General features: G+C 40.3%; 53 protein-coding genes and 1 tRNA gene (1 of these 54 running past the window's edge). 18 read left to right on the forward strand and 36 right to left on the reverse strand.

Features of this window, described 5'->3' with window-relative positions; genetic code table 11:
• The coding region (locus JWG41_RS13460; protein ID WP_205270452.1) for a concanavalin A-like lectin/glucanase at positions 1 to 1,439 on the forward strand (1,439 nt) is incomplete at its 5' end.
• On the opposite strand, the gene JWG41_RS13465 is transcribed toward JWG41_RS13460, so the two are convergent.
• From JWG41_RS13465 to JWG41_RS13480, 4 genes are read right to left on the reverse strand one after another with little or no spacing between them, the layout of a single operon-like run.
• The gene (locus JWG41_RS13465) at positions 1,404 to 1,793 is read right to left on the reverse strand and encodes a hypothetical protein (RefSeq protein ID WP_205270453.1); all 390 of its coding nucleotides are present in this window, start codon (positions 1,791 to 1,793) and stop codon (positions 1,404 to 1,406) included. The genes JWG41_RS13460 and JWG41_RS13465 overlap by 36 nt on opposite strands.
• Positions 1,790 to 1,981, reverse strand: a complete 192-nt coding sequence (locus tag JWG41_RS13470; protein ID WP_205270454.1) for a CopG family transcriptional regulator — start codon at positions 1,979 to 1,981, stop codon at positions 1,790 to 1,792. Before JWG41_RS13470 ends, JWG41_RS13465 begins: the two co-directional genes overlap by 4 nt.
• Positions 1,981 to 2,589 carry a tetratricopeptide repeat protein gene (locus tag JWG41_RS13475; protein WP_205270455.1) on the reverse strand — a complete coding sequence of 203 codons (609 nt, stop codon included), beginning with the start codon at positions 2,587 to 2,589 and terminating at the stop codon, positions 1,981 to 1,983. The genes JWG41_RS13470 and JWG41_RS13475 overlap by 1 nt, the downstream gene beginning before the upstream one ends.
• Entirely contained in the window at positions 2,561 to 5,341 is a 2,781-nt protein-coding gene (locus JWG41_RS13480) for a hypothetical protein (RefSeq protein ID WP_205270456.1), read from the reverse strand. The genes JWG41_RS13475 and JWG41_RS13480 overlap by 29 nt, the downstream gene beginning before the upstream one ends.
• Before the next feature lie 50 nt (positions 5,342 to 5,391).
• Between JWG41_RS13480 and JWG41_RS13485 the strand changes: the two genes are divergently transcribed.
• Positions 5,392 to 6,366, forward strand: coding sequence for an alkaline phosphatase family protein (locus JWG41_RS13485; protein ID WP_205270457.1), 975 nt, complete (start codon positions 5,392 to 5,394; stop codon positions 6,364 to 6,366).
• Here JWG41_RS13485 and JWG41_RS13490 read toward each other — a convergent pair.
• The gene (locus JWG41_RS13490) at positions 6,363 to 7,532 is read right to left on the reverse strand and encodes a tetratricopeptide repeat protein (RefSeq protein WP_205270458.1); all 1,170 of its coding nucleotides are present in this window, start codon (positions 7,530 to 7,532) and stop codon (positions 6,363 to 6,365) included. The two genes, JWG41_RS13485 and JWG41_RS13490, sit on opposite strands and share 4 nt — an antisense overlap.
• Positions 7,529 to 9,211: a tetratricopeptide repeat protein gene (locus JWG41_RS13495; protein ID WP_205270459.1), complete on the reverse strand. Its 1,683-nt coding sequence runs from the start codon at positions 9,209 to 9,211 to the stop codon at positions 7,529 to 7,531. The genes JWG41_RS13490 and JWG41_RS13495 overlap by 4 nt, the downstream gene beginning before the upstream one ends.
• A gap of 80 nt (positions 9,212 to 9,291) precedes the next feature.
• On the opposite strand from JWG41_RS13495, the gene JWG41_RS13500 reads away from it, so the two are divergent.
• The 7 genes from JWG41_RS13500 (at position 9,292) to JWG41_RS13530 (ending at position 15,793) form a co-directional block, all read left to right on the forward strand.
• On the forward strand, positions 9,292 to 9,951 hold the full coding sequence (locus tag JWG41_RS13500; protein WP_205270460.1) for a class I SAM-dependent methyltransferase: 660 nt from the start codon (positions 9,292 to 9,294) through the stop codon (positions 9,949 to 9,951).
• A gap of 46 nt (positions 9,952 to 9,997) precedes the next feature.
• The gene (locus JWG41_RS13505) at positions 9,998 to 11,281 is read left to right on the forward strand and encodes a UvrD-helicase domain-containing protein (RefSeq protein ID WP_205270461.1); all 1,284 of its coding nucleotides are present in this window, start codon (positions 9,998 to 10,000) and stop codon (positions 11,279 to 11,281) included.
• A gap of 14 nt (positions 11,282 to 11,295) precedes the next feature.
• Positions 11,296 to 11,369: transfer RNA gene (locus tag JWG41_RS13510), tRNA-Val, on the forward strand.
• A 96-nt stretch (positions 11,370 to 11,465) separates the two neighbouring features.
• A complete protein-coding gene (locus tag JWG41_RS13515) occupies positions 11,466 to 12,146 on the forward strand; it encodes a DUF6989 domain-containing protein (RefSeq protein WP_205270462.1) in 681 nt (226 codons plus the stop codon).
• The gene (locus JWG41_RS13520) at positions 12,130 to 13,080 is read left to right on the forward strand and encodes an LA_2486 family SGNH/GDSL-type esterase (RefSeq protein WP_205270528.1); all 951 of its coding nucleotides are present in this window, start codon (positions 12,130 to 12,132) and stop codon (positions 13,078 to 13,080) included. Before JWG41_RS13515 ends, JWG41_RS13520 begins: the two co-directional genes overlap by 17 nt.
• Positions 13,081 to 13,122: 42 nt before the next feature.
• Entirely contained in the window at positions 13,123 to 14,361 is a 1,239-nt protein-coding gene (locus tag JWG41_RS13525; RefSeq protein WP_205270463.1) for an LA_2490 family SGNH/GDSL-type esterase, read from the forward strand.
• Between the two features lies 1 nt (position 14,362).
• Positions 14,363 to 15,793, forward strand: a complete 1,431-nt coding sequence (locus tag JWG41_RS13530) for an MBOAT family O-acyltransferase (RefSeq protein ID WP_205270464.1) — start codon at positions 14,363 to 14,365, stop codon at positions 15,791 to 15,793.
• A gap of 130 nt (positions 15,794 to 15,923) precedes the next feature.
• Here the strand turns inward: JWG41_RS13530 and JWG41_RS13535 are convergent, their stop codons facing one another.
• The 20 genes from JWG41_RS13535 to JWG41_RS13630 form a co-directional block, all read right to left on the reverse strand.
• Positions 15,924 to 16,514, reverse strand: coding sequence for a LemA family protein (locus JWG41_RS13535; protein ID WP_205270465.1), 591 nt, complete (start codon positions 16,512 to 16,514; stop codon positions 15,924 to 15,926).
• Between the two features lie 54 nt (positions 16,515 to 16,568).
• Positions 16,569 to 17,726 carry a DUF1343 domain-containing protein gene (locus JWG41_RS13540; protein WP_205270466.1) on the reverse strand — a complete coding sequence of 386 codons (1,158 nt, stop codon included), beginning with the start codon at positions 17,724 to 17,726 and terminating at the stop codon, positions 16,569 to 16,571.
• Positions 17,723 to 18,616 carry a prephenate dehydrogenase gene (locus tag JWG41_RS13545; RefSeq protein WP_205270467.1) on the reverse strand — a complete coding sequence of 298 codons (894 nt, stop codon included), beginning with the start codon at positions 18,614 to 18,616 and terminating at the stop codon, positions 17,723 to 17,725. The genes JWG41_RS13540 and JWG41_RS13545 overlap by 4 nt, the downstream gene beginning before the upstream one ends.
• Positions 18,613 to 19,704, reverse strand: coding sequence for a prephenate dehydratase (gene pheA / locus JWG41_RS13550; RefSeq protein ID WP_205270468.1), 1,092 nt, complete (start codon positions 19,702 to 19,704; stop codon positions 18,613 to 18,615). The genes JWG41_RS13545 and pheA overlap by 4 nt, the downstream gene beginning before the upstream one ends.
• 1 nt (position 19,705) lies before the next feature.
• Positions 19,706 to 20,335: an SMC-Scp complex subunit ScpB gene (gene scpB / locus JWG41_RS13555; RefSeq protein WP_205270469.1), complete on the reverse strand. Its 630-nt coding sequence runs from the start codon at positions 20,333 to 20,335 to the stop codon at positions 19,706 to 19,708.
• A 6-nt stretch (positions 20,336 to 20,341) separates the two neighbouring features.
• The gene (locus JWG41_RS13560; RefSeq protein ID WP_205270470.1) at positions 20,342 to 21,085 is read right to left on the reverse strand and encodes a segregation and condensation protein A; all 744 of its coding nucleotides are present in this window, start codon (positions 21,083 to 21,085) and stop codon (positions 20,342 to 20,344) included.
• Between the two features lie 3 nt (positions 21,086 to 21,088).
• Positions 21,089 to 21,451, reverse strand: coding sequence for a response regulator (locus tag JWG41_RS13565; RefSeq protein WP_002975323.1), 363 nt, complete (start codon positions 21,449 to 21,451; stop codon positions 21,089 to 21,091).
• A 1-nt stretch (position 21,452) separates the two neighbouring features.
• Positions 21,453 to 22,520: a protein-glutamate methylesterase/protein-glutamine glutaminase gene (locus JWG41_RS13570; protein WP_205270471.1), complete on the reverse strand. Its 1,068-nt coding sequence runs from the start codon at positions 22,518 to 22,520 to the stop codon at positions 21,453 to 21,455.
• Complete coding sequence (locus JWG41_RS13575; protein WP_205270472.1) at positions 22,517 to 25,726, reverse strand: chemotaxis protein CheW; 3,210 nt, start codon at positions 25,724 to 25,726, stop codon at positions 22,517 to 22,519. Before JWG41_RS13575 ends, JWG41_RS13570 begins: the two co-directional genes overlap by 4 nt.
• Before the next feature lie 18 nt (positions 25,727 to 25,744).
• Positions 25,745 to 26,248 carry a chemotaxis protein CheW gene (locus JWG41_RS13580; RefSeq protein ID WP_205270473.1) on the reverse strand — a complete coding sequence of 168 codons (504 nt, stop codon included), beginning with the start codon at positions 26,246 to 26,248 and terminating at the stop codon, positions 25,745 to 25,747.
• Positions 26,249 to 26,284: 36 nt separating this feature from the next.
• Entirely contained in the window at positions 26,285 to 26,869 is a 585-nt protein-coding gene (locus JWG41_RS13585) for a 5-formyltetrahydrofolate cyclo-ligase (RefSeq protein ID WP_205270474.1), read from the reverse strand.
• Positions 26,866 to 27,183 (reverse strand): cell division protein ZapA, encoded by a 318-nt coding sequence (locus JWG41_RS13590; RefSeq protein WP_205270475.1) that lies wholly within the window; start codon positions 27,181 to 27,183, stop codon positions 26,866 to 26,868. The genes JWG41_RS13585 and JWG41_RS13590 overlap by 4 nt, the downstream gene beginning before the upstream one ends.
• 5 nt (positions 27,184 to 27,188) lie before the next feature.
• On the reverse strand, positions 27,189 to 27,833 hold the full coding sequence (locus JWG41_RS13595; protein ID WP_205270476.1) for a hypothetical protein: 645 nt from the start codon (positions 27,831 to 27,833) through the stop codon (positions 27,189 to 27,191).
• A gap of 57 nt (positions 27,834 to 27,890) precedes the next feature.
• Complete coding sequence (gene rplT / locus JWG41_RS13600) at positions 27,891 to 28,244, reverse strand: 50S ribosomal protein L20 (protein ID WP_002975326.1); 354 nt, start codon at positions 28,242 to 28,244, stop codon at positions 27,891 to 27,893.
• A gap of 3 nt (positions 28,245 to 28,247) precedes the next feature.
• Positions 28,248 to 28,448 (reverse strand): 50S ribosomal protein L35, encoded by a 201-nt coding sequence (gene rpmI, locus JWG41_RS13605; RefSeq protein ID WP_002988170.1) that lies wholly within the window; start codon positions 28,446 to 28,448, stop codon positions 28,248 to 28,250.
• A gap of 8 nt (positions 28,449 to 28,456) precedes the next feature.
• A complete protein-coding gene (gene infC, locus JWG41_RS13610; RefSeq protein WP_002975194.1) occupies positions 28,457 to 29,020 on the reverse strand; it encodes a translation initiation factor IF-3 in 564 nt (187 codons plus the stop codon).
• A gap of 90 nt (positions 29,021 to 29,110) precedes the next feature.
• Positions 29,111 to 29,992, reverse strand: a complete 882-nt coding sequence (locus tag JWG41_RS13615) for a hypothetical protein (protein WP_205270477.1) — start codon at positions 29,990 to 29,992, stop codon at positions 29,111 to 29,113.
• Positions 29,993 to 30,041: 49 nt separating this feature from the next.
• Positions 30,042 to 31,955 (reverse strand): threonine--tRNA ligase, encoded by a 1,914-nt coding sequence (thrS, locus tag JWG41_RS13620; RefSeq protein ID WP_205270478.1) that lies wholly within the window; start codon positions 31,953 to 31,955, stop codon positions 30,042 to 30,044.
• Between the two features lie 49 nt (positions 31,956 to 32,004).
• Positions 32,005 to 32,598, reverse strand: coding sequence for a TetR/AcrR family transcriptional regulator (locus JWG41_RS13625; RefSeq protein WP_205270479.1), 594 nt, complete (start codon positions 32,596 to 32,598; stop codon positions 32,005 to 32,007).
• Positions 32,583 to 33,473: an alpha/beta fold hydrolase gene (locus tag JWG41_RS13630; protein WP_205270480.1), complete on the reverse strand. Its 891-nt coding sequence runs from the start codon at positions 33,471 to 33,473 to the stop codon at positions 32,583 to 32,585. The genes JWG41_RS13625 and JWG41_RS13630 overlap by 16 nt, the downstream gene beginning before the upstream one ends.
• Positions 33,474 to 33,627: 154 nt before the next feature.
• On the opposite strand from JWG41_RS13630, the gene JWG41_RS13635 reads away from it, so the two are divergent.
• Genes JWG41_RS13635 through JWG41_RS13645 form a run of 3 tightly spaced genes read left to right on the forward strand, consistent with a single transcriptional unit; the run spans position 33,628 to position 40,038 of the window.
• On the forward strand, positions 33,628 to 34,980 hold the full coding sequence (locus JWG41_RS13635; RefSeq protein ID WP_205270481.1) for an adenylate/guanylate cyclase domain-containing protein: 1,353 nt from the start codon (positions 33,628 to 33,630) through the stop codon (positions 34,978 to 34,980).
• A gap of 55 nt (positions 34,981 to 35,035) precedes the next feature.
• Complete coding sequence (locus tag JWG41_RS13640; protein WP_205270482.1) at positions 35,036 to 36,742, forward strand: ABC transporter ATP-binding protein/permease; 1,707 nt, start codon at positions 35,036 to 35,038, stop codon at positions 36,740 to 36,742.
• Positions 36,700 to 40,038: a GH36-type glycosyl hydrolase domain-containing protein gene (locus tag JWG41_RS13645; protein WP_232374000.1), complete on the forward strand. Its 3,339-nt coding sequence runs from the start codon at positions 36,700 to 36,702 to the stop codon at positions 40,036 to 40,038. Before JWG41_RS13640 ends, JWG41_RS13645 begins: the two co-directional genes overlap by 43 nt.
• 74 nt (positions 40,039 to 40,112) lie before the next feature.
• Here JWG41_RS13645 and JWG41_RS13650 read toward each other — a convergent pair whose 3' ends face one another.
• Positions 40,113 to 40,457 carry a P-II family nitrogen regulator gene (locus JWG41_RS13650; protein WP_004786287.1) on the reverse strand — a complete coding sequence of 115 codons (345 nt, stop codon included), beginning with the start codon at positions 40,455 to 40,457 and terminating at the stop codon, positions 40,113 to 40,115.
• Positions 40,458 to 40,477: 20 nt separating this feature from the next.
• Positions 40,478 to 41,866, reverse strand: a complete 1,389-nt coding sequence (locus tag JWG41_RS13655) for an ammonium transporter (protein ID WP_205270483.1) — start codon at positions 41,864 to 41,866, stop codon at positions 40,478 to 40,480.
• Between the two features lie 295 nt (positions 41,867 to 42,161).
• Here JWG41_RS13655 and JWG41_RS13660 point away from each other — a divergent pair, with 295 nt between their 5' ends.
• From JWG41_RS13660 to JWG41_RS13670, 3 genes are read left to right on the forward strand one after another with little or no spacing between them, the layout of a single operon-like run.
• The gene (locus tag JWG41_RS13660) at positions 42,162 to 43,652 is read left to right on the forward strand and encodes a deoxyribodipyrimidine photolyase (protein WP_205270484.1); all 1,491 of its coding nucleotides are present in this window, start codon (positions 42,162 to 42,164) and stop codon (positions 43,650 to 43,652) included.
• Entirely contained in the window at positions 43,649 to 43,933 is a 285-nt protein-coding gene (locus JWG41_RS13665; RefSeq protein ID WP_205270485.1) for an ATP-dependent Clp protease adaptor ClpS, read from the forward strand. The genes JWG41_RS13660 and JWG41_RS13665 overlap by 4 nt, the downstream gene beginning before the upstream one ends.
• On the forward strand, positions 43,930 to 44,655 hold the full coding sequence (locus JWG41_RS13670) for a DNA alkylation repair protein (protein WP_205270486.1): 726 nt from the start codon (positions 43,930 to 43,932) through the stop codon (positions 44,653 to 44,655). The genes JWG41_RS13665 and JWG41_RS13670 overlap by 4 nt, the downstream gene beginning before the upstream one ends.
• Here JWG41_RS13670 and JWG41_RS13675 read toward each other — a convergent pair.
• On the reverse strand, positions 44,652 to 46,712 hold the full coding sequence (locus JWG41_RS13675; RefSeq protein ID WP_205270487.1) for an adenylate/guanylate cyclase domain-containing protein: 2,061 nt from the start codon (positions 46,710 to 46,712) through the stop codon (positions 44,652 to 44,654). The two genes, JWG41_RS13670 and JWG41_RS13675, sit on opposite strands and share 4 nt — an antisense overlap.
• A 46-nt stretch (positions 46,713 to 46,758) precedes the next feature.
• Between JWG41_RS13675 and JWG41_RS13680 the strand changes: the two genes are divergently transcribed.
• The 3 genes from JWG41_RS13680 to JWG41_RS13690 all read left to right on the forward strand — a co-directional run bounded on the left by JWG41_RS13680 (position 46,759) and on the right by JWG41_RS13690 (position 50,164).
• The gene (locus JWG41_RS13680; RefSeq protein WP_205270488.1) at positions 46,759 to 48,078 is read left to right on the forward strand and encodes a class I SAM-dependent RNA methyltransferase; all 1,320 of its coding nucleotides are present in this window, start codon (positions 46,759 to 46,761) and stop codon (positions 48,076 to 48,078) included.
• Between the two features lie 49 nt (positions 48,079 to 48,127).
• Positions 48,128 to 49,255 (forward strand): SpoIID/LytB domain-containing protein, encoded by a 1,128-nt coding sequence (locus JWG41_RS13685; protein ID WP_205270489.1) that lies wholly within the window; start codon positions 48,128 to 48,130, stop codon positions 49,253 to 49,255.
• A 66-nt stretch (positions 49,256 to 49,321) separates the two neighbouring features.
• On the forward strand, positions 49,322 to 50,164 hold the full coding sequence (locus JWG41_RS13690) for an HDOD domain-containing protein (RefSeq protein WP_205270490.1): 843 nt from the start codon (positions 49,322 to 49,324) through the stop codon (positions 50,162 to 50,164).
• Between the two features lie 27 nt (positions 50,165 to 50,191).
• On the opposite strand, the gene JWG41_RS13695 is transcribed toward JWG41_RS13690, so the two are convergent.
• The 7 genes in view from JWG41_RS13695 to JWG41_RS13725 are tightly spaced (at most 8 nt apart) and all read right to left on the reverse strand, a layout consistent with a single transcriptional unit that may run on beyond the window.
• Positions 50,192 to 51,424, reverse strand: coding sequence for an adenylate/guanylate cyclase domain-containing protein (locus tag JWG41_RS13695; protein ID WP_205270491.1), 1,233 nt, complete (start codon positions 51,422 to 51,424; stop codon positions 50,192 to 50,194).
• Between the two features lie 8 nt (positions 51,425 to 51,432).
• A complete protein-coding gene (locus JWG41_RS13700) occupies positions 51,433 to 52,248 on the reverse strand; it encodes an NADH-quinone oxidoreductase subunit B family protein (protein ID WP_205270492.1) in 816 nt (271 codons plus the stop codon).
• Positions 52,245 to 53,675, reverse strand: a complete 1,431-nt coding sequence (locus tag JWG41_RS13705) for a hydrogenase large subunit (protein WP_205270493.1) — start codon at positions 53,673 to 53,675, stop codon at positions 52,245 to 52,247. The genes JWG41_RS13700 and JWG41_RS13705 overlap by 4 nt, the downstream gene beginning before the upstream one ends.
• Positions 53,663 to 54,880, reverse strand: a complete 1,218-nt coding sequence (locus tag JWG41_RS13710; protein WP_205270494.1) for a proton-conducting transporter transmembrane domain-containing protein — start codon at positions 54,878 to 54,880, stop codon at positions 53,663 to 53,665. The genes JWG41_RS13705 and JWG41_RS13710 overlap by 13 nt, the downstream gene beginning before the upstream one ends.
• Positions 54,877 to 55,488, reverse strand: coding sequence for a formate hydrogenase (locus JWG41_RS13715; protein ID WP_205270495.1), 612 nt, complete (start codon positions 55,486 to 55,488; stop codon positions 54,877 to 54,879). Before JWG41_RS13715 ends, JWG41_RS13710 begins: the two co-directional genes overlap by 4 nt.
• 8 nt (positions 55,489 to 55,496) lie before the next feature.
• Positions 55,497 to 56,375 (reverse strand): NADH-quinone oxidoreductase subunit H, encoded by an 879-nt coding sequence (locus tag JWG41_RS13720; protein WP_205270496.1) that lies wholly within the window; start codon positions 56,373 to 56,375, stop codon positions 55,497 to 55,499.
• On the reverse strand, positions 56,376 to 57,671 hold the 3' portion of the coding sequence (locus JWG41_RS13725) for a proton-conducting transporter transmembrane domain-containing protein (RefSeq protein ID WP_205270497.1). Its footprint extends 450 nt past the window's final position; the window shows 1,296 of its 1,746 coding nt (coding positions 451-1,746); its start codon lies off the right edge, out of view — the gene reads right to left on this strand; the stop codon is at positions 56,376 to 56,378.

Genomic DNA, 57,671 nt, shown 5'->3' on the forward strand with positions numbered 1-57,671 from the left:
CTTTTAAATCCAAATCCATCTCTGTTGTTTCTTCCTCCTATTTGGTGGATGACCAAACTTACTTTTTTGGTAAAAGGTCTGCTTACTTTTCCGGTCGTAGAAACCAAATCCATCTTTCCGTTTCTGGGAATTCCCTTTTTGGAACCCATCCCGATCCTTTTACCATCACCATTCCGATTTGGATGGGGGAACAAGGTGCCGGGTCTGTAATTTTAGATCGAACCGTATTTGTGAAGGGAAAGAAATACGGCATCTCACTCGAGTTAAACGAAAGTAAACCAACCCTCTACGTCAACCACCTACTCCAAAAAACAGAAGGCAGAACCACGAGTTTCATTTTAGAATCACCAGTCAAAATCAAACGTAAGTCTTGGGAAGTGATCTCTCTTTATTTTGATACCATAAACCATCGTTATGTGCTCTACCAAAATGGAATCGAAACTGCGGAATATGAAAATCACCAAGCAGATACCATAGGTTTTGGTTTTCCGGAAAATGATCCCACTCCCCTTGTTCTCGGAAAATCATTTTATGGAAACTTAGATGGGTTTCATATCCACAAAGGCGAACCGGAAGTCGAATACACTAAGTTTGAAGCCGTTCGTTATGATGATGAAACTAAAATTGGTTTTATGGAAGGAAGCACTGCCATCTCCCCCGTTTTAGAAACTAAGTATAGTAACTCTTCACTGACTAAAATCCATTGGAATGTAGAACAACCCAAAGATACTATGCTTGAACTTTACTTTCGAGGATCGAACCAAAAGTTTGTGGATGCAAACACAAACCTTCCTTGGACAAGAATCAAATCTTTAGAGAACGAACTTCCAAAGAATAAATTCAAATTCTACCAATGGAAAGTATGGTTTCGTCCAGACCCTATGGGAAAATCGGTTCCGAACATACAAGCCCTATCTTTTGAATATATAGAACAAACTCCTCCCGACCTTCCCACACGTTTTCGCTTGGAAGAGAATGGAAAACTGGGCCAACCTCTTTGTTTTTTATGGAATTCCAATCATGAAAAAGAAGTCCAAAATGGTGGTGGTTATATCATCCATTACGGTCTCACTCCCAATCGGATGTTAGGTTCTGTTTTTGTAAAAAAAGATAAAACTGGTGCTTTAGGGAAAATTGACGGAAATGAAGACGATAGCAGTTTCCGAAACAAAAGGTTTTGTATCACGGAAGATACTTTGGTGCAAAATATTTATATTCCTGAAGGGGAACTGGGAGCCGATGAATTTCGTCCTCTCGCAGACCAAGTGGATACCTCTAGAAAAGAAAAAAGAGGACTTTTATTCCAACCAGGATTGACTTACTACTTTAGAATATCAGCTTACAACCGCTATCTGAATGAATGGGATTCGAAAGACCAACGAAGTCCCCTCTCTCCCCCCATTTCATTTAGTTTCCCCAAAGAAGTTTCGCACCAGTAACAAAGGAAGGGAGGCCACCTCCCTTTCCAAATCCAAAACAACAACATCCATTCCTTCTTTTAAAGCAATGGACATTTCGATATCGCAAGACTCTGCCATAAACAACTGGGTGCGGAGGCCTTCGGTGTCTAAATCGAAAATGGAATCGGTGAGATCTTCCAGAAAACGCAGGATTTGTTTTTTTTTCTCAACCTCTAGTTCCCCTAAAAGTTGGAATAATAAAAAAATAGAAAGGGAAGAAGTAAAAAATCTTTCGTGGGCATCGAGAGCCTCTAACAGAAGATTTTGGATCTTTTTTTTTCGTGGAGACCGAACAAGAGCAAACAAAACAGAAGAAGTCAAATAGAGTTTCAATCCAGAATCTCCGTAAGAGATACAAGAGCTTGTCTTCTTAATAGTTCTGATTTTTGGATGATTTCATTTTTTAGAGCCATGCGGATGAGTTCGCCTCCGGAAATCCCTCGTCTCGATGCTTCATTTTTTAATAAAATTTGTTCCTCTTCCGAAAGTAGGATTTGGAAACGTTTATCAATTTTTGCCATTAGTCTTCTTCTTCCAGTTCTTTTTCAGCCTTTTCGAATTTACGCCAATACAAATTGGCATCTTGCCACTGCCCGAGTGATTCGTAAAGGGATGCGATATTATAATAAGATTCGGTCAAACGGTAGTCCAACTTCACTGCCTTTTGGAATAGTTTGATCGACTTTTCTTTGTTATCGGAATACCATTCGCTGAAAGCCCAAAGGTAATACCACCGACCCAAATTGGGATCCCTTGGTCTTACTTTCTCCAAATGCAAAACATTCTCTTGGAAGAGTTTGGAAGATAGATTGTAATTTTTTTGGATTAGTTTTGCTTTATTGATCCGGTCTTCTGCCGGTTCATCGGGCCTTGGCACGGACAAATCATTTCTATAAAGGAGTGCTTTCGCATAGAGAAGTTTAAAATACAATTCATTTTGGCTTAGATCAAGATAACGTTCCAAATAAGGAATGGATGTGGTTTCTTCATCGACTTTGTGGAGGTTATAAATCTGTTTTTTGAGAGCAGTTGTTTCTTCTTTTTTTTTACTACCACCAGCCCAGAGTATGGAGACAGAAATAAAAAAGATACAAACTAGTTTAGAAGTATAAGTAAAAGTTCTGTCCATCGTCCGGGAATTTCATTGATTTGATTTCATGGCGGAAAGGTAGTTCCTGTAATTTTTGAATCACAGAAAGATACAAATCCTTAGCCGTTACAATCAACATAGAATTGGGCGATGTTTCAATCAACCTGTCTTTGCTTTCTAAATAAGTCTGCACAGAATCGACAAAATGTTTTTTGGACCTTTCCCATTCCGGAGACGGATGGTATTCGGGCCATTGGATGCGAAGGACTGACGTGGCTCTTTTTCCGCCGAAGGTGGCTTGCATAAAGGAACGAATCATCCAGGACAAACTATCTTTTAAAAATTCAGGTTTACGTTCTTCTTTTTCCACAAGGACATGCAGGGCAGGAATCACTTGGCGGAGTTTATCCTGGATCATTCGTTTGTGTGAGTCGAGAAACTTACTCCTTTCTTCTTTACTGAGAAGGACTAAAAAGATTCCCGGGAATCCAAGAGATTCCATATGGAAGGCAATGATGGCTTCTGTTTGTAATAAAATTTCCCAGGAAAATTTTTTCGCAATGAACCGGTCAAGTCTTACCGTATCGTCCACATCCAGAAGGGCAAACCCTGATTCATCAAAAGGTAAATACGGATCATGGTGTAAAAAAATGAGATTGGAACGGGTGTTATAGTCAAGGCCCGAAGAGATTTGGTTGTGAAAGGAACCAAGGGAATCATTTAAAAACAGATAAGAAAATCGTGGAGATCCAAGCCTTGCTATAAAGTTTTTTGTATAACCGATAATCCCATCATAAGAGATTTCATTCTCTCTATAAATTTTATCGAGTAAACTATATTCAAAACGTTTTTCTTCCGGAATCAAAGTTAAAAAACTTTCCGGAGAAGCCTTCTCTACTTGTGGAAGAGACTCGCCTTTTTTTGTGACTGAGTGGACCAGTTTTTCTAACTCAGGATTAAAAATAGTTTCTCGTTTTTTTTGTACTGCATCTAAAATAGCAATTCGTTTCCAAGCTGCTGGTGGTAGTATTTTGAAACTTGTTTTTTTCACAGGATTTGTATAGTTTATACGGGGTTCCATTTTTGTTTCAATTCCTTCTTTAGGAAACTCTGATTTTTTTATCTCGATCTCTACTACAGGTGACTCATCACTCACCGAAAGGGATTCCCCTAACGCAGGACTATGGTTATGTTCCCACTTACGTTTGATACTTGTCCAAAGCACAAAGAAGATCCAAGGACCTATAAATAAAAACCCAAAACTAAATAGATAAGGAGGAAATGAAGAGTAACGATAGACGGATAAACCCGATAAAAACCCAGGTTTTCCTTGTTCTTTTGCAATATAATAGGAATGAAATTTATGATTTAAAAATCCTACCGATTGTTTTTTGGATTCCAAATGGACAAACTTAGAACTATCATCTCCCCTCCAAGTTCTGGGATTGAATAGAACTTGTTCCTTACTTTTGTTATCCGATAGTTTTGCAGACACCAAAGGAAAATAAAATTCATCTCTATCTTTTTCTTTTTTTGCCTGTAACAGATTGGAATCTAGAACTGCAACAAGGATAGAAATAGAAGCATCCTTTTCATTTCTTTTCGGAATGAGATACACTAAATCAAATTCAGATTCGAGTAAGATGGTGATGGGATGGTTTTCTATCCTTTCAAACAAACCAAAGATCTCTGTTCCAAATCGGTTTTGGATGGATGTGGAATCTGCCTGCCCTTTTTTCCAAAGATAGAGTTCGGAAACTATCCTTTCTGTGGCACCCTGTCCCCCACCTTCTCCCAAACCTTCTCGTTGCAAATTTTTTTCTAAAACAGAAAGTGTTTCTTCAAATTGGATGAGCCTATGTTTAGCCCAAGGTTTGTAATACCGGTAATCAGGAAAAAGTTCGAAACTTTTTTGGTAAAACAAAAGTAAAATCAAATAGGCGGTTACCGGTAAAAGGATTCGCCTTTTGAATTGGAATCCATGGGAATGAGTCACAACCCAAACAAAACGAATATAAAACAATCCAGTAAAAGTTACGAGAAAAAGGATAAAACATCCAAATCGAATTTCATCTGCTTCTGAATCCGACTGGCGAAGTAAATAAACAGAAAAAACATCTGTGGATTCTAAAATGAGTTTTGAATCTTGACCATCTAACTGCCATGAGATGGTCTGTCCCTCTTTACCAGTAAAAAGTCCAAGAAGTTCATGGCTTTCGCGGTCTCCCGTGAGAATCGATTCGTCATTGGTATACAAAATCTTTTGTGATTTGGGATTAAAGGCCCAGTAAAGATATCCATATTCTAAGTTGGCATTTTGAATTTGGGCCGGTATTGGTGGACCCGGTGGAAAAACCACAAAGAACTTTCCGGTTAGATCACGATACACAAAGTCGCCGCTCGCTAATGTTCGGAGTTTTCCTTCCAATAGACCAGAAGGGTCTTGTCTTAATTCTTCCTGGAAGATTTCATTTGTTTCATTTGTACTATGAATGAGTCGCAGGGAATCATCATACAAACGTACAAACTTAAGTCCCAAAGTTTGTTGGATGCGAGTGGTGACGTGAGAGGCGCGGTAAGGAAGTGCCGATTCACGAAAAAAGAACTCGAGTGTGTTTAAGTACTCTTTCGTTCTGTCTTCATCGTAACGTTTTAAGGCAGAAACCAAATTGGATTTCATCCGCAAAGGGCGAAGCCATTCAAAATACCCAAATAAAACGGAGGTAACGAGGAGGGAAACCACCAAGTATCCAAAAAGAATAGACAGGTTTCCGAAATTCCGTTTCATCATTCTAATTATCGGGTTGTGATTGGCAAAAACCAATCAGTCCAAGGAAAGGAATGATTTTTTATGTATTTTTGGACGGAGTGGGAATCGCAAACTACGACCCCAAATCCAATCCATTTAGCCGTTTTGCCAAAGGTTTTTTAGCACCCGTTGGAGGAATCCCGGTAGCGGATGCCGACCTTCCGAAGCTCCTTTCTCCCTTACATTATATCAAAACGGATGCCCATATGGGGGTTCCTGGCCTCCCCCAATCGGCCACAGGACAAACCGCTCTTTGGACAGGAATTCCTGGCCCGAAGGTCCTCGATCGTCATGTGAGTGGGTTTCCCACCATCACCCTTCGTAAAATCATCGCCAAATATTCTCTCATCAAAGTATTAAATGAAAATGGCCACCTAAGTGATTTTCTAAATTGTTTTTCCCCACCTTATCTCAAACACGTAGAAGAAAAACCAAAACTGGTTTCTGCTTCCACCTTAGTCCAGTTAGCTAGTGGCCGACCTTTAAAGAACTTTGATGACCTTAGGAATGAAAGAGGCCTTTATATGGACCTCACTCATGAAATTATGGGAACTATGGGGATTGATATGTTAAAAGCGGGCGATCCACTTCTAGAAAGACGAGATCCTTACCTACTTGGCAAACAATCCATAACTCGATTTGCCCACTACCAATTGGCTTTGTATGAATACTTTCTCACAGATAAGGTGGGACATGCCATGGATTGGGAAAAGGCCGAACTTGTGATTAAAAATTTAGAAGGTTTTTTTCGTGGGATCCTTGAGACTCTGGATCCAGAAAAAGATTTACTGATTGTTTCGAGTGATCATGGAAATATGGAAGACTTAAGCCAAAAAAATCATACGGAAAACCCGGCGGCCACCATTCTCTATGGTAAGAATGCTGACCGCTTCGCTGAAAATATACATTCGCTTGCAGACATTGTTCCGGAAATTTATAAAACTTTCGGAATGGAGGAAGCCCTCCAGAATACAAAAACGAATGAATTTCTAATTAAGTCCGACTAAAACTCTAAATCACTTCCTGATTCTGGTCGGTTGGACACCGAACTTGGTTTAGGTGAATCAGAGTCAGACGATACATCTGAACCATCAAGATCATTATGGTCGGTAAACTGATCGAGTGATTCTTTTTTCCATGCAATCGCCTTGTCGGTAATCTGGTTTTTAGGGTATTTATCTACAATCGTTTGGAATATACCGGCTGCTTTTTCAAATTTCCCTTGTCGGAAATAAATGGTTCCTTTTTTGTATAGAGCCGCTTGGTCGAGCGAATAATCACTGTTATTCAAAGCCTTATTGATATAAGTAAGGGATTCAATCTGTTTTCCCATCGCATCATAAGACAAAGCGATGTAATACAAGGCTTCCTCTTCTTTTTTGGGGCTTGGATTGACACCAATTCCTTTTTGAAATAGTTCAATCGCCTTTACATAATTTTTCTTAGTATAATTATCTTTCGCATCTTTAAAAACAGAGTCTTTGTATTCTCCAACTACCTTTTCATCGGCTCCGGATAACTGGTCAGCGGTTTCAATGTATTCATCAAATACATCAAAGGAAGCCCAATCTTTTCCTAATTTACGAAGGGATCTTCCCCAACCAATTCTTGATTCTGTATTGTTCGGATCTTCTTGTAAACCTAAGGTATAATTTTTACGTGCTGTTTCAAAATGGCCGGTTTTATAATAAAAATCACCAAGAGCCAAAAAGGATTTAGATCGGAGTTTATTATCGGAGCTAGCTTGTAAAACGGACTCTAAATGAGCTTTACCTTCCGATTCGTTCCCAATCTTTAAAAGTAAATTTCCAAGAGAGTAACTTAACCGTTCTTTTTCTTCTGGTTTTAAACTAGAATTCTTTTTTAGATCTTTGTAAATATCAAGGGCTGGATAAAAATCAGAATTCTTTTCTAGAGCCCTTGCTTGGTTGTATTTGATTTGGAATTCATACTTTTCCAGACCACGTTTTCCAGCTAACTCAGAAAAGATGACAATTGCTTTCTCTTTACTTTGTGGGTTGGATTGTTTTAAGTATTCTTCCCCTTCCGCAATTTTTTCTAAAATCGCTTGGGATTGGTCTTCCTTTGCAGAAATATTAGTTTGGTAGTAAGCAGTAGAAAGACCTGCAACAATAAATAAAAAACCTGCTAAGGTTACAATGATTCGATTCATAAATTCCCTCTACCCGCCTGACTTAGGGTTTGATTCGTCCAAAATTCCACTCGAGTTGGTGAATAGGACTTTGTTTCCCTTTTCAAAAAACATTTTAATGCTTTTTTTGTATCACCCGTTTTCAACGCACTCACTCCCAGAAAGAACATAGCCTTTCCTCGTAAGTATACATTGGATTCGTTTTTTAAATATTCTTCTAACCGATAGACAGCTGTTTCATATTTTTTTCTAATGACTGTTTCTTTAATGATCCGATTCAGATCGGTTTGACCTAAATCGTAATTTACCGTTGCTGATGTTTCTTCTTTAAAATCATTTACCTGTTCCGGTTCTCTCGGTGGTAAAGAATCTGTCGGAGTGACCGCATGTTCATTTTTATAAATTTCTGATTTTTCAGGTTCTTTTTTTGGATGAGACTCTGCTACCACATTCGGTTCTTCCGGTGGAAGGTTGTCCTTTGAAAAATCATATTTGAAATAAGATACATTTTCTTTCAATTGGTAGTCTTCTGGAATCCCACTAGACTTAGCAGTCACACCAAAATAGAGTTCATCGATTTCTTTTAGTTCTTTGATAAAAAAATTAGTTTTGGGATGTACTACGGTTGCCACTTTCACAACAGAACCTTGTCCGAAAGAAGAGGCACCTTGGTTGAGTGGTTTCACCGAAGCATACAAACTATAAACAGTGGTTTCATCAGCAGCTTCTGGACTGATCCAACTAATCACAGCACCTTTGCCGACTCGTTCGTAACCAAGTCCACGAACATGCATGACACCACCCAAATCCGTATGAGTGTCGTTAGATGCTACTTCTTGTTTTGGTTTTTTAGGAGAATCTTCCACAATGACTTCTGCATTGGTTTTCTCCGTTTGTTTGATATAAAACACTCTTAAAGTGGACTTTTTATCTTCCAAGGGAAGAGTTTCTTCACCACCCGCTTGTTTGACAGAAACTCCATAATACAACGTTTGGGATTTTTCCAAATCTTGGTCTAAAAAAGAATTCACTGGATGAGTGACTTCGGCCAATTTTTCTGCTTTTTGCATCAGAGGTAAACTTGTGAGAGGAGAGTTAGAACGATAAACAGTATACTGAGTTCTTCCCGCAGTAGCACCGTTTGGTGGTGTCCAGTTCAAACGAACATACTTTCTTTCGATACTCGCGGTAATTCCAGAGACCCCTCCCACCATCGATTGGATTCCGGCATCCGCAGGAAAGGCTGGGAAATCAGGATTTTGTCCCACAACAGGAGTTCCATTTTCTTCCGCAATATGTACGGGAACTACAGTATAATTTTGGTTTGAAAATAATTTGACTTCGCGCCGACGAACATCCGCTACCATAACGATCGCGTAATAATAGGTTCCCGGTTTCAAATTATAATCAAAATACAAACGAGTGGCATTGGTCCCGGAGGCTTTGTACCGTCCAAGAGAATCGGCAATGTATAACTTATCTGGGCTATCAATCATAACCGTGGAACGAGCCACGATGATTTCCCCATCTTGTTTGGGCGGATCCCAATCCAATCGAATCGATTTTTTATCAGGCAGAAGGCTTGCATGAATTGCCTTAGCGATAGTGGGATAACGGCTTTCCTCAAACCCAGAATCTGCCGAAACCGGAACTAGCGACAATAGTAGTACAACCGTCCAAAGTTGAATCGAGAACTTCATACTTAGATTTTCGGTGGTAAAGGTCCCCTAATTGAATTTTTCGTTTGTACTTTCCCAGCTTTTCTCTGAGAATTGTCATTATGTCCGAAACGGAATACTACCGTTCCCAAAGTTACCAGGAATACCTACTCTCGAGCCATAGAAGAGAGGTCTGTCCCCCTGAGGACGTGTACGCCTTTTTCAATTGGAAGGGACTGAACAACCTGGTCGACTTCGGAAGTGGGCTTGGGTTCTACTTCCAAGAATTTCGGAAATGGTTTCCTCATGTCTGGATTTGGGCCGCCGAATGCCAACAAGAGATCATAGATATGGTTTTACGCCGTAAACTGATGGAGGGTATCGAACAACTCACTCCTTTCCATATGGACCAGTCCGACCACCCCTTACTACCGGAATGGGTACCCGTTCCAGAAATCATCTTTGCCTCTCTCAGCCTTTCTACTTTCCCAAACCCAGGTTTGGCGATGGATGGTCTCATCCGCTCCATGAAATCGGGAGGCAGATTATTCATTATCGATTGGTCCAAAACCGAATCGGGATTTGGTCCCAAAATCAATGAGAAGATATCCATGGATAAAATGAAATTCCTTGCGGAGGAATACAAACTGGATGTCACTAAATCAGGAAGGATTTCGGAACATTTTTATGGAATGGAAGTAACAGCAAGTCCTAGTTTTATTTATGGATACTACGATCTAAAAGAAGAGGAAGATGACGACACGGCTGTCTTCAAACAATAATCTAAAAAAATAGAACCAAACATTCTTCTCGTTCCGCTCACTATTTATGTGGAGTGAAGAACAAAAATCCATCATCCATTCCCGTCATTCCATCAAACAAGTGATTGCTGGTGCCGGTTCAGGAAAAACTGCCACCATGATTGGACTTTTGGAAGAAAGGGAAAAAGAAAATTCCATCCCTCCCGAAAACACTCTCATTGTCACCTTTACCAAAAAAGCCACGAACGAATTCAAAGAACGCTGCCATAAAAAAGGACTCTCTACCAACTATCATATCTCCACCTTTCATGCGTTTTGTTACTATGCCTTAAAAAAATATGATAAGACCAAAGAATGGTCTCGTTACAGGCTCCTTAGTGAATCAAAAAAATGGGAAATTGTAAAAGAAATCTTATCTCCTATACAATGGGAAATTGGTGGAATTCCCTTTCCCATTCTCTTTAAAAATAACGGGAACCGTTTCCGAGAGCTTTCCTCCGATGTTTACGAATCCTTTCAGTCCTCTTTTCGCTTGTGGAAGATAGAAAATCACTACTTCGAGTTTGATGATTTGATTTTTGATTTCCTTCGATTTTTGGACAGTCCGTCCGCGGACCTCGTCAAGGAAAAATGGAAAGCCCTTATCATAGACGAGTTCCAAGACACAGACGAAACCCAACTCCAGATCATTCAAAAAATGAATTTCCAGTCCATCACAGTAGTTGGTGATGATTGGCAGGCCATCTATGGATTTCGAGGAGCCACTCCCAAACCATTTTTAGAATTTCCCAACCATTTCCCGAGAGTGGTTCAATACCATTTGTCCACTAACTACCGTTCTAAGAATTCCATCATCACGGCCTCCCTACTTCCGCTAAAACCAAACAAAGACAAAATTCCGAAACTAGTAAAAACCTTCCGGAATGAAAAAGGAACTTTCCTTGTAGAACGAATCAAAGATACGGAAACAAGGCCCATGGAGATTTGGAAGGAGTGGTTTGCAAAAGACCCAACAAGCATTCTACTCACCCGAAGCAATTACCGGAAAAGCGAATGGATCAGTCACGGTGTCCCTCCATCACAAATCATGACCATCCACAGTGCCAAAGGATTAGAATTCACAACGGTAATTCTCGATCTAGTTCTTGGTTGGAGTGAAGACACAGAAGATACCAACGAAGCGGAAGAACGAAGGATTCTCTATGTAGGCCTTTCACGAGCAAAAGACAATTTGGTTCTCTTAATTTCTGATACCACCAAACCCGAACGGCTCGCTGATCGTATGAGTGGAGATTTTTCAATCAGGAACCGATTTAGAAATCGTACTTTACGGTGGGTCCGGCTCTGGTGAAGTGGTTTTACCTTGGGGGATTAGCTCAGTTGGTTAGAGCGCTACCTTGACATGGTAGAGGTCACTGGTTCGAACCCAGTATCTCCCAAGGATATTCAAACACCTGCGTCTTTTCATTTTTTAAAACCACACTCTTTTAAGTTTCCGCTTGCATCTCATTCCCTTGGCTTTAAGATTCGAACCGATGAAACTTAAGTTCCTCGCAGAAGAATTCCTTTTGGCATTGTATTTTTTGGTATTTAGTATTGTCTCCGGACTTGTTCTTTATTGGGGAGAAGGTTCCGCTGGGACGAAACTTGCTGCGCTCACTCTCTTATTCCATATTAGTTTTGCCGGCCTCTGTAAGGTCTTTCGTTGGCACACTCCGTTTCGGATTTGGAAATTCCTGGTTCCCTTGTCGATTCTTATGGTATTTCCCGATTGGTTTTTATCTACCGTATTACAAGTATTAGTATTTCCAGAAGATGGATTTATGAAAATCGGAACTGTTTCTGGTTATATGGCAGGGCTTTGGGCCATTCCTTTATTTATCTGCGTGTATTCAGGAATTAAACTCGAAGAAATGTCTGTATCCATTATCGGCACCTGCCTTTGGGTAGGAATCATTGCCTTAGTCATTTTTGGAACTTCGGAAGCAACCATGTGGGTTCTTGGATCTTGGCATGCACAAGATGTGAAGATGTGGGGAAAAGTAGCCTATTATGTGTTAGTTCCTGAAATGATTTTAGGGATCACTGCTTACCTCGCCTACCAAGGATTTTCCTATTCTGCGTATATCTTTCAGATGGCGATTGGCTTTTTAGTGATGATTCTTTATATTGGAAATCTTTCTTTCTTTTACCTTCTCATTGAAAAAATTCTATAAAATTTCTGTATCAATAGTCCTTACCACTCTCCTTGTGATTTTACTGGGAGAGGGTCTTCTGCGGTTTGTATCCAAAACAAATTCCGAAGAGATTCGTTATAAAGAAATCCATTGTTTGTACGGGTTTTCTGAAATTCGCCTTTGTCCCAATGTGAAGGACAAGTTTACCCGTAATGATGGAAAAACTTGGGACATCCAAACCAATTCTTTGGGAGAACGAATTCTAGAGGAGGAATCCAACACCACCAATCTTTGGTTAATCGGTGATTCGATGGCTATGGGGTATGGACTCACCACCGAAGAAACACCCGCTTTTTATCTGAAATCAAAACATAAAATAAATACGCGAGTGCTTGCAGTGGATGCCATTGGAACGAATGGAATTTTGCGACTCCTAAAAGAAGGTGTGGCCAAAACCAAACCTGAAGACCAGCCCAAACATATCTATTGGATCTGGAATCCATCCGACTTTATTGATGACGAAAGAGAAAAAAGAGGACTAAAACGTTATCTTTATCCCATCCATTACCAACTCATCCGAAATTCTGATCTCTACCGAAAACTCCTTCCTTCCCCTCCTACCAATGTGTACACTTCGTCCGGTGATCCCATCCTCTATCCGAAAGATCATATCACTTATACCAATTTAAGAAATTTTTTTAATGATCCTTCTTTACCACATGGCAAAATTTCGATTCTATTTAGTTGGGGGATGTCCAAATCAGGAATCCCTGATACCAAAGATCCCAATTACGAAATGGCAAAAAATTTCTTTAACGAACAAGGAGTGAAAACCATCGACCTCCGCCATAGGACAGAAGTTTTGTTTGGGGAACAAAAACAAGTTTATATCCCGAATGATGGCCATCCAGGCCCTGACTTGTCCAAACTTTTTGCCGATGCCATTGCGAAGGACTTCTTAAATTTGCCTTAGAAATGCTTGATTCCTATCTCGATTTCTAAAGTTTAGAGGGATATGATTCAAAACTGGAAACGATGGGGAGCCATTGTCCTATTTTTCCCGTTCGCGTTACTTGCTTTGGAAAGTATTTTACGCCTTTCCAATCCGCCTGCTTTACGTTATTACCGCGATGTCAAACTTTTGCATGCTTACCATCCTGAATACGGGGTGGCCTTAGAACCTAACGAAAGCCGCTTTGTTCGCCACTACGCAGACCTATGGCAAGGCCAATTCACAACCAATTCCCTCGGCCTTCGCGGATTAGAAGAACCGATTCCAGGAAAACCCAAACTACTTTGTCTTGGTGATAGTTTAGTGATGGGATTTGGTGTTTCGGATGAGGACACATTTTGCTCCAGGCTCGATGGGTTCGAAGAGAAGGGAGAAACATTCCAAAGTCTCAACCTAGGTGTGGATGCTTATGGATCCCTTGGATCTTACAAACGATTGAAAGACATGTCCTCGCAAATCGACAATATCAAAACCGTATTATTTTTTATCTCACCAAATGATTTTACAATGCCTAACGAATTACGAGCCCAAGGCATTCTCCCCGATGATGAAAGTGATGCTTTGCATGAAAATGATCCTGTTTGGAAACAAAACTTTCGCATTCAATTTGAACTCACAAGGGTTTCGTATCTTTTGCAAGCCCTCAAACTTGCCTATGAACAAACAAAAGTTAAATTTGCACAAACCAAGTATTTAGTTTCTACTGATACAAAACTTCTCACAACTTCCCCTATTGTCTATCTACGAGAAACTTTCATTCTTCCCGTCAAACAACAAAAATGCGAAGAAAATACTGAATTCATTTGCCCGGCCCCCATCCAAAATCTAGATGTAGTCTGTTCGGATTCTCCGATTGACCCGAATTCCTTGGAACCACTCCCAGAAACCACAACAAGGGCTTATGATTTGATGATTAACCTCTCCAAAGAAAAGGGATACCACTTTGTTCCCGTCATCCTTCCTATGCAAATCGAAGAAGTTTATTGTAGGCAAATCGGAAAATACAATGCTCTCGGAACCTATGCCATCCGTGCTAAACGTTATTTAGATTCCAAAGGTGTCAAAACTCTCGATATCCTTCCTTATACCGACAAAATGTGTGGTCGTGAATTTACCTTAAATGGAAAAACAAAAAAAGCAAGAATCCAAGACTATTACATTCCTGGCGATGGCCACCTAACAAAAATTGGGAATTTATGGGCTTCTGAGTCCATTAGTCATGCCCTAAAGGAAATAAAATAACATGCTTTTTAATTCCGTTCATTATTTGATTTTTGCTCCCGTTGTTATTTTTGTATATTTTCTGATACCCAAACGATTTCAGGGACTCTGGTTATTCATTGTTAGCTTGTACTTTTATGCAATTTTCAGGATTCCGTTTCTCATCCTTCTTGTTTTTTCTTTTGTAATTACAAAACTTGCCGTCGACTACATGGAGTTAACCTCCTCCAAACCCAAAAAAATCTTTTGGTTGAATGTTGCTGTTTGGACTAACTTAAGTTTACTTTTTGTTTTTAAGTATTTGGATTTTTCCATCACTGTTTGGAACCAAACTTTTTCTTTAACTCCCTGTGATCCCGAATTTGTGCAAAAATCGGGAATCCTTTTACCCATGGGGATTAGTTTTTTCACCTTACAAGCAGTATCATATGCCGTGGATGTTTACAAAGGTGTGGTGGTACGGGCCAAGTCTGTTTTCCATTTCGGACTTTTTCTCGCATTTTTTCCCCAACTGGTAGCCGGACCCATCTTACGTGCCAGTGATGTCCTCCACCAATTTTTAGATTCTAAGGACTTCACAAAAGAAAATCTCAAACAAGGTTTGAAACAACTCTTCTGGGGAATTTTCAAAAAGACCTTCATTGCCGATCCTGTATCCTATGTGATCGATCCCATGTATGCCAATCCCACCGAATACAATTGGATTGCTATCTGGATTGCGGCTTTCTTATTTGCAGTGCAAATCTATTGCGATTTCTCTGGATATTCCGACATTGCCATTGGAACCGCAAGAATTCTAGGATTTCACATTCCCAAAAACTTTGATCGTCCTTTTTTATCAGGAACACTCAGTGAACTTTGGCGGCGTTGGCATATTTCCTTTAGTTCTTGGTTACGAGATTATGTTTACATCACTCTCGGTGGAAACAGAAGGGGTGAGATTATGGCCTACGTCAATCTCTTCATCACAACCTTTGTTTCTGGAATTTGGCATGGGGCCGATTGGACTTTCGTTTTTTGGGGAACTCTCCACTCCACAATGATGGTGGTTGAAAAATTTGTATTTAAATTTGAAACCATGCGAAACGCCTGGAACCGAGTTCCTCGTGCCATCCAACCCATATATCCAGTAGGGGTTTTTGTACTGTCTTGTTTTTTCTTTCGAGCAAAACCAACACCAGAAGTTCCGACAGGTATGGGTATCACAAATATCATGTTAGAACGTGCTTTTACGGGAGCCAGTGGTGCCTTCCCACAAATGAGTGTTAGTTTAGTAATTCTTGTTGGATTTTTGTTTTTAGTTGATATCTTACAAGACAGAAAAGAAGACCGGTTTGCTTTTATCACAGACAATCTCTATTTCTTAATCCCGACTTGTATTTTACTCTATATCACTTCGTTTATTATTTATAGTGTAACAGTATCCAGTCCTTTCCTCTACTTCCAATTTTAAATAAAAAAGCCGGTAAAGATTACCGGCTTCATTCTAAAAATCAAAAGGTATTTTCTAAATAGAATTTTAATTAGATTCTATATTTTATTACCATTCAGATTTTCTAATTTATCTATCTTCGATTCCTATTTTAGAATTCTACTTTTGGTGCATTCTCGATGGTTTTTTCATCTTCTACAGTAAAGGTTGCTTTGGATGCATAACCAAATGCTTTTGCTGTGAGAACCGCAGGAAATTGACGAATGTATATATTGTATTCTTTCGTTGATTTGATGAACCTGTTTCTTGCTACAGTGATTCTATTTTCTGTTCCTTCCAACTGTGCCATCAAATCAGAGAAGTGTTGGTCTGATTTTAATTGTGGGTAGTTTTCTTGGATCATAAGGAGTCTGGACAATGCAGATCCCAATTGGCCTTGTGCTTGATCGAATTTTTTTAAACTCTCAGGATTGTTCACAAGTTCCGGTGTTGCTTGGATGGAACCAATTTTGGCCCTTGCTTCCGCAATGTTTGTCATAATCTCTTTTTCTTGATTCGCAAATCCTTTGACTGCAGAAACCAAATTGGGAACTAGATCAGATCTTCTTTTGTACTGATTGAGTACTTCTGCCCAAGAAGCAGTCACTTCTTCATCCAACGCTTGGATACTATTGTAACCACAGTTGGTAAGTAATGTTGCCATTAGGGAAACGAGGAAAACGGTTCGAAACATTCTTGTCATGCTGATTGTATACCTACCCTTTAGTCGGTCTGCAACACCAATTTGTTAAAAAATTTAATATCGATACGGTTTTGTGGCCCTTGTCCATTGGCTCTCTGATTGATTTAAATAAGCCTCTAGGTCAGAATCAGATAGATTTCCGTTCAAATATTCTAAGAGAAGCTTGTCACCAGCAAGAAGTTCAATGGCAGGTCTGTCGGAACGAAACTCATACACCCCTTTCAAGTATTCAAATTCGTTAGGGAATAGTTCTGCGACTTGTTTTAAAAAATACAAAGTAAAATACAGGGACTGAAACTGTTTGGGTTTCAAAACCATCAACTGGTATCCTTCACAAATGGAGCCAACATATTTATGAAAGGTGGGTAAAAAACGTAAATTCCGTAACCGGAACAAACCTGGTTGGTGTAATTGCATTCGTTTGTCCAATTCTTCTTTGGGTTTCCCCAGAAGGTAAGGAGCACCAAAGGTTTCAAAAGGTTTTGTTGTCCCCCGCCCTTCTGAAAGATTCGTTCCTTCTAAAAGGCACATACCCGGATACACCAAACAGGTATTTTGTGTTGGAATATTAGGAGAAGGAGGGACCCATTCCAGATGAGAAGTTGATTTGGGATGGATCACACCCACGGGAACCACTACAACATCCACTTTCCATTGAAACGTTTCGTTGTAATAAGATAAAAGTCCCCCGGGAGTCAGGCCGTGCCTGTGTAAAACAGAAGTCACTCCCACAAAGGATTCAAATTCTTTTTGTAAGGGTGTACCTTCCACCTTAGTTCCAATGGGATTCGGAGAATCGATGACGAGTAGAAGCGGGGCCTTTCCTCTTTCTTGTTTGATACGAGAAAGTTCCCCTAATATATAATAGGCCGTTGTTAAAAAAGTATAATAACGAGAACCCACATCTTTGATATCGATGATCACCACATCCACATTGGTCAATGTTTCTCTAGGGGGAACGAGGCTTTTCTCTTCTTTTCCATAGAGGTTGACTATCTGCATTCCACCAAAGAGATACAACAATTCGTCCCCACTCACTTGGTCTTGTAATTCAGCAAAGAGTCCATGTTCTGGTAGGAAGATTGTTTTTAGATCAAAAATTTCGGAATAGGTTTGGTAATGGTATTTTCCTTCATATCCGAAAGCACTTTGGTTGGTGAGAATTGCCGCCTTACAGCCGCTTAACTTACTAATATTTTTTAAAAACTTCATTTTGTCTTTCGAATCTGTTCCTTGGTTTCCAGGGCCAATTCCCAAATCTTTCGGATTTTGTCTTCGTCAACGGGCAGCCCAGATCCAAACAAATCTCGGAAAGCAGTTAATTGCTCAATGAAATCATCAATGGATTTACGTAAAAAAACTTGATTCTCTTTGAAAATAGAAATCCACATATCCGAATTGGATCCAGCGATCCTTGACATATCCCGAAACCCACCACCTGTGATTGGTTTTTGAATTCCAAGAACTTCCTTCATGGTTGCAGAATTTTCTCCGGCCACATTCACTAGTAATGTAGAGATCACGTGAGGAAGATGAGAAAGGTAAGCCAAGGTTTCATCGTGTGACTTAGAATCCATCTCCATAGTCCAAGATCCAACCGATTCCCAAAATAGACGCACCCACTCCAAACTCGAGTTAGATGCCGCTTTTGGTTTGGTCAAAATACAAAGTTTATCTACATAAAGATCTACGACTGCAGCCTCAGGTCCGGCTTGTTCGGATCCACACATCGGGTGGGTCGAAATATAATGATGAGTGGTATTTCCATAATAGGATTCTACAGCAGTAATGATGGTTTCTTTGGTAGATCCCAAATCCATAAAAATTGTATTCCCTGACTTAGGCAAACTAGGAATGATCTTAAGGATCGATTCGACAGGGGTACTAAAAACCACCAAATCGTAATTAGTCCAATCAGGTGATAAAAACTCTTTTTGTAAAAAAACTTGGTTGGCTAAACTCTTTTCCAAAATCGTAGTTTTACTTTTTTCAGAACGAACGACGGCGGTAATCACAATGTTTGGAAATTTTGTGCGTAAAGAAATAGCAAGCGAGCCTCCCATAAGCCCCATGCCATAAATCAAAACCCGGTTTAAGTTCATGTGGGAAAAGATCCAGCCGTTGGATAAGAACCTAAAAGTTTAAATAATGTACATTGGGATTTTACTTTTCCGAGAAGATCGGCAATTTTTGGATCTTCTTTGTGACCAATAAAATCTACGAAAAAATGATATTCCCATAGGTTTCTTTTTAGTGGTCTGGATTCAATCTTAGTTAGATTGACGGCTCCATCATTAAAGGTTTTTAAAATAGCAAACAAAGACCCTGTTTGGTTCGGAATCGAAAACACAATGGAGGTTTTATCTTCTTTTGTTTTCGGTGAGGATGTTTTACCAATCACCAAAAACCGAGTGGTGTTTCCCGAATAGTCTTCAATCCCTTCGGCAACCACATTCAATTGATAAATTTCACCGGCAATTTTAGAAGCGATCGCAAGTCCGTCTTTTCTTTCAGAAACTAACTTTGCCGCCATAGCGGTGGAGGAAGTATCCACTACTTCTGCATTGGGAAGGTTGGCCGAAATCCAATTGCGGCACTGTTCGTTCCCAATTCGAATTCCATAGATTTTCTTAACGGCCGCAAGATCCGTTTCAAATCCGAGTAAAGAAAAAGAAATTCTTTGGTATAACTCAGAGTAAACGACAAGATCTGTTTCTAAAAACATATCGAGTGTGGAACTGACTTGGCCTTCGGTAGAATTTTCTACAGGAACCACTCCGTAATCCAACTTCCCCTCTTCCACCATACGAAATACATCGGGGATGGAGGTTTGTGGGGCGGCATCAATGGAGGTTCCAAATTTAGAACGAAGGGCCGAATGAGAAAAACTCCCTTCTGGTCCTAAAAATCCAATCTTTAACGGATGTTCTAAGGCAATGGTTCCGGACATCATCTCCCGGTAAATGGCACGAATGACCGATGCAGGAAGTGGACCACCAGATAACTTAGTTACCTTTTCATATACATCTTTTTCACGATCGGGGCGATAGATTGGCCCACCAGATTCTTTTTTCACACGACCAATCTCTTGTGCGAAGCCTGCCCGTTTTTGAATGAGTGCAATGATTTCCGTGTCTAATGAATCGATACCAGCTCGGAGTTTTTTTAATTCTTCTTCTGCACTACTCATTTCAGGCCTCTTCTTGTAACTCTTCCGGTAGTGTGCTTAAATCAAAGTCAGGATTCATTTCCGTTTCATCGGTAACAATGATGGATTCAGGAGAAAACTCTTCGAATTTCAGTTCCTTTACTTCCACAGGTGTCGGAAGGTCAGTGAGTTTACTGAGGCCAAAGTGTAACAGAAATTCATTGGTAGTTCCGTATAACGTGGGTCTGCCGGGAACTTCTTTTTGTCCCACAGCTTTCACCAATTTTTTTGACATGAGACTTGCCACCATGGCCCGAGAAGAGACACCTCGAATTTCATCGAGTTCTGTCAAGGTGACAGGTTGTTTGTAAGCAATGATAGCAAGGGTGTCCAAAGTTCCACGAGAAAGAGTTTCTCTTTTTTTATCTTTAAAGATATGTGCTAGGATTTCGCTGTATTTTTGATTCGTGATGAATTGGTATCCACCGGCGATTTCTCTCAGTAAAAAACCGCCTTCTTTTTCTTGGTAATCGAGGATGAGTTCGTCTAGGAGTTCTCGGGCTTCTGTTTTTTCGATCCCGGCAGACTTGGCAAGTGCAGACAATTTGACCGGATCCGAAGATAAAAAGAGAAGTGCCTCAAGAAGGCCCTTAGTATAAGTTCTTTCTTCCAAATTGGTCTAAACCTTGACTATTTTGATTTCACCGAAAACTGCATGTTGGAGAACTTTGCAAACTCGGATTTTAACAACTTCTAATACGGCAAGGAAGGCAGCGACGATTTCTTTTTTTTCCGGTTTTTCCGTTTCGAACAAATCCATAAAATGAATTTCCCCGGTTTTTTCTAAAAGATTCTGTAAATATGCCATTTTATCTTCTACGGAGTATTGGGCCACACCCTCGTAGATGGGTAGAAGGTCTTCTACCTCATTGGAACTTTCTTGTTCCAAAATCGAATTGAACGCGGAGATGAGATCCACAAGGCTAACATCCAACCAAACTTCGGTTTCATCCAATACTTGGTTCGTTTCCCGAGTGAACATTCCTGCCGTCAACCGGTCGAGTTCCGCCAGGCGTTGTCCGGCCATTTGGAATTTTTTGTGTTCGAGTAATTTATCTACAAGCTCTTTCGGAAGAGGAGGATTGTAATCCTCTTCTTCAAAACCAGGATCCGGCAATAAAGCCTTGGATTTTAAATATACCAAATGAGCTGCCATTACGGCAAACTCAGAAGTAAGTTCAATCGATAGGGACTGACTCGTTCTCAGAAATTGAATGAAATCAGATGTGATACGCGAAAGGGAGACTTCAAAAATATCAACCTTATAACTATCAATCAGAGACCATAGAACCGTTAAAGGTCCTTCTGTCAATCCTCCGTCCTGGTTCTGCCACCGGACGATAAACTCCGGGGTTTGGGACACGGTTTATAAACCTAATGCTTTTGCTGCTGCTTGTTGCAATCTTTCTGGTGGGAAAGGTTTTACGACAAAATCCTTCACACCCATCTTAATTGCTTTCGCAAGTAAGTCTTCTTGACCAAGAGCCGTTACCATAATGATTTTAGCAGAAGCATCAAATTTAATGATTTCCTTTGTTGCTTCGATTCCATCTTTTTCACGCATAGTAATGTCCATAGTCACTAAGTCCGGTTTGAGGTTTTTGTATTGTTCTACCGCAATATTACCGTTCTCAGCTTCACCTACGATCTCGTGACCCGCACCAACTAACGCATCTTTTACGAGCGTTCTCATGAATTTTGCATCATCTACAACCAAAATTCTTGCCATATTAATTCCCTCTCGACTTTAATAATTCTATCATCTTTGGTACTAAATCATCCACAGGAAGGACAAAATCAATCCCTCCCATTTCGACTGCAACACGGTTCATTCCGTACACTACCGATGTTGCTTCATTCTGCGCCAGAGTAATACCACCCTTGGCGTGAATGTTGGTGATTGCTTGCGATCCATCTTTTCCCATACCTGTCATGATCATGGATAAAAGATGATCTCCACCGTAAGCTTCCACCAAACTATCAAACAATACTTCAATGGATGGTCGATGCCCATTGACCTGCCCTGCATGGGTAAGTTCAATGACACGATCCTTTCCTTTTGTGATTACCTTCATTTGATAATCACCAGGAGCAATGTAAGCGGTTCCCGATTGCACAAGGTCACCTTGTTCCGCTTCTTTCACTTGTATTTTAGACAAGGAATTCAATCTGTCCGCAAACGCCTTCGTAAACCCCGCCGGCATATGTTGCACCACAAAGATAGGTTTCGCAAAATCTTCCGGAATGCCTGCAAAGACAGTTTGTAAGGCTTTGGGTCCTCCTGTGGAAGTCCCTATTCCGATAGCGTCTACTTTGATCGGTTTTTGAAAACTTTTATTTAATTGGCGTTCAGTCCGATCCAACCTTGGCTGAATTTCTGGGCTTGGTAGCCTAGAATCGGAAAATCCTTTGATTTTTGCGGACAAAACCGCAGCCACATCTTCCGGTGAAAACTGATTTCCGCTGGATGGTTTCGGAATGAAGTCAACTGCCCCGAGCTCCAAAGCTTTGAAAGTGGCATCGGCCCCATGTTGGGTGAGCACCGACAACATAATCACATGTGTGGAGAGTTTTAGTTTTTTGATTTCCGCGAGGGCCGTAAGACCGTCCATAATCGGCATCTCAATGTCCAAAACAATAAAGTCAGGTTTTAGTTTATCAGCTAAATCAATACAATCCATTCCGGTTTTGCCGGTAGCGATGACTTGTACTTCATCCTTTTTGGTGAGGACATCACTTAAGATATTCCTCACAAGGAGTGAGTCGTCGATGATAACAACGGTAGGTTTTTTGTTCATGATTTATGGATCAAATCTACCAGTTCGTCAAAATCAGGTAAGAAAATCAGAACACCAATTAGATTACTTCCTTGGTGGTTGAATTCTGTGTGCATGGACAAAAACTTAGTTCGTTCTGGTTTTACAATGTCGATCACATCCATAAAACTACCTGTAATCATTTCTGGAACCGAAGGTAAAACTTCCTTTTTCAATTTATTAGAAAGTGAGTTCATCACACTCGAACAAACGATATTGGAAATTTCAGAGAGAACAGAAACCATATCTTCAGAAAGTTTATGAGTGCTACCCTCTGCATATTTAGCATCTTCCGAACCAAGTAATTCTTTGGCAATTTCTGATCCATTGTCTTCGGAAAACATCATAAGAAGGTTTCCGTTGAGATCTCCGGTCATCCGAATTTTCATTCCAAAGAACTGATCCATGGAATAACGAAATTCTTTTGCCAAACCTTCGCGGTCGGTGAGTTTGATTTCAGGAATAAAAAGTTCTACTTCTTTACCAACTAACTGAGAAAGCACGACACCGGCATTCATCATACCAGTATTGACAATGTTCTCTAGTTTTTTGATATCTTTGGAAGACATGATTTCGTTGATCGCGTCTGAATTCAGAGCGGCCACTTGATTCAATCGTTCTTCTTTTTGTTCAACGAAGCCTTTGATGATTTCTGCGGCTTGTTCTCTTTCCGTAAGTTTAACTGTTTCAATTTTTGCAACATCGGCCAAACGATGGATTTCATCTGTTTTGTGATCAATCACAAGAGTGGATGTGGATGTCTGAGAAGATTCACTAGAATCGCCATTCACAACAGTTTCTGTTTTGATTACTTCTGTTGTGATTTTGAGGTTGGTTGCAGGTTCTTCGGCAAATACTTCTTCTTTGGGAACGATGACATGTTTTTCGATTTTATGTTTATCTTTTTTAACACGTGATTTGTCTTTTGCACGTAACTCTATCAACTTCGCATTATAACGGTTGGTAGGGTGATTGGATTTAAACATATACTCAGAATCTGACATTTCTAGAGATCGGATGGTGGAGGCACGTTTCATCATATCCCCTGCTACCAATTTGTCAGACCAGTCTACTTTGTCGGCGGCAATCTCTACAAGACCTGGAATGTCCAAAACGAGGATGATGGTTCCATCACCCATAATGGTGGCTCCCGTGAGTCCTTGGATGTCTTTGAAGTTTTTACCGAGTGACTTGATTACGGTTTCATGTTTTCCAATTAAGTCATCTACCATAAAGCCCAGTTTTCTCGTTTTGTAATTCACGATGACAACGGGAACTTCCACCATCTCTTGTTTGTCGGCAAGACCAAGGATACGATTCAAACGGTAGATAGGCAAAACCTCTCCTCGTAAGTTGATGATCTCGTGTCCTTCGAGTGTGGTGATTTGGTCCAGATTGACTTTGATGGTTTCGGAGACTTCGGATAGAGGGAAGGCATAGACTTCCTCTTCCATAATGACAAGAATCGAAGGAATGATGGCCAGTGCTTGTGGGAAGGAAAGAGTGAAAGAAGAACCCTTTCCCTCTTCTGAATGGATGAGGATTTTGCCCTTAAACTCTTCGATGAGTTTGTTCACGACATTCATCCCCACACCACGTCCCGAAATATCGGAAATTTTGTCGGCAGTGGAAAAACCAGGAGCAAAGATAAATTGGAAAATATCTGATTCCGAAAGGTTCTGTGCATCCGTATCGCTAACAAGCCCTCGTTCGATGGCTTTTTTTAGGATTTTATCTTTATTGAGTCCTTTTCCATCATCTCGAATTTCCACAAGGATATTGGACCCGCCTTGGTAAGCATTGAGCTCAACAGTACCTTCTTCCGGTTTCCCTGCTGCCCTTCTTTCCGAAGGAGATTCAATTCCATGATCCACAGAATTGCGAATGAGATGGATGAGTGGTTCCCCAATCGCATCGATTACTTTTTTATCGAGTTCTGTGTTTTCACCGCGAAGTACAAGGTTTACTTGTTTTCCAGTTTCTAAAGAGAGATCCCGAATGAGTCTTGTGAAACGATTGAATACAGATCCAATCGGAACCATTCGGATGTTCATAATTCCTGTTTGTAGGTCTTTGGAAATTCGATTGATTTGATCGATTTTTCCTTTGAGTTCATTGAAGAGCGAGTCTTCACCAAACTGTGCAACCAAATCATCATAGATCTTTTGGAATCCAGAGTTAGTAATGACAAGTTCTCCAACGTTATTCATAAGTTGGTCTAGTTTGTCAGAAGATACCTTGATGGTTCTCATAACTACTTTAGAGTCAGTTACCGCTTTATCAAAGTTAGCGGAACCTTTCACCGCATGTTTTTCTTCAGGATCTGATAGAGAATGCGTAGTATTTCCGGCCTCCGAGGATATTCCTTCGGATCTTTTTTCGAGGGCTTCCATTTCTGTTTCCGGGAGTTGGATTTCTTCCACAGAAAGACTGTCTACCATATCGATATTACACTGAACGTGTAACTCATGTTTGTTGTTTTTGGTAACAGTAATGAAGGAAAGGGCAAAACTACCTTGGCCATTGTCCAAAGCATCTTCTGTAGGATTACATTTGATGATGGTGCCGGATTGTTTGACAGACTGTACAATCAGCAGAAGTCTTAGGTTCTGCATGGGAGTGTCGTCTTTTAATTTTAAGTTCACAGAGAAAGCAGAAAGGCCACTGTCTTCTTTTAAAGACTGACGAATTTCAGAAATTTCATCTTCGGTTAAACTAAGGGAAAGACTAGAACTATCAGTTTGTTTTGCAGAGGAACTTGGATTTGATTTAGAAGCACTAGACTTAGGCCCAGTTTGTGTTTGTGCGGCTTCATAATCCTGAAGTTTTTTAATCATGTCCGTAAAGGGGGTTTCCACCTTCACGCCGTTCGCAACACCTTCGATCACTTGTTTGATGAGATCAAAACATTCAAATAATAAATTCACCAACTTAACGTTGATTTCTAAACTCCCTTCCCTAATTTTTTGGAGAAGGTTTTCCATCGTGTGGGACAAATCAGAAAGATTGTACAATCCAACGAAGGCAGAAGAACTTTTTAAAGAGTGTGCTGCACGAAAAATATCATTGATGATTTCCGGGTTTTCATGGTCTTTTTCGAGTTTCACCAAATTGGAATTTAATTCCTCAATTTGATCCTCGGATTCTTCCAGGAAAACTTCTGTGTATTCGCCTAAAATTCCAGCCAATGTCGTATCCCTTTTTCTTTACTTTGCGGAAGAAACAAAATCAACAATTTGTTCCAAATCCAAATTCAAAATCAAATGGTCTTCGTGTCTAGATACGGATTCAACCATCTTACTATAGTTTAACGACAAGTCATCAGTTGTATAACTGATAAAATCCTTTTGGATTTTTACAACTTGTTTGACTTCATCAACAAGGACTCCAATACGTTTCTCATCTAACATAATGACTATGATGCGAGAGATAGGAAATATTTCAGAATCGGTTTCGTGGAATCTTTTTTTCAGATCCAAGATAGGAATGATTTCACCGCGAAGGTTGATCACACCTAAAATGTAATCGTCCACATTCGGAATTCTTGTGATTAAAACTGGTTTTAAAATTTCGTGCACCAGTAACAATCGAATCCCAAAGAATTCTTTATCGATGGTAAATGTGAGGAACTGTTCCAAGTCTCCCAAATCGGATTCTTGTTCCAGTTTGGTTTTTTCCGCCAGGGATGTAAGTAATGTTTCTTGGTCCATATGCTACCTGGAATCGTGTCAGAATCCTACGTGGATTCAATCTAAAAACGAATGAATCTGGATTTCCGTAATCATTTTTCCTATTTTTAGATCGTGGCTTTCTGCAAGGAATGGGACGGGGAAAAGTTTGGAAAAACTGAGTCCAATGGCTTTCTTTTGGAGCGATTCTGAATTTAAAATGCGATCATAATATCCACCACCGCGTCCCAACCGATAACCTTTTTCGTTGAAACCAAGAGCCGGAACCAAAATCAAATCCGCATCTTCTACGGAGATCTCCTCATCTCCTACCGGTTCAAAAAGTCCGAGTGCGTTCTTTTCAAAGGAATGGGGACGTAAGAAACGCAAAACCTTTCCCTCTTCCATTCGAGGGAAGTACCACTGAGCAGAATGCCTTGCTTCAATAAAACCAGTAGGTCTCGGAAGGGGGCAAGATTCAATGATGGGAAGGACATCGACTTCATAAAGAAAGTCAGGAGAATAAGTGATGATTTTGGATTTGCCCTGCAAAAGAGGAAATAACCTACGAAGGATGGCCGCTTCATGGTCTTCCCTTTCTGGTAAGTTCGGAAGATTTTTTTTTAGAACTTCTCTAGCGTCTTTTTTGGAAATGGAATTCAAAAATGATCCCCAATGATCCCCTCTTCCAATAGAGAAATGATCTTCTTTGTTCGTTCTTCCAATTCGGGAATTTCATTTGTTTTGGCAGAAACTTCTTTCATTTGGAACAGTTCGTCCGCTAAATTGAGTGCACAAAGTACGGCTAATTTGGTTTTGGATGCCGTTGGTAATGCTTTTGACAGTTCCAAAAGTCGTGATTCTACAAAATCAGCCACCTCAGAGATGTACCCTGAGGAAGCTTCACCAACAATGGTATAGGTCTCACCAAAGATTTGTTTGGTTATTTTTTGAGGTTGTGGGGCAGATTCTGCCATAAAAATTATTTAGGATCGTCTTCGATAATTAAAAAATCATCGTCGTCGTCAGCATCAAAGACACTGATCGCTTCATCATCATCGTCAATGATGATGTCGTCATCTTCGTCGATTTCCACAGTAGGAACTTCTTCTTCTGATTCGACAGGAACTTCTTCTTTTTCAAAGGATGCTGATGCGGGTGGTTTTTCCAAAACTTCTTCTGTTTGGAATTCGGATTCGTCTTCATCCAAAAGGATGATTTCATCATCTTCGTCCGCTGCTGCCAAACTCGGAGCTGCAATTGCTGCAGCACCAGCGGCCGCAACTGGTTCCCCTTGCGAAGAATCCGAACTAGATGTTTTGGGAGCCGAACTTCCCGTAGTAGGAAGGCCGTCCAAACGACCGAGGAGTTGGTGGACTTTGGATTCCAAAAGTCCTTCTCTCTCGCGGAGTTGGTTTAATTCGTCCGTTGCATCTTGGAGCTGAGTGCGAAGTGTTTTCAATTCGCGCTCTTTCTCCTCCATTGCGAGCTTCATTTGGTCATTTTCCGCGCGGAGGGTCTCGTTTTCAGTCTCCAGGCGTGCGTTTTCTGTTCTTAGGTCTTGGATAAGTTCCAAAGCCTTAACAACTTTACTTTCTAGCTCTTCAATGGTTTCGATTTTTAACATGATAACAATCCGATGGAATAGAATAGCCGAGCCATTCTATTCCAATCAAGCACTAATTTACTTAGCGACTTTGGTTTTTTCTACGATGGCGTTGAATACTTCTTTGTGGTTGTATGCAAGGTCAGCCAAAGTCTTACGATCTAAGTTGATTCCGTGTGTTTTGAGTGCATGGATGAATTTAGAATAAGACATTCCATTTTCTCTCACTGCGGCATTGATTCTCGTAATCCAAAGTTTACGGAATTCAGACTTTTTCTTTCTACGGTCACGGTATGCCCATTGACCAGCTTTCATTACAGCTGATTTTGCTGTTCTGAAAAGTTTAGAACGTCCGCCCCTAAAACCTTTAGCTTTAGCGAGAACTTTTTTTCTACGATTCTTATGGATGGTTCCGTTGACTGCGCGTGGCATCGTTTAACCTCCGTAAGGTAGAAGTTTTTCTACACGGTTATAATCGGTTTCGTGGATGAGGTGCATTCCACGGCTTTGGTGTTTCATCTTAGGAGATTTTTTCTCCAAGATATGTCTTCGGAACGCACAACCGCGTTTAATTTTACCAGACTTGGTAAACTTGAAACGTTTGGCTGCTGCCCTATTTGTCTTCAGCTTATACATAGTTGTTTTTATCCTTTAGGTTTTTCACCAATTGGGTTCATCACGACCACTATCGTCTTTCCGTCGTGTACCGGCATTTTTTCGGGAGAGGCATGCTCTTTTAGGTCCTCGACAAACCGGTTAACAATATTCATTCCAATTTCAGAGTGAACCATCTCTCTGCCTCGGAATCGAAGAGTCACTTTTACCTTATCACCCTTTTGCAAGAATTCTAAAGCATGACGCTTCTTAATCTCGAAGTCATGGTTATCAATCCGCGGGCGGATTTTAATTTCTTTCACCGTGACAACGTGTTGTTTCTTTTTCGCTTCTTTCGTTTTTTTAAGAAGTTCGAATTTGTATTTTCCAAAATCGATCAGCTTACAGACGTGAACATCTTGGTCTCCCGAGACTTCCACCAAATCAAGGTTAGCTTCTTTCGCTCTTTTCAGAGCTTCTTCCAGAGTAACGATGTCAGATCCTTCGTCAGAGACGAGTCGGATCGATGCTACATTGGTAATTTGTTCGTTAATTCTGATGTGGGCGAATTTATCTTGGTTTGGGTTCCCTCTAGGGTTGGGCCGTTTCTGCATTCAGTCTCCGAAATTTCTTTCAATTTCCAATTTCGGCGCAAAATCCAGGCAAGCAAGTACATTTCTTTCGGAATTCGTCGCCTGGTTGGCTTAAAGCGAACCGGAGGGGCCTTCCCAGGCAACTAGCTCTAAATACAAGGATGGGGAATCTAAGATCTCCGGTAAAATGGGAACAAGAGAGACTAGGTCTCCGTGATTTCCCATTCCCATGCAAGAACCGCCATGGCAAAGTTTGCCATCTTCTGTATAAAGTGCGTATTGGATCAAATGATCGAAGGATTTGGTCTGTGATTTGGGGGACCCGGACTGAACGAGGGCTACATAAGTCAAACCCTCACTTTGGCGGCGCTCCAACCGAATCCGAATGCGGTTTTCTTTGGTGAGCGTCTCACTGGCAAAGAGGAGATCTCCCTTTCCTGGATTCCATTTTTGGAAACTATAGGATCCGACAACTCCCGCCTCCCTCTTCCATTCATACCTGGTTTCTGTTTTCGGTTTTTGTTTGGAAAGGACCACGGCTTCTTTGGGTCTTGGATCTTCCCAACCGTAGGATGTGATACTGACGGAGGCACGAGCAATTTCAGTGATAGGAAAAGGAAAACGACTCCAAAGTCCAGGAACATCGTAACTCTCCCAAGGTTGGATGATATGTTCGCAGGTTTGGCTAGCAAGAAGACGGCCCTTTGCATCATAGAAAGCTGCCGTCACATACAAAGCCACAGGGACATCCCCTAGGTTCTGTCCACCGGTAATGACAATGTTGGGACAATCAAATTTGAGATCCCGACCAAGCCCATCTACAAACTGCATGGGACTTACTTTCCAACCAACAGTCAATCCATCAGCAAAAGGAAGTAATTGCATGGGGATGGCATCAAACGCATCACGGGCATCATACGGTGGATGGATGGGTAGATCCAAGTAGTATGCGACCGGACTGGCTTGTTTGGTGGTGAGGAGGTTTGGAGACACTGGAGGGAGAGTAACTCTCCCTCAATCGCTAGTCAAGAAATTTCTTTATTTAGAGATCACCTTTCAGAAGTGAGATGAATCCATCACGAGAAACAGTCTCCGTTTTTTCTTCGCCCATACGACGGAAAGAAATCGATCCTGCTTCTTTTTCTTTATCTCCTAAAATCAAAGTGTAACTGCTTCGTTTTAGGATGGAATCCCTAATTTTACTTCCAATCTTTTCGTTACGAACATCCAACTCGACTCGGAATCCTTGCATGACCAAATCTTGGTATACTTCTTTCGCGTAATCACTATGTATTTCTGCCACAGTTAAGACACGAATTTGTGTTGGATTCAGCCACAAAGGAAACTTCCCTTCAAAGTGTTCGATAAGAATTCCAATAAACCTTTCTAATGATCCGTAGATCGCTCTATGGATCATAACCGGTGCATGTTTTTTTCCATCAGACCCAGTGAAGTCGAGTTCAAAGCGATTCGGCATAGAAAAGTCAATTTGTACGGTTCCGCATTGCCATAACCTTCCGAGCGAATCCTTAATATTGAATTCAATTTTCGGGCCATAGAACGCTCCATCCCCTTCTTTGATTCCGTATTCGATTCCTTTTTTCTTTAGGGCATCGTGTAACGCTTGTGTCGCGAGATTCCAATCTTCATCACTTCCTTGCGATTTTTCAGGTCTTGTTGCAATGAAAGTTTTGAATTCCGTAAATCCAAATTTTTTATACACATCAAAAGTAAAGTCGATGATGTCTTCTACTTCGGATTCTACTTTTTCAAGCGGTGCATAGATATGCGCATCATCCTGAGTGAAAGCACGTACACGGAATAGTCCATGTAGAACACCAGACATTTCATGTCTGTGAACATTTCCGAGCTCCATAAACCTGAGAGGAAGTTCTCTGTAGGAGTGCATATGGTATTTATAAATCAAACAACATCCAGGACAGTTCATAGGTTTCACTGCAAATTCACTTTCATCGATGTCAGTGAAATACATGTTTTCCTTAAAATTGTCCCAGTGTCCCGACTTCTTCCAAAGACTGGAATTTAAAATAGCGGGAGTTTTGATTTCTTGGTACCCACGACGAAAACATTCTTCTCGAATGTAGGATGCAAGAGTGTTCCAAAGCACAGTTCCTTTAGGATGCCAAAAAGGAAATCCTGGAGCTTCGTCTTGGAAACTAAAAAGATCGAGTTCTTTTCCCAGTTTTCTATGATCCCTTTTTTTTGCTTCTTCGATAAGGAAGATATATTCGTCTAACTGTTTTTTGGTGGGAAAGGAGACACCATAAATACGAGTGAGTTGTTTGTTTTTAGAATCACCTTTCCAATACGCACCGGAGATGGCAGTGAGTTTGAAAGCTTTGAGTTGGCCAGTCCTTGCTACGTGAGGCCCACGGCAAAGGTCATACCACTCCCCTTGTCCGTATAACGAAACGGATGCGGAATCAAAGCCTTGGATGAGTTCTACTTTATAAGGTTCGTTTTCTTTTTTAAATTTTTCAATGGCTTCCTCTTTAGAAAGTTCCCATCTTTTCACAACGAGATCTTCTTTCACGATCTTTGCCATTTCGGCTTCGATTTTAGGAAGGTCTTCAGGAGTGAGAATCGTATCTCCAAAGTCGATATCATAAAAGAAAAAACCAGGGCCGTTTTCGATGACAGGGCCGACGGTTAGGCGTGCCTCTGACCAAAGGCGTTGTACCGCCATACCGAGTAAGTGGGCAGAAGAATGGTGGAAAACTTCTTTTCCATCTGTGTCATCAAAAGTGAGAAATTTTACCGTGGTGTTCGTCGTCGGGATATAAGAAAGGTCAACAGTGCGACCATCGGACAAAACAACGGCAAGAGCTTTCTCTTTCAAGAAAGGCAGTTGGGCTTGGATGAAATCAGAAAAGGATTTACCAGACTCTAGTTCTTTGGAGCTTCCATCTGGTAGTGTGATTGTAATTGCTGCCATAATTCTATACCCAAGTTTTCGCACTCGCCCTCTCCCGAAAAGTAAAGTTTTACCAGAGTCTGCCAGATTCCAACGATTCTGTTATTTTCTTAAAACTTTCCTCCACCGATTCTTTGCGACCGAATCCACCAACCGCCTCAAGGACAATAAATCCATGTAATAGGGATCGTAAAATGCGAATCCTATGGACTGCCACTTCGTCCAAAACTGGGAACCGAAAGACCTCCATACAAATCGTAAGAATCCGATCTCCGAGGATTTTCAGTTCTGGATCAAATTCTGCGGACTCAATGGTAAGGGGATAAAACTCAGGATACTTGACCGCAAAACTTCTGTAAGCATAAACAAATTCAGAAATTCGTTCTGAGCCTGCGACCGTGGATTTTAATTTCAAAGAAAGTTTATCCCCTAATATCTGCAAGGAACGTCGTTTCATTTCGCGCCGGACTTCCTCCATATCCTGGATATGGTTGTAAAGGGAAGGAGTGCGAATTCCTAAATTTTCAGCCAACTTCGCGAGCCGAAATTCATTCCAACCCTCTTCTCCAATCAAATCCCAAGCCCGGTCTAGTACCAGATCACGAGTGATTTGTGTTTGGCCTTTTTTGGGACGACCCGGTTTGTGTTTTAGTTTTTTTGCCATAACATCTGTACGTCGGAGTAAAATCTTTCTGGGTCTTCTACAAAGGGATAGTGACCGGCCCCTTCATACAGACTCACCCTTCCCTTCAAAGTTTTGGCGATCCAATTGGCTTCTTCTTCAGGAGAATCAAAATCGGGATCTTTAGAACCCATCACCACAATGACATTGCCCGAAACCAATTCTAATGCAGGTTCACATTCTGTTTTGGGTGCGAGTAACATGGATCTAACAGCCGCCATACGACCATCTTCTTTTAGATTGGTTTTTATTTTTTCTGATCTTTCTTTTAAATCTTTAGGAGGATTCACTGGAAATAAGGATTCATAAAACGAGGCCCAAGCACTCGGACCCCAAGGACCTCTGAAAACAAAATGGATTAAAGTTTTCATTCCAAAAGAGATAGGTGCTTTATCGCGAACAAAGGGACCAGAAAGAATAAGCCCGAGCACTCGGCTCTCTTCCTTAGAACGAATGTAGACTGCAGAAGCGGCCGTCATCGAGTTCGCAACAATATAGACATTTTGCAAATCTTTCTTTTGGATAAAGGAGAGAATGTCTTCTGCAGTTTCTTTCGGGCCATAAGAAGAAAAACTCAGATCCGATTCACCAAGTCCTCGTAAGTCGAAAACAAATACAAAATTGTCTTTCGCAAGTAACCTTGCCAGTTCCAGATAACTTTCCTTTCTATCCCCAATTCCCGGAAGTAGAATGAGATTTCGTTTCCCATGACCAAGTTCCAGGTAGGCCAGTTTCCCTCCTTCGGTTTGGAAGTAAGATGTAGGGATTTTTTCTAGTGACCGAGGTTCTTTTCCCAAAAGAAAACCAGGGGTTAGTAAAACTAACAAAAGAATCGACAGGTGGTAGGCTTGTTTCATAAAACTAACCATATTAGTTTATTTAACTAATGCAATTAGTTTTTTAAGATCCAAACAGAAATCAGATTATTTTTCCAGGATTTTAGTGTTTTCTCGCTTGCCCTTTCCTTAAAAAGCAGGGTAAACTTTGATGATCCGAAAGATTTGGTGATCCATGTTTATAGTTACCTTTGAAGACAAAGAAATTTTCCCATTAAAAACAGAGAAACCTGGAGCCACCATCCTGGAAACGGCTCTCAAACATGACTTCCCCCTTTACCATCTTTGCGGTGGAAATGCTAAATGTACCACTTGTCGGGTTTTCATCACCGACGGCCTAAACCAACTCAGTGATCGCAACGAAAGAGAACAGACCCTTGCCGATAGAAAGGGTTGGCCTTCAGAGATCCGACTTGCTTGCCAAACCGAAGTGTTTGGGGACGTGTCCCTCCGGCGGATCATCAAAGACAATAAAGATTTAAAAACCGTCACAAGTGAATCCAAGTCTTCCAAAACAGGTGAGGAATGTTATGCGGTCATCCTTTTCTTAGACATCAAAGGATTCACTGCATTTACAGAAGCAAGCCTTCCTTATGATGTTGTTTTTGTACTCAACCGTTTCTTTCAAGAGATGAGTGAGCCCATTCTCAATAACGGCGGAGAAATTGATAAATTTATTGGTGATGGGATTTTGGCGTTTTTCCAATTAAAAAACAGAGAGCAATTGAAAACGGCAAGTGAAGAGAGCATCGCACAAGGAAAACGAGAAACCATTCGTTCAGCAATACGGGCTTGCCTTCGTATGTTTGATCAATTGAAGAAATTCAACCTAGAAATGAAAGACAGGTTCAATTTTAGTTTTGATATTCGTATTGGCCTTCATGCAGGCAATGTAATTTACGGAGACATTGGTCACTCCGAACACAAAAGCCAAACAGTTCTTGGGGATACAGTGAATGTCGCAAGCCGCCTCGAAGCTTTGAATAAAAAAACAAATACACAGCTTCTCGTATCTGATGAAATTTATAACCAACTTAAAAGTTCTCTTTCGATCGACAAAAAGGTAATTACAAGACTTCGCGGGAAGTCAGAAAAGATGACAGCCTATTCTGTACTTGGGTTTAAAGATTCCGACCCCATTTTACGCATTCAAAAATCTTTTGACTTGGTTCTAAGAAACAATCCTCTTTGGATCGAAGACTACGGAACCAAACTGAAAACTTTTGTCCAAGAAAACCCGGATGAATCCAAACCCCAAACAGAATCGATAACCACATCCGATGAGTTTTTAAATGTAATCGAATCAGTGATTGAAAAATTAGGAAATCCCGGCTCATTAAAAAAAGAAATTTCAAAGTTATCCAGTATTTATGAAGCAATTGGTATCTCCAAAAAAGAATTCCCGAAACTAATCCCCATTTTACTTTCTTCGATTCGAGAGAATCTTCCTTCCGAATGGGATCAAAATTTAGAATCAATCTGGAATCAAATGGCGACGGATCTAACCATCGGCACAATTGAATCTTAAAAAAACCTCCTTGCATTTGTAATGAAACAAGGTCTTTTGATAAGAGATAGAACCAATGCCCGTAGAATCGAAACAAAACCAACCCAAGAACTGGGCTCGCCTATCAAAGATCATTCGACAATTAATCCAATCTAAACAAGGGCCAACAGCGATACGATACGCGATCACACTCGTGATTCTTGTAATTTTATTCAATGTTTTTAATGTGATCAATAGTTATGTAGGAAGGGATTTTATTTCTTCCATCGAACAAAAAAATGTGAACGCATTTTATTTAAATGCAATCCTTTATGCTATTGTTTTTATTATCTCTTCTGTGATTGGTTCCATCAATCGGTATGCGGAAGAAAGACTCGGCATCCTTTGGCGGGAACAACTCACATGGAGGTTTACGGAAAATTATTTAACGGAAAGAACCTTCCACCAAATCATCGGAACACCAGGAATTGAAAATCCTGATCAAAGAATCACCGATGATGTCAAAGCCTTTACCACAACGACAATTTCCTTCGCCTTACTCTTTATTGGTGGTGTTTTTTCTGCAATTTCCTTTTCGGGAGTTCTTTGGAGTATCAATCCTATTTTGTTTTTGGTGGCAGTAGGATATGCAATCGCTGGGACCTTTTCGACCATCTTCCTTGGAAAATCGCTCATTCGAATCAACTATGACCAGTTGGATATGGAAGCAAGTTATAGGGCCGACCTACTCCATATCCGCCAACATGCAGAGTCCATAGCAGTCACCCATAGAGAAGCAAGGATGTCTGTAAGGTTAAAATCAAGACTTCGTAAGTTAGTGAATAACTTTAGAAAACTCATTTCGGTAAACCTAAGGCTCAGTATGTTCACCAATAGTTATAACTATTTTATACAAATTATACCAATGCTCATCATAGCTCCCAGTTATATGAGAGGGGAAATTGAATTTGGAGTCATTACGCAAGCAGCCATTGCTTTCACTACACTACTCAATGCATTTTCTCTCATTGTCACTCAGTTCCAATCCATTTCTGCGTTTTCTGCAGTTGTCAAACGTTTGCACTCTTTAGATTCAGCCATGTTACATTCGGAAACAGAATCGAAACAAAAAAGAGAAGCCAATTACAAAGCAGATGAAATTTGTTTTGAAAACTTCAGTTTGTATTCGAATGACCGCTCCAAACTTCTTGTAGACAATCTAGATTTTTCCATTCGCAGAAAAGAACGATGGCTCATCACTTCCCTGGATGAAACCGTAAAACTCAGTTTGTTTCGATCCATTGCAGCGATTAGCAATCATTCCGAAGGTAAAATCAAAAAACCAAGTTTTGATGAAGTTCTATTTCTACCAGAACAGTCCTACCTTCCCCCAGGGAGGCTTCGAAATGTCATTGTACCGGCTTACCTAAACCTAGAAGTATCAGATGCGGAGATTCTATCAGAGTTAAAAAATATGGGTTTAGAATCATTGGTTCGTAGATTCGGTGGACTTAGGGCCTTAAAAGAATGGGACGAAGAACTTTCGTTAGCCGAAAAATATAAAATTGCCATCATTCGTATTTTATTTGTAAAACCAAAATTTCTCATCTTGGACCGGCCGGGATCAAGTTTGGGCAAATTCGAAATTTCAAAACTTTTAAAACTCTTTTATAAACTTGGAGTGACCACAGTGGTCATTGCGAAAGACGAAGAAACTGTTTTGGAATATGATTATCATTTGAACATTTCTCATTTCGGGAAATGGACTCTTACACCACCCCAATTACCCAATCGAATCCAATGATCCAAACCATTCAAAACGCATCAGGCCTCCAATTTCAATTAACATCCAACGGGAATGTTCATTCCATCCATCACAATGATTTACTTGTGAATCTCTATCTCGGCAATGAGATGGAACAAGGAACATCCAATCTCTATTTAAGAATTCATCAAGAAGACCACCTTTTAGTTTATCCGCTCTTCGGGCCAAACTCCAACTCTCAGTTTCAAATTGGAGAATCTTCTTATCACCTAGAAGGGGATGCCCATCAAATTCATTATACATTGGATTTAGAACTCCATCCAACCGAACCGACTTGGCGATACCAAGTGGAACTTACCAATTGCAATGATGATTCCCTCACTTGTGATTTGGTTTATGTGCAAGATATAGGGATTTGTGAATATCCGGCATCACGGCTGAATGAATATTTTGTCTGCCATTATATCCATCACGAACCTATCTTTTCTAAAGACTTTGGTTATGGAATTTTATCCAGACAAAATGAATCGGTAGCGGGAAAACATCCGGCAAGTTTTTTATTTAGTTCCGAACGAGTTCACTCCTATGCCACCGATGGATTTGATTTATATCCCAATGGTCTATACAAATCACTCGTCGGCAAACGAAGACAAGGTGAACATTCAATTCTAGGACTAGAAAGAGAACCTTTTCTCCTCTGCCCCGATAAAAAACAAACCTCTTCTTTTTATGGATATTTATTTCCCGATCTGGAAACCTTAGATTCCTTTCCCGGCGTGCAAGTTCTCATCCAAAAACTAACCATGGGATGGAACCAGGATGTAAAACAGGATTTGCCTCAGAGAAAACCAGTCCCAAGTCTGTTCTCTTCCACCAAACAAAAAGAAGGTGAATTGGTAACAGAATTAGATCTAAAATCTTATTTTCCAAACCCTTGGCGAGAGGTGGAAAAAACAGAAAGCGGATCCATCTTATCTTTTTTTACTGATACATCCACCCATGTCGTTCTCAAAGAAAAGGAATCCAGAGTCTTACGCCCCCATGGACAAATTTTACGCACAGGGAAATCGGATGCACCGGATGAATCTTCTCTAACAGTCACTTGTTATTACAAGGGAATCTTTTTATCCCAACTCACAGAAGGCCATACCAGCATCAACCAATACTTATCACGAAATCATAGTTATATTGGCCTATGTTACTCCTATGGATTTCGTATTTTTTTAAAAGGTGATTCTGGTTTCGAACTTTTAGGTTACCCTTCTTTTCTTGTGATGCAACCCAATCAAGTGGAATGGGTTTATCACTGGGAAGCGGATTCCCTTCGCATCCAAATCGAAGTGACCGAAGATCATAGGATTCTTGTTCAATTAAGAACTGGAAGTAAACATACCAAAAACTTTCTTCTTTCCTTTCATACGGCACTCGATGGGGACAATGGAGCTTTAGAAAAACCACCCACAATTCTAAAAAATAAAACAAAAATCCAAGTCCAACCAAACCCAACCTCCGCCATCTACCAACGATTAGATGAAAAAGGATTCCAAATCACAAGTGAGGATCTTAGTTCTTGGGAAATATCGGACGATCGCATTCTATTTCCCGATGGACAATCTAGAAATCAGTCTTATCTCACCGCACTGGTTTCTGTGAACTCAAGTCTAGAGTTTACCATCCAAGGAGATTTGAATGCCACGCCTTCTGAAATCATTCCGAACAACACACAAGGGCTCTATTTCCTTTCTGATTTACCAGTAACGAATTTCAAAAATAAGGAATCTCAAAGTTTCCATCAAATCAAAGAAATCCTTCCCTGGTTCGAACAAAATGCACGCATCCACTACCTAAACCCAAGAGGACTCGAACAATATTCGGGAGGAGGATGGGGCACAAGAGATGTATGCCAAGGGGCATTCGAATTTTTACTCGCAAGCGGAAAGTTTGCCTCTTGTCGCAGTTTACTCCTTCGTGTATTTGAGGAACAAAATGAAGATGGTGATTGGCCACAGTGGTTTATGCTTTATCCGCGTGATAAAGAAATCCGTGCCGGTGATTCTCATGGCGATATTCTTTATTGGCCGATCCTTGCCCTTTCCTCTTATTTAGAACGAAGTAACGACTTAAACCTTCTCCAAGAAGAAACAAAGGCACCTCACCGCACCAAACCAAGAACAATAAGGGACGCTATAAACAAAACCATATCCCTTATGAAGGATCGTATGATTTCTGGCACCCAACTTCCTATTTATGGACATGGAGATTGGAACGATTCCTTACAACCGGTGAGAGATGAGTTCCGAACAAAGGCAACAAGCACTTGGACGGCCGAATTACAATCGATTACTTACAAAGCACTTATCGAAATTTACAGCCTAACAGAAGAATACGAAAAACAAAAGGACTTCCAAACCGATTTAGAAACGCTCATACAAAATATCAAAGAACTTTGTTTGGAAGACGGAATCCTTTCTGGTTTGCGATACTTCGGAGATATAGATTCACAAAAATTTTACTTACACCCCAAGGATAAAAAAACGGGAATCCACTACAGTGTCCTTCCGATGATTTACGGAATTCTATCGGAAGTTTTAAACAAAGAAGAAGCAGAAGAGCATCTATCGATCATCAAAAATTTCCTCATGGGAGTGGATGGAGTCCGGCTCTTTGATGCTCCTGTGCCTTACTCGGATGGGGTGAGTCAAGAGTTCAAACGGGCTGAAACCGCCAGTTACTTTGGCCGAGAAATTGGCCTTATGTACACACATGCTCACTTACGTTACTGCGAAGCCCTAGCCCATTTCGGTTTGTCCGAAGAATTCTTTTATCATTTGAATTTAGTAAATCCGATAGGAATCCAAAAGAAAATTCCTTCGGCCAATCCAAGGCAATCTAACTGTTATTATTCGAGTTCCGATGCTTTATTTTTAGATCGTTACGAAGCAAACAAAAACTACAAAGAATTACTTGTTGGAAAAATTCCTTTGGAAGGGGGTTGGCGGGTCTATTCCAGCGGGCCAGGAATCTATATCAAACTGGTTTATGAATGTTTGTTTGGAATTCGAATCTTTCATGACAGACTTGAGATCGATCCCACTCTACCCAAAGGTTTGGATGGATTGGAATGGAATGTTCGTTTGTTCGATAAAGATCTTTGTATTACTTATATTGTGGATTCAATAAATGCAACGATTGAATCTGTGAGTCTGAATCAAAAATCCATTCCCTTACAAAGAAAGGAGAACCGTTACCGTAGAGGTGGTGTGAAGTTATATTTTTCTGATTTAAAAAAGGTTTTGTTGGAAGAGAACAACCAACTAGAAATCAAGTTACAATAAAAAAACGCGAGGGAAAGAATCACTTCCTCCCCGCACGTTTTCCGATTTTTCCTTTGAATTAAGGAAGTTAAATGTTAAATGGCGCTTTTTCCTTTCTCGCCCGTTCTGATTCGAATCACTTCTTCTAAAGGAGAGATAAAAATCTTTCCGTCTCCGATTTTTCCATCACCACTTTTTGCTGCTTTTAAAATTGCATCAACAGTTGGTTTTACGAATTCATCGTTAACCGCGATTTCTAAACGCACTTTGCGAAGTAGGTTCACAGTGTATTCGTGACCACGAAATACTTCTGTTTTTCCTTTTTGTTGTCCGTAACCTTGAACGTCAGAAACTGTGAGACGATAGATTTCGTTTTTAGTTAACTCTGCTTTAACTTCTTCCAACTTATGTGGTTGGATGATTGCAATGATCATTTTCATAATGTTATACTCCTATTCCCTTAACCACGAGCTCGGATATTGAAATCAGGGTAAGCTTCTGCTCCGTGTTCCCCAAGATCCAAACCACTAAGTTCTTCTTCTTCACCCACTCGGATTCCACCAGCTAGTTTCAACACAAACCACAATACAAGTGATACTGTGAATGTGAAACCACCAATTGCAAGGATTCCGTAAAGTTGTGTGAGAATGGAAGGAACTTCTACTCCAGCCGGTGAACCTTCGTAACCGAAGATGGCAACTGCTAATGTTCCCCAAATACCACATACTAAGTGAACAGAAGTTGCACCTACCGGGTCATCAATTTTGATTTTGTCAAAGAAAAGAACGGACAATACAACCAAAACACCGGATACGGCACCGATAATGGCAGCTGAAGTTGGGCTAACAATCGCACATGGTGCAGTGATACCAACAAGACCAGCAAGTGTTCCGTTCAGAATCATACCAAGATCAGGTTTTTTCAAAATGATCCAAGCCGTTACAGTTGATGCAAGTGCTCCAAGAGCTGCAGAGATGTTTGTAGTCACAATCACATGCGACATTGTACTTCCATCACCTACACCCATAGTAGAACCAGGGTTAAATCCAAACCAACCGAGCCAAAGAATGAGAGTTCCAAGAGCTGCAGAAGTCATGTTGTGACCAAGAATTGGTTTGATTCTACCGTCTGGTAAAAATTTGCCTTTTCTTGCTCCAAGAACGATGGCGCCAGCAAGAGCGGCCCAACCACCTACGGAGTGTACTACGGTGGATCCAGCAAAGTCATGGAAACCGAGTGCAGAAATCCATCCACCACCCCATACCCAGTGACCTGTGAATGGATATAGAAACGCTACAAGAATAAAGGAGAAGATAAGGAAGGAATGAAATTTAATTCGTTCTGCCACAGCTCCAGACACGATGGTTGCTGCTGTTGCTGCAAAGACCAATTGGAAGAAAAATTTTGCAAAAAGAGGAACGCCCGTCCAATTCATAGATGAATACACACCTTGGTATGCGTCACCGATTGCAGGAGAATTATCAGCTCCACCTAAGAAGAAAAGACCTTCGGTTGCCAAAAACGGAGAACCATCACCAAACATCAAACCCCAACCGATTGCCCAGTAGGAGAAAGTTGCTGCTGCAAAAACGATAAAGTTTTTTGCGAGAATGTTCACGGTGTTCTTCGATTGAGCAAACCCGGATTCAACGAGAGCAAAACCGGCATTCATAAAGAATACCAACATACCAGCGACTAGCACCCATAAGGTGTCTAAACCAACGGTTAAAGTTTGGATTGCATTTGCGGTTTCTTGCGCCGGGTTCGCGACGGTTGCAGCATCATCTGCAAAAAGGAACATCGGAACAACCAGGAGCAGGAAGGCGATTGATTTGAAATACTGTTTCATATTGCCATGTTTCCTTTCCATGTTATTTGCTTAGTAACAGTGCAAGATTGGTACCCGAATTGAATTCTTATGGCAAAGGACTCGAAAAAAATGAATTCGTGCCTAGAAACCCTCCATTTTGTATCAATTTCCTCGCAAATGAGTGGGAACTTGTCTAAAGAGAGATCACAAACTTCTATCACTTTGCTTCAATCGAAATCATATAGTATATTTTTTAAGCATATCTCCTCCTCCTTTCACCAACCGACGTTAGAAAAAAGACTGCCTGAAACAGGAGAAATCCGCTCTAATAGGGGTGAACGAGGAACGAATCCGGCTCTGCAATCAAAAACCCATACAAACAAATGGAAAGTACATCCTCTATTGGATGCAAGCCTACCGCCGATTTGATTCCAATCATGCCTTTGCCTATGCAGTGACTCTTGCCAAAAAACAAAATAAAGAACTGATTGTGTATGAAGGTTTGCGATCCGACTATCCTTGGAATTCAGAAAGAATCCATAGATTTATTCTGGAAGGAATGTATGACAACCAAACAAGAGCAGACGAACTGGGGATTAACTATTGGTCGTTTGTAGAATCCAAAACAAATCCCGCACGGGGGATCTTAAAAGAAATTGCCAAAGAGGCAGTTGCCATTGTTACCGATGATTTCCCTTGTTTTATTATCCCCAAACAAACAAGTAAACTCGCAGAAAAAATCGACTGTCCACTCATTGCCGTGGATAGTAATTCTCTCCTTCCCCTCTCTCGTTTTGAAAGACCAGCAAGCGCTGCAAGGATTCTAAGAATTTGGATTCATAAAGAATTTTTAAAAGGAATGCCAGAACGAACGAAACCCCTCTGGAAAAAAGAAGACTTACTTGGGCTCCATCAAAACACAAAACCTCCCAAAGGATTTGGACTTCCTAAAGATTTGGATTCTTTTTTACAAAACTTTGGGTTTAAGGATTTAGTAGCTCCCGCCAAAGGAATGAAAGGTGGTCGGATAGAGGCACTCAAAGTTTTAAAATCATTTATATCCAAAAAATTACAAGAGTATGAAACGGGCCGTTCCCAACCGAACACACCGGAGATCACAGCCACCAGTGGACTTTCACCTTACCTTCATTTTGGGTATATTGGAATCGAAGAAATTTTCCAAGCGGTTTTGAATTCTGGATCTGAAGGGAAATGGAATCCAGAACGAATGAGCCATCAAAAACCAGGAGACCGGGAGCAATTTTATTCCAATTCCTCTTCCACCAATCACTTCTTAGACGAACTCATTACCTGGAGAGATATTGGTTATCTTTTCTTTTGGAAAGACAAACCCCACCATATCAATTTAGAGAACCTTCCTGATTGGGTCAAAACCAACTTTAAAAAACACCAATTCGATACAAGAGAGTATGTTTATACCTTAGAACAATTTGAATCGGCAAACACTCACGATGAACTTTGGAATGCCGCCCAAACTGAACTCGTAAAAACAGGAAGAATGCATAACTATATGCGAATGTTATGGGGTAAAAAAGTAATCGAATGGACAAACACCTTTGAAGAAGCTTTTTCCATTTTGGAACATCTCAATAATAAGTATGCTTATGATGGACGAAATCCCAATTCCTATACAGGGATATTGTGGTGTTTCGGACTCTTTGATAGGCCTTGGTTTCCTGAACGGAATGTATTCGGAAATGTGCGGTTTATGTCCTCCGATTCGACAAAAAAGAAGTTTAAAATGAAATCCTATTTGGAGTATATTGGTGAACTGAGCGGAACCTCCGACTCTTTGTTTCCATGACAGAACAGAACCAACCTTCCACATTTGAAGAAACACAAACCCATTTTGATTCCGTATACTTTTACTTTGTCATTTTATTCAATGACTCGATCCATGAATTTTCTTATGTAGAAGATTGTATCATGAAACTTTGTTTTAAAACCAAAAAAGACGCTAAAAAAATTGCAATGGAAGCACATACAAACGGGAAAGCTGTTTGTTTCCAAGGTAGTATGGAAGAATGTGAAACTGTTGCAGAAAATATGACGAATGCCAACTTAACGGTAATTTTAGGTGTATGAAATCCATTCCAGAATCCATCCTTTCTGATTTAAAAAAAGCAAGTAACAAAGAAAAGGCGGATTTCCTTCCTAAGTTCTTTAAAGCAGGACCTGGAGAATACGGTGAAGGTGACAAGTTTTTAGGAGTGACTGTCCCGATTCAAAGACAAATTGCCAAACAATACTATAAAGAGATAAATCTTAAAAATCTAGAAACTCTCATCACCTCTCCATTCCATGAGGTGAGACTCACTACTCTTTTTATCTTAGTATTCAAATTCACATCCAAACAAACGAATGAGTCGGAACAAAAAGAAATTGTAGATTTTTACCTTCGTCATACAAAATCCATCAATAACTGGGATTTAGTCGATTCGAGTGCCGAAAAAATTCTCGGAGCCTATTACTTCGAACGAAGTCGAAAGATTCTCCATCAGTTTCAAAAATCAAAAGATCTATGGGAGAACCGAATTGCCATCCTTAGTACATTTTATTTTATAAGGAAAGGTGATTTTGAGGATACATTACTTTACTGTATATCCTATCTTTCCCATGAACATGATCTCATCCACAAAGCCACAGGTTGGATGTTACGAGAAATTGGAAACCGAGACCCTAAAACTTTAAAAAGTTTTTTAAACTCTCATGTTTCCAAAATGCCAAGAACGATGCTTCGTTATGCGATCGAAAAACTTCCCGAACCGGAAAGGAAGTTTTGGTTATCCCAAGATTCCAATGTTTAAACAGTAGATCTTGGTTTTACCTTGGTTACAAAGTACACTTTGACCGGTTCTGCCTTCCCTTTGAGAGTTAGTTCCTTGATATCTTCGTATTCGATGTATTCACTTCCACCCGCCGCAAGAAAGGCTGCCTCTGATACCGCGACTTTCCCAGGAATTCCATGACTTTCGAGCCTTGCAGCAGTATTGACGGCATCTCCAATCACTGTATAGTCCATTCGTTTCACAGAACCGATGTTACCCACAATGGCTTCCCCAAAATTGACACCAATCCGCAAACGAAAAGTTCCCGGTGGAACTCCTAAATCGCGATTGATCTCTTCCATTTTTTTCTGCATATCCACAGCGCAGGCAATGGCATGGTAGGCATCCAGTTCGGTTTGTTTAGGCGCACCCCAAAAAGCCATAATGGCATCTCCGATGAACTTATCCAAAGTCGCAGAATAATGAAAAATCAAATCCGATAAGGATTCAAAGATAGTATTTAAACTTTGAAGGACAACACCGGGAGGATTTTGTTCCGCAAAAGTGGTAAACCCAACAATATCAGAAAACAAAGTAGCAATATTTTTTTCCTCACCACCTAACTTGATATTATCGGCAACAATGGTTTCCATCACCGCTGGGGAGAAATACCGAGACAACCTGTCTTTTTCTTCCCTTTGTTTTTCCACAAGCCTTCTCGAATCGATCATATTCTTTACAATAGAAAGAGCGACGGAAATCGAAAAAGCAGCAAACGCATAATCTTTTAGATACGTATGGCTTGGATACCATTCCCATTGCATTTCCACAAAGATATCATTCAGTATGAGAGCCACGAAGGCAAAAAATCCCAGAGAGACTGTTCCCATTGAAGGCACCTTTCTTCCGAGAAAGATGATATAAAACAAGGCCCCACCAAGGACGATGGTGACAAAACTCCAACTAGAGAAAAACTTAGAGAGAAAGAAAAAATTCGGAGAGAATAGAACCACAAGAATGGATATAAGGCCTGCGAGGTCGATATACCTGTTGGTGATTTTGATCCAACCTTGTCTGACATGAGCAAACCGAACAATGAAGTTAAAAAGTAAATGAACAAGGCCAATCCAAGCAACATACTCTATTTTTTTAATCCAAAATCCATCTCCAATCACAGAATAAATGATTTGGCTTTGGAATAAAGTATTCAATGCCATAAATATAGAACCTAAGGCAAAGTAAATGGTCGCTTCATCCTCACCTCGAAACAAAAACTGCCAGTATAAATAGAAACTGCCGAGTAACAGAGTGAGTACGATTACAAATATCTTTTTAAAATCGTTCCAATACTCAGCGCGTTCTGAATATTTTACCGAAGATACATAAAACTTATCATGCGAAAGTCCAGGACTTAAGGGATATTTTGCATACACTCGAACGGCGAGGATATTGGGTTCATCGATTTTTAATTGATCAAAAGGGATTCTGTAAAAACGAACTTTATCGCTGTAGAGAGATTTGTCTTCTAACTCCGTTCCCACTTCCGTATCCAAAGAAAGCCCTGTGCCACCGATGAATTTTCCATTCCAATACACAGCATCCGCTTGGCTGATTTGTCCCAACCGAACTGTCAGGTTTCTTGATTTGAATTTGGAACGAATGTCTTCCGCAGAAATTAGGATTTCGGTTCTGTACCAAGCATATCCTTTATAGGACTCCTTAAATTGTTTGAAATCAGGAAAATACAATTCCCCATCTCCATCTCTCACCTTATCCCAAGCGGTTTGGATTTGGAATCCTGAGATCCAACCATTCCTGACCGATTCTCCCAAAATGGGCTGGGCATGAGCAAATCGTAAAGCCTTGGTTTGTCCGTTTTCTTCATCTAAATATAAATCATCTTCCTCTGTTTCCGTCACAAGGGGGGAGTCACCTGGTTTGAAACTCCACTTATGGACAGATTGCCCAAAAGAAGTCTCTGACCTAAGATCCAAAATTTGGTTGGTGAGGAGGACTTGTGCAGAAAGGCTTGAGAGAAATCCCGTAAAAATAAGGAAAATCTGAAATATACAAAAGAGTCTTTTCGAAAAAACCATGTCGGAAATCTTATAAAAATCAAAAGGAACTGGCAAGTAGAAAACATTGGATAAAGTCATTGTGGAAAGTTTAGATTCTGACTTTTCTGGAATCGTCACAGCACCTAACGGAAAAAAGGTGAATGTGTTTTTTGCCTATCCTGGGGACGAACTCCATGTTGAGTATGTCAAACGAAGGCCGAGACAAAGGTCCTTACGCATTCAGGAAACCATCCGTAACCATGATTGGAAATTAGTACATTGTGATGTGTTTGGAGAATGCGGCGGATGCACAGGCCAACACATCGAATATGAGAAACAATTAGAACTCAAATTTTCTCCCATTCTGCAAGGGTTCCAAAAAGATTTAGGAATCGCCATCACTCCACTTCCTTCCGAACAAATTTATGCCTATCGGTCTCGGATGGATTTTTCTGTATTTCCGGGGCCTGTGATTGGGCAAAGACAAAGGGGAAATTTTCGAAAGGTAGTTCCCATCACAACTTGTTCCATCCAATCGTCTTGGGCCAACCAAGCGTTAAAAGATGTACAATCTGTACTGAATCAAATGCCAGAAGTCATTTGGGATCGAAGGTCAGAAGAAGGGGGACTGAAATACCTCACCATTCGTAAGGCACAAAATACGGACGATGGGATTTTAATTTTTACTTTTACGGATGGATATGAAAGCCATACTTCTATGGACGCATTTCGAAATCTTTGTTTGCAGTCGTTATCACAAGAGTCCCTACTCTTTTGTTACAATAGACCCAAATCAGAAGTCTCTGCTTCCGGAAGACCCGAAATTTTACGTGGGAAATCCACATTTACGGAAATGGTTCTTGGAGAATCGTTTCAAATTCCTTTTGATTCTTTTTTCCAACCGAACCCCAAAGGTTTTTTACCTATCCTTTCATTTATCAAAGAAAGATTGCCTGCCTCTTGCTCAAGTCTTATCGATTTATTTTGTGGAAACGGCTTCTTCTCCTTGTTATACGGGGAATCTTTTGATCATGTAGACGGATATGAACTGACAGAATCCTCCATTGCCATTGCCACAAAAACCTTCGAAGAACGTTACCCAAACAAATCCCACTCTTTTCAAATCGCCAATTTATTTATGTCCACAGAGCTTTTGCGTGCCAAAGAAGATGCGACTCTAATTTTGGATCCTCCTCGTGCAGGAGCCGGAAAACTCGTTTGCCAATGGATTCGTGATTTCGGGCCGGAGTCTCTGTTCTATGTCTCTTGTAATCCTTACTCGCAGAAGGAAGATATCGCCATCTTTCAAAGTGAATATGACTTTGTGGATGGAATCCTGATTGATCCCTACCCGCACACTCCCCATACAGAATCCGTGCTTTTCTTTCGCCGAAAGTCACGATAAATCCCTTCACCAATTTCGGAATTCCTCCGAAATTAGAAACGAGGGTACTATGAAGATTCAAAAATCGATTCTAATTTTTTCTATCGCCATCTTAGGGCAAATCGGTTGTGCGAGCGTGATGGTAACCAACTGGGCACCAGATGAATCCAACTTCAAATCAAAACCGGTTCGTGTATTCCTTGGTTATGCGACCGAAGAGGAAACCTTTAAATCATCGGGCGAAATCATTGTTCGTGATGCCAATGACCTAACCATAAAAAAGGCTTATGATTTTTTATCTTTAAATCCAACCCTCCTCAAAGCTCCAATCTCCATCCAAACTAACTCGGAATGGATTGAATACAAAGGAGTGAGTTACAGAGGAACCGTTCTCCTCAAACCGATCGAAGGAAAAGTATTCATCATCAACTTAGTTCCCATCGAATCTTATCTTTTGAGTGTTGTTCCTTCGGAAGTCAGCGCCTCTTGGCCCAAAGAAGCATTAAAAGCCCAAGCCATTTGTGCGAGAACCTATGTCGTACGGGAAATGTTAAATCGCAAAAAACAAGAGTTTGATGTAGATACATCCACCAATACACAAGTGTACAAAGGAAAAAACAAAGAACATAGAAATACAACGGATGCTGTTTTTGAAACAGAAGGCCTCATCCTCATTCATAAAGGACAACCCATCCAAAGTTTTTTCCATTCCAATGCCGGTGGTTATACAGAAGATCCTGTTAATGTTTGGGGAAGTCCTGTAGAATACCTAAAACCTGTTCCCTCTGAATATGATAAAGATGGGGATCAGTATTCTTGGGAAGAAAAATGGAAAACAGATTTTGTGAATACCAACTTACAATATTTAGGTGTAGGTGAGATCCAAGACATTTTAGTGGCAAGTCGATTCCCTTCCTCTCGAGTGAATGAAATGGAAATCATTGGAAGCTCCGGATCCAAAAAAATCAAAGCCACAGAGTTTCGAAAAAAACTAGGTGCCACAAAATTGAAATCCACAAGATTCGGGATTAGACGAGAAGAGTCCGGTGATTATTTCGTCAAAGGTTTGGGTTCTGGTCATGGGGTGGGAATGTCGCAGTGGGGAAGTTTTGCCATGGCAAAAAGCCAATTCAACCACCGGGAAATCCTACAACACTACTTCAAAGGAATCGAATTCGCAAGGATTGTCGCAAGATAGTTTTCTCGTTTTTTTAAGTTTCCCTTTGTTCCAGGTTTTAGATTCTGACTTTAGGTCCCTAACACTATGGCTACAGTTGAAGAATACCTTTCCAAAATCAAAGACCTGACGATTGTACCGCCGGTCTTACTTTCCGTACTTTCACTAGATGACGACAACGAACTCTCCTTTGGAGAGTTAGAAAAAAAAGTCCAATCCGACCAAGTGCTTGTGGCAAGACTTTTGAAACTTGCCAACTCACCGTTTTTCTCCAGAGGAAATCCTGTGGCCAATATGAAACAGGTCATCACTCGTTTGGGATTCAAAACGGTTCGGAGTATGGTGGCGATGTCTATGACAGACTCGCTTTTTAGCCAAGGAAATTATAAAAAATTCCGAGATGAAGTTTGGGACCACTCGGTTGCCAAAGGAATCTTTGCTCAAATCCTTTGTGAAGAAAAGAAATTCAAAAAAGAAGCAGAGCTTGCGATCACTTGCGGACTGATGCAAGACCTAGGACGAATTGTTCTCAATACCATCGATAGAGCGAAATATGTAGAAGTGCTTACGGAATTCCAAACTTCCGATGCCACACTCATCTCTCTCGAGAAAAAAACTTTTGGTGTGGATTCCTATGAAATGGGAAGTGCGGCCGCCAAACTTTGGAAAATGCCAAACATCATTCTGTCTTCCATCGAAGACTTATCAAAACCAGTAGCAGAACAAACTCCTCTCGGCCAAATCATTGGCTTTGCTGGTGTGATTGCTAAGCTAACTGGACACGGTAAACAAGAACCAGGCACAGAAGAAAAATTCGAAGAATACAAACTGGCTCTTAGTTTAGAAATAGAAGACAGAAAAGTATTTTTAGCATCTAAAGATGAAAAACTGAAAACAAATGAATTGTATCAGTTTTGCAGCACTCTTTAAAACAAAGAATCCAAAAACAAATGTTTGTTAGAGGGGTTTAACACTGAGGATTCGGTGTAACCCTTCTTTTCCTTTAATTTTTACAGGTTCCAATTCTTCATAACGATATTTATTGGAATAGTCTTCGGGAAGGAAATTGTACAACCCCTCCGATACATACACTTGCATCGGTTTTGCAATGGATTCCAACCGGCTTGCCATATTGACCGTGTCCCCTACTGCCGTATAAGAAAGTTTTTGGAAAGATCCCACGTTTCCGACAATGGCCTTTCCCGATGCCAAACCAATTCCAATTTGTGGAGTGAAGCCATAGATTTGTTGCCATTTGGGTTGCCAAAGTTCAAACACTTGCACCATTTCCACAGCACAGTCCAAGGCATTTTGTCTATGATCTTCTTGGAAAACAGGAGCACCAAACAAACACATGATGGAATCACCAATGTATTTATCGATCATCCCCCCATATCCTAAAATTACTTCAGTCATAGCGGTAAAGTATTCATTTAAAAATGAGATCACTTGTTCTGGTTTCATTTTTTCGGACAAGGTAGTATAACCACGAATATCCGAAAATAATACAGATACTTCTTGTTCCTTTCCCTTCTGGTCTAAAGAAAGAGTATTGTTCATCAAACTTTCGACAATGATGGGATCAACATACATACCGAAAACGTTTTGCATTTTCTTTTTTTCGGTTTCTAAGTTTAGTTTTTCTTCGTATTCTTTTTCTAATTCTTTTTTGAATTTTTTCACCATCGTATTCAAATCTTGAATTTCCGATTGGTTCATTCCATATAAATCTTGGAATCGTTTCAGACTATCATCCATTTGAATGGAAACTACTTTTTTGCGATAGATTTCTCGGAATAAATTTCTAAACCGATGTTCCAGAACATTTTTCTTTAACCGGCGTTTGCTGAAGTATTCGTTGATTCCTAATTGAAAAGCGTGGATGGGAAGTTGTTTCCCTTCGGCTTTGGTAAACACTACCACTGGAAGTTCGGAGGGACCCGAAAGATCCATAATCATTTCCAAAACTGATTCGGGTGATTCTTCTAATTCAGTGAATTGGATTTCAGTAATCAAAAGATCATATTGATTCTTTTTGATTTCCTCGGCTCCATTTTCGAAAACGGAGCGCCAAGTTAACTCGATGTAATCTCCAAACCACTCGACAAGTAGTTGGGAGATCGTATCATACGATTTCCTTTGAGGTTCTAAGATCAGGACACGAACGATTTCTTCTTTTTCTAAATCCACGCGCCTTATTATACATTCTCTAAAATTTTGTGAAGCGCCTCTTGAAACCGGAAGGAAAATCTTCCCATTAAAAGACGAAAACCTTGCAAAATCACGTCTGGCCTTGGGGGATCTCCTGAAATAAAGAGGTCTGGTTCTTTAGGAAGTTTCCCTTGGGGAAAAAGTCCTCCGCTCACAGCTTCTGTCCCACAGGCAATGAGAGCCTTGGGTTCGGCGATCACTTCCCAAGCCGTGGTGAGGGGAGCTGCCATATTCCTTCCCACAGGGCCCGAAAACACAATCGCATCGGCATGTTTGGGACTCGCAACACAGCGAACCCCTTCCCTTTCCGAATCAAAAACGGAATTGAAGGAAGCATTGAGTTCTGATTCCACAGTATTGTTTCCTCCGGCCGCAACCTCTCTATAAAGGAATCCACGTTTTTTGGTTAATTCTTGGAATCGCTTTTGATTTTCAGTGAGTGGAAAAGGTAACTCACTTACTTTTTCCATTCGCCCGAATTTGTAAGTGACTTTCAATTCCTCACGACTTAAGGCAAAGGTATAAATAAACCCAGAGTCACGGAGTTTCCCATCGGAATTTTCAGAACAGATTCCGCATTGTAGGCATCTGCCATAATCAAACTGAACTTCCGAATCAGAGACAATTCGGATCGCCTTTGTCGGACAGAGTTCTGCACTGCGCGCCAAAGAAGCACTTCCCTCTTGTAACTTTGTCGTAGGAACCGGAATCCCCCGACTTGTTGGATGGATAGGGGAAGCTGTATTAAAATTTAATACATTCTTTGGAAAAAAGAAACTTTTTAACTCATATAAAAAATTCATAAGTCGAACCCAACATAACTAAGATTAAATGATTTATTATTTAATGGAAAATCACCGACTTGTTCTCCACGAACTGCGAGCTCCAATGCATGCCAATTGAGAACCGATGGATCCCGAATATAAGAATTTTTTACAAATCCTTCTGCATCAAAATTTAGAGATACAAGAAGTGGACCACGCCATGCTTCGACAGCGGCCGTATAAATCCCGGGTTTTGGTTTCCATTCTTTCCAATTTTGATTTCCGACATCGGAATCTTTTTCTGACCATAAAGACTCCCAATCCAAATCATCCAAATGATCTTCGATCCATTTTAAAGACTGTTCAATCTCCGTATAACGAATGTACATACGAGCCCAAACATCTCCATTATAATGATGATGTTCTTCTTGGAGCGGTAAAGCCGTCCAACCATGATAATCGGGATTAGCTATTCTCAAATCATCACTGACCCCGGCCATCCGAGCAATCATACCTAAAAATCCATTTTTCTGCACATCCAGTTCCGAAATAAAACCACAACCCTGCATCCTTTCCTTCAATGTGGATACGGAAAGTGCTCTTAGAATTTGGGGGCGAACTCGTTTAAAATAAACTTTTTTTAGATTTAAAAAAGCATCTTTTGCTTGTTTTGCGGTAACTCGTTTATTCGTTCTAACTCTTCCCGGGCGAACTGCCGCCTTTCCAAATCGATTCCCCGTCCATGTTTCCATAAGACCGAGAGCTGCCCCGCGATCGGTCACACAAACACCATATAGCGGATAATAACCAATATCCTCAGAAATTCCACCCAAGTCTCCGATATGGACAGCAATCCGTTCTAATTCCACGAGAAAGGAACGAAACAAAGCAACATCCTTAGAAACAGGAATTCCATACATCTCTTCATAGATTTTGCTAAAAGCTAAAGCATACCCTACACTGGTATCTCCAGAGATAACTTCGGAGATTGGCATAACTTCTGTTACTGATTTTCCAATCAACTTCTCACGAATGGCTCTATGTTGGAATCCCAAACGAATGGTAAGATGACGAATCACTTCTCCCTCAACCACAAAACGGAAATGTCCTGGTTCAATGATTCCTGCATGAATGGGACCTACCGCATGTGAATACGTACTTTCATGGAAGGGAACGTGCAATCCATGGTAAGCCAAGTCCCGAACAATACCTGCTTTCTGGTGTAGGGAAAGATTTTTCCCTCTGTTATCAGATAAATATTCTTCTTCTTTTAATTCTGAATAATCTTCAGTTCCTACATCTTGACCAAAAGCATGACGAACAAGCCACACCGGATACTGCGGATCCAAGAGAAAATCAATATTACTTTTTTTAGATACAACTTCTTCCCGAACTATTTTCTGATCACGAATGACAAACTGGTGATAGACACCATCGAAATTAGTAATGCCTGTTATTTTTTCCATATATGTTCTGCCAATAGATAGGTTAAACCGTAAGTACCAACGGATACGGTGAATAAAAAACTAAACCAAAAGAATACCAACCGAGTTTGTAAGATTCCATAAACACCGGGTTCGAAGTTCCGATTGGGCAATCGAACGAGAGGTAATACTTTGTTTAGAGCAATAAAGAAAAAGATAGCCCCTATGATGGGAAAAACAAACAAAAAGAACATCTTTTGTTTGATTGCAATCTCAATGACCTTTAAGTCCAAAACAAACACAGGCGACAGAGGGAAAACAAAGGCAACAAGTAAAGCCAATAAATACATATACAAAGCTTTATGGCTAAGTGATGGTGTTTCTAAAATCTGAGAGATGTTTCTTTTCCCTGCATCCATTCGTAAAATTCCCATAGAAATAAACACGAGAAGTTTTACAAGGACTGTGGTTGATAACAGAAAATAAAACACATCATCAGATACATCTAACCACAAAAACAAAGTCAACATACCAGTATGGAAAAGAGCAACCTTTGCCGATATCCTTCGAATGTCTTCGCGAGCGAAGAGAATCAATGTAGAATAGAGGATAGTGAGAACTCCGATAAAGAGTATCCCATTGGCTGCGTTGATGACATGTGGATTGATTTCACGTTCTAATTGAATCAGAGGGCGAATGGCAAGGACCACACTCACTGGCACAAAAGAAGCTATGAGTGAAGAAATTTGACTCGGACTTTCTGCATACGTATCCCCTACCCAAAAATGGTTGGGAACAAGGCCGAGTTTCCCACTGTAACCATAGACTGTGAGTAAAATTCCAGTCTCAATCAATAATCCACTTTGACCAACTAACCCCTGCTTCAGTGAAGAGAAATCTAAATTATCAAGGGGGGTCGAAGCAAACAAAAGAACCACAATGCCTAAAAAGGCAAGACCAAGAGCATAGGAGTTGATTAATAAAAACTTCCAACCCACATGAAAGGATCTTTCTGTTCCGCTAGAAGAAATGAGTAGCGCTCCAAATAGTGTAGATGCCTCGATTAAAATCCATTTGAGAACGATATTATCGGTAAACCAGGAGTAAAACAAAGATCCAAAGAATCCTATTTTCAGAAGACTCCACAACCAAATCCTTGTTTGTCCCTTAGTCGGAGCAAATACAGAAACGAGAAAAATAACAACAAAGGCCAAAACTCCAGAAAGATAAAATAATTCTTTCATCATAGTTTTCTCTCCTTGGTGTGCATATGGGGAGACAATTGTAAAATCCCTCCCGATACAATGACAAGAATTGCATCCAAAAAGGATCCAAACTCTAGGCCAACAGGAAGCCCCTTATCCAAAACCATAGTGAGAACAAAAATCCCATTTTCGAAAACACAAAACCCTGCGATGAGAGCAAGCCAGTTTCGCCTAACAACAAAACAAAGAATTCCGACATATACTAACAAAATTACATAAATGAGCCCAATTTTATGAACAGGAATCGAAAGTAAGGAAACGCCTTCTGTAATTTTTACAGCCAACACAACTCCCAAAACCATAAACAATAAGGTTGCCAGGTATCCAAAACGAGGAGCCGTACTTTCATTCATCTTAGATTTATTTGCAGTCCAATTGAGAACCCAAGGAGTGAGAATTCCTTTAAACAAAACAACCATAACAATCAATGAAATGGCATGTTTCCAATCCCCTTCATGAGTTTGCAAAACAGGGAAAATCAATAGAAATCCTTGTGCACTTAGGAAAAGAATAATCCGACTCAACCGGTTTTCGACTAAAACAACAACACCGGTGAGTAACAATAATAAATAGATAAAATCGTATATCATAATAACCCTTAAGACAACTTAACTAAAGTTCCTAATATCAAAATCGCAATGAAAGTAAGCCCCATAAACTCGGGGATCCAAGTCCATTTTCTTCTTACACTATTCGATTCCCAAAATCCAAGAATGATAGCGAGAAGTATGACCATCGGCGCAATCATCAGTTCACGAGCCAAAATATCTAAACCTTCATTTTTAAATAGTTTAGAGTGTTCTAATGCCAGCTTCACAAGGAAAACAAGTAAGGTAGAAAGTTTAATGGAAGTAGCCAAATCAAAAATACCCAATTGCCTTCCGGATGCTTCTAAAATCATAGCTTCATGAACCATAGTTAACTCCAAATGAGTTCTAGGATCATCAAACGGAGGTTTTGCGAGTTCCGCCAAAATAGCAATAAAGGACAAAGACAAAAAGAGTAAACCAATAAGAGCACCTTGGGGACTTACAGAAATTTCGATATGGGACTGCGCAGCAAGAATCATCAAAATAAAGGTAGGTTCCGCCATCACAGAAAGTAAAATTTCTCGACCAGAAGCCATACCTCCAAAAGAGGAAGCTCCTTCCATCGCAAAACTCACATAAGCAAAGCGGTAAAGCGCAAGGAAAAATGGGATCAAAATAAAAGGAGCCCATTCAAACAATACCACACTCCAAATCATCAAAGCAGAAAACACCGCCACTCTAGGTGCTAGGTGAGTAAAATCGGATAAATTGGTATGCGAAATGGGAGTTTTTCTGAGTGATTTATCCACTTCCCAGAAAAACTGGAGTAACTTCGGACCCCGTCTCCCTTGTGCGTAGGCTCGAACCTTTCGAATAATACCCGTTAGCAAAAATGGCATTACGAGAAACAAAACGATTAGATAAAGATAATATATTATTGAATTCATCTATAGTCCTCCGAAATCGCCTAAAATCAATAAAGAGAAAATAAAAATTAAAAACATAGAAGAGATTGCTAGATATTTACTTACATCCTCATCTTTTGGATGGTTTGTGGCTGAGACAAATCGAGTTCCCAATCGAAAGATAAAAGTAATTGCCTTTATCAAAAAGGTATCTACTTTCGATTCCCCTTTTTGATTCAAAAAATATCTACCGAGTGAATTTCTTAAAGGTTCAGAGAAAACGGATGTTGGTATAGAAAGTTCATGGCCACTGTATCCACCACCACAATCCCAATTTTTTGTTTTAGGATCTCCATATCGTTTTAATTGGTAACGATCATACAAACGGAAGATAAATACAGTCCCGATTGTTACATAGGACACCAAAGACAATGTCCAAAACCAATCAACTAACTGTGGATCAACGAATGGACTGAGCATAGGTAACTTTACAAAATAAGGAACGACTAATGGGAAAATAAAAATTACCAGAGCCAAACTAAATAAAGATATAGTGACCCACTTTCTTTGTTTCGGCCCAAAAGGTTGGATGCTGATATCTTTACTTGGGGTGGACAAAAACAAACTCATAAACAATTTGATATGAGTAAATCCACCAAGAACAATTCCAAAGAAAATAAAGATCATGGAAGGCAAAAGGAAAACAGAACGCCCAATCGGTAAATCCAAGATGCGAGCATTTAGATAGAAGTATGTTGCTTCTGATACAAATCCCAAAGTCCCAGGAAGAACCGCATAACTAAATGTCCCTGCCCCAACAAGGAGAGGAGAAATACCCAGAAGTCTTCCAATACCTTTCAATTCATCACTAGAACTTGAATTTTTTAGCCGAGCGACCATACCAATGGAAAACAATTGAAATGTTTTTGAAAAACAATGATGGAACAAACTAAGAAAAAACAAAACTCGAAAAGAATTACTTAGATTCATAAGTTCCGAATCAACAGAAAACTGGAACATTCCAGCTATGATCAAACAGAGCCAGAGAAAGTTAATCGACTCCACAGAACTATAGGCTAAAGAAATTTTTGGATCTTTATGAAAGAAACTGGTAATCCCTCCAAAAAATATTCCAAGGGCAGCCAGTGGAAACAAAACTTGATAAATGATTGGATCCAATTGATTAGGTAAAACATAACGATAAAAAAGTAAAAGAGGAAACACTTCAAGTACACCAGCAAAGGAACCGAGGGCATGCGACGGACCACCTTCATTCACTTTAGGAATCCACAAATGGAATCCAGAAAAACCCGATTTAATGAGAAGACCGACAAGTAG

The sequence above is a fragment of the Leptospira chreensis genome (genome assembly GCF_016919165.1).
Lineage (GTDB): Bacteria > Spirochaetota > Leptospiria > Leptospirales > Leptospiraceae > Leptospira_A > Leptospira_A chreensis.

Bases quoted from the DNA above. Each gene is read 5' to 3' on its own strand.
- JWG41_RS13500 (WP_205270460.1), top strand. From the start codon at position 9,292: ATGTCCGAAACGGAATACTACCGTTCCCAAAGTTACCAGGAATACCTA.
- thrS (WP_205270478.1), bottom strand. From the start codon at position 31,955: ATGGCAGCAATTACAATCACACTACCAGATGGAAGCTCCAAAGAACTA.
- JWG41_RS13530 (WP_205270464.1), top strand. From the start codon at position 14,363: ATGCTTTTTAATTCCGTTCATTATTTGATTTTTGCTCCCGTTGTTATT.
- JWG41_RS13710 (WP_205270494.1), bottom strand. From the start codon at position 54,880: ATGATGAAAGAATTATTTTATCTTTCTGGAGTTTTGGCCTTTGTTGTT.
- JWG41_RS13645 (WP_232374000.1), top strand. From the start codon at position 36,700: ATGGACTCTTACACCACCCCAATTACCCAATCGAATCCAATGATCCAA.
- JWG41_RS13690 (WP_205270490.1), top strand. From the start codon at position 49,322: ATGGCTACAGTTGAAGAATACCTTTCCAAAATCAAAGACCTGACGATT.
- rplT (WP_002975326.1), bottom strand. From the start codon at position 28,244: ATGCCACGCGCAGTCAACGGAACCATCCATAAGAATCGTAGAAAAAAA.
- JWG41_RS13470 (WP_205270454.1), bottom strand. From the start codon at position 1,981: ATGGCAAAAATTGATAAACGTTTCCAAATCCTACTTTCGGAAGAGGAA.
- JWG41_RS13720 (WP_205270496.1), bottom strand. From the start codon at position 56,375: ATGAATTCAATAATATATTATCTTTATCTAATCGTTTTGTTTCTCGTA.
- JWG41_RS13570 (WP_205270471.1), bottom strand. From the start codon at position 22,520: ATGAACAAAAAACCTACCGTTGTTATCATCGACGACTCACTCCTTGTG.
- rpmI (WP_002988170.1), bottom strand. From the start codon at position 28,448: ATGTATAAGCTGAAGACAAATAGGGCAGCAGCCAAACGTTTCAAGTTT.
- JWG41_RS13515 (WP_205270462.1), top strand. From the start codon at position 11,466: ATGAAACTTAAGTTCCTCGCAGAAGAATTCCTTTTGGCATTGTATTTT.
- JWG41_RS13480 (WP_205270456.1), bottom strand. From the start codon at position 5,341: ATGATGAAACGGAATTTCGGAAACCTGTCTATTCTTTTTGGATACTTG.
- JWG41_RS13595 (WP_205270476.1), bottom strand. From the start codon at position 27,833: ATGTTAAAAATCGAAACCATTGAAGAGCTAGAAAGTAAAGTTGTTAAG.
- JWG41_RS13675 (WP_205270487.1), bottom strand. From the start codon at position 46,712: ATGGTTTTTTCGAAAAGACTCTTTTGTATATTTCAGATTTTCCTTATT.
- JWG41_RS13540 (WP_205270466.1), bottom strand. From the start codon at position 17,726: ATGAAGTTTTTAAAAAATATTAGTAAGTTAAGCGGCTGTAAGGCGGCA.
- JWG41_RS13630 (WP_205270480.1), bottom strand. From the start codon at position 33,473: ATGAAACAAGCCTACCACCTGTCGATTCTTTTGTTAGTTTTACTAACC.
- JWG41_RS13590 (WP_205270475.1), bottom strand. From the start codon at position 27,183: ATGGCAGAATCTGCCCCACAACCTCAAAAAATAACCAAACAAATCTTT.
- JWG41_RS13670 (WP_205270486.1), top strand. From the start codon at position 43,930: ATGAAATCCATTCCAGAATCCATCCTTTCTGATTTAAAAAAAGCAAGT.
- JWG41_RS13535 (WP_205270465.1), bottom strand. From the start codon at position 16,514: ATGACAAGAATGTTTCGAACCGTTTTCCTCGTTTCCCTAATGGCAACA.
- pheA (WP_205270468.1), bottom strand. From the start codon at position 19,704: ATGAGTAGTGCAGAAGAAGAATTAAAAAAACTCCGAGCTGGTATCGAT.
- JWG41_RS13475 (WP_205270455.1), bottom strand. From the start codon at position 2,589: ATGGACAGAACTTTTACTTATACTTCTAAACTAGTTTGTATCTTTTTT.
- JWG41_RS13580 (WP_205270473.1), bottom strand. From the start codon at position 26,248: ATGGACCAAGAAACATTACTTACATCCCTGGCGGAAAAAACCAAACTG.
- JWG41_RS13685 (WP_205270489.1), top strand. From the start codon at position 48,128: ATGAAGATTCAAAAATCGATTCTAATTTTTTCTATCGCCATCTTAGGG.
- JWG41_RS13495 (WP_205270459.1), bottom strand. From the start codon at position 9,211: ATGAAGTTCTCGATTCAACTTTGGACGGTTGTACTACTATTGTCGCTA.
- JWG41_RS13700 (WP_205270492.1), bottom strand. From the start codon at position 52,248: ATGAATTTTTTATATGAGTTAAAAAGTTTCTTTTTTCCAAAGAATGTA.
- JWG41_RS13715 (WP_205270495.1), bottom strand. From the start codon at position 55,488: ATGATATACGATTTTATCTATTTATTATTGTTACTCACCGGTGTTGTT.
- JWG41_RS13565 (WP_002975323.1), bottom strand. From the start codon at position 21,451: ATGGCAAGAATTTTGGTTGTAGATGATGCAAAATTCATGAGAACGCTC.
- JWG41_RS13505 (WP_205270461.1), top strand. From the start codon at position 9,998: ATGTGGAGTGAAGAACAAAAATCCATCATCCATTCCCGTCATTCCATC.
- JWG41_RS13485 (WP_205270457.1), top strand. From the start codon at position 5,392: ATGATTTTTTATGTATTTTTGGACGGAGTGGGAATCGCAAACTACGAC.
- JWG41_RS13705 (WP_205270493.1), bottom strand. From the start codon at position 53,675: ATGGAAAAAATAACAGGCATTACTAATTTCGATGGTGTCTATCACCAG.
- JWG41_RS13625 (WP_205270479.1), bottom strand. From the start codon at position 32,598: ATGGCAAAAAAACTAAAACACAAACCGGGTCGTCCCAAAAAAGGCCAA.
- JWG41_RS13665 (WP_205270485.1), top strand. From the start codon at position 43,649: ATGACAGAACAGAACCAACCTTCCACATTTGAAGAAACACAAACCCAT.
- JWG41_RS13545 (WP_205270467.1), bottom strand. From the start codon at position 18,616: ATGAACTTAAACCGGGTTTTGATTTATGGCATGGGGCTTATGGGAGGC.
- JWG41_RS13650 (WP_004786287.1), bottom strand. From the start codon at position 40,457: ATGAAAATGATCATTGCAATCATCCAACCACATAAGTTGGAAGAAGTT.
- JWG41_RS13635 (WP_205270481.1), top strand. From the start codon at position 33,628: ATGTTTATAGTTACCTTTGAAGACAAAGAAATTTTCCCATTAAAAACA.
- JWG41_RS13655 (WP_205270483.1), bottom strand. From the start codon at position 41,866: ATGAAACAGTATTTCAAATCAATCGCCTTCCTGCTCCTGGTTGTTCCG.
- infC (WP_002975194.1), bottom strand. From the start codon at position 29,020: ATGCAGAAACGGCCCAACCCTAGAGGGAACCCAAACCAAGATAAATTC.
- JWG41_RS13640 (WP_205270482.1), top strand. From the start codon at position 35,036: ATGCCCGTAGAATCGAAACAAAACCAACCCAAGAACTGGGCTCGCCTA.
- JWG41_RS13525 (WP_205270463.1), top strand. From the start codon at position 13,123: ATGATTCAAAACTGGAAACGATGGGGAGCCATTGTCCTATTTTTCCCG.
- JWG41_RS13490 (WP_205270458.1), bottom strand. From the start codon at position 7,532: ATGAATCGAATCATTGTAACCTTAGCAGGTTTTTTATTTATTGTTGCA.